Source organism: Rhodococcus sp. HM1 (assembly GCF_023218075.1).
In the GTDB taxonomy this organism is placed as follows: Bacteria; Actinomycetota; Actinomycetes; order Mycobacteriales; family Mycobacteriaceae; genus Rhodococcus.
In genome coordinates, this window is the sequence record NZ_JALPTB010000015.1 from 57,672 (window position 1) to 104,802 (window position 47,131).

The following is a 47,131-nucleotide window of genomic DNA, read 5'->3' on the forward strand; positions in this document are numbered from 1 at the left end:
AGAACTCGAGTTCTGCTTCCCGGAAGGTCGGGTTGACTGTCACCATCACCATGCCGGCGAGCGCCGCGCCGCACTGGAATATTGTGTATTCCGGGATATTCGGCGCCCAGATGGCAATGTGATCGCCGGGCGAATACCGCTGGAGTAGTGCTCGTGCGCAGGCCTCGGCCTGCTCGAGCAGTTCGGTATAGGTCCACCGTCTGCGGTCGGGGTGTGCGATACCCTCCACGATTGCCAAGCGGCCCGGAGCGCTGGCAGCGGATCGGCGTAGGACCTCGCCCACGGTCAAGTTCTCCGGTGCAGGTTGGTCGGGGCCTCGCTCGTAGGCATAGTCCTGACCGATGTTCTCGATGTTCAGGGCTACATTCTGCTCGAGCATCTCATCAAGCCTTCCGTGCAGTGGGTTCCCGTATGCGGCTGTCGCCATTCGGCGTGGCGAGACATGTGGAAATGCATTCGCCGGCGGGCATCGTCCCTGGTGGGGGGTATAGCGTCACCTTGTCAGACTCGAACGTACAAAGCGCCAATGTGTAGCGATATGCGACAACTTTCGGAGGCCGACGGTTCCTACTCTGAGATGGCGCCAAGTCCGTGTCACCCCTCATTCGCGAGGCCTGGGTGCACAGGGTCGAAGTGTGGGAGCTCGTGTCGATCAACCTGGAAGTGAGAACATACAGATGGACATCGATCTGACGGGACAGAGCGCGTTGGTCACCGGCGGCGGTTCGGGCATCGGTGCGGCGTGCGTTCGTGAGTTGGCTGCTTGCGGCGCCAAGGTTGCTGTCGCTGATCTGTCAGGTGCGGCGGCGCGTGCTGTGGCTAACGAGATCGGTGGGGGTGCAATAGCAATCACCGCCGACGTGAGCACTCCGGGTGATGTGTCGCGAATGGTCGCAGAGACGCTCGAGGCCTTCGGGTCGCTCGATATCGCGGTCAACAATGCCGGGGTCGGGATGCCGACGAAGGCTGCGGTCGGCGCGACCGAGATCGCTGAATGGCGGCGGGTATTGTCGATCAACCTTGACGGTGCGTTCTATTGCATGCACGCGCAGCTTCCGGTCATGCGACAGGGCGGAGCAATCGTGAATCTCGCCTCGGTCATGAGTTCGGTTGCAGCAGAAGGCGCGAGCGGGTATGTCGCTTCCAAGCACGCGCTCGTGGGACTGACGAAGACGGCAGCTCTGGATTACGCCGCGGCGGGGATCCGTGTCAACGCGGTCGGTGCCGGCTTCGTCGACACGCCACTTCTCCATGGCCGGGACCCCCGATGGCTCGCTGCCGTTGCTGCCGCGCATCCCCTCGGTCGTCTCGCGGATGCATCCGAAATCGCCTCTGCTGTTGTCTTCCTGGCGTCACCGGCAGCATCGTTCATCACGGGCGCTTACATCCCGGTCGACGGTGGGTATCTCGCGCGATGAGCGGCCGTGTGTAGCGAATCGCGACATGTTTTGCTTCCTCGGGTCGGCATGATGAATGTGTCACATCCCATAACGTCCGGTTGTGCGAGGCCTGGTGAAGGTCGTTCCGACTCCGATGATGGACGCGTCGTTGTCCGTATCTCGACCCACGCGCTCGGAGCAGGCCAACAGGCCCCAAGCGCCGGATCCGATGTCCTCGGACTCCACCGAATGGGATGACAACCCGGCAAGCCAAAATGGTAAGGAGAGCACGATGACCTACAGCCCTGATACCCAGCGGGCCCGAGATCTACTGTCTTATCTGGTGTCCGAACCCGATGCAACGATCGAGGACTACCGTCGGCTGTACGACGAGGTATGTTCGAACTTCGAATTGCCTGCCGATGCCGAGGTCGAGGACGTGGACGCAGGTGGCACACCGGCGATTTGGGTATCGGCGCCGGGCGTCGATCCGGATACCGTGATCATCGTGGTTCACGGTGGCGGCTTCACGATGGGGAACGCCAAGGGGTATCGAGAACTCGGATACAGGTTGTCCAAGGCTGCGAACGCACGCGCTCTGGTTGTCGATTATCGACTCGCTCCCGAGGCTCCGTTCCCGCTTCCGGTGGAAGATGTGGCTTCGGCGTACCGTTTTGCGCGTGGCCAGGACGGGGTACGCAACGTCGTGCTCGTCGGTGATTCGGCAGGCGGTGGGCTGGTATTTTCCACCCTGCTGATGTTGCGCGACGCGCAGGAGAGGCTTCCCGATGCCGCGGTCGCGATGTCGCCGCTTGTCGATCTCGCCGGTGAAGGTGCCTCCCTCACCGAGCGAGCACACCTCGACCCGCTTCCCGCAGCAGCACTGGTGAGCGGCCTGGGCGGAACGTATCTCAACGGAGCCGACCCGATGCACCCGCTGGCTTCCCCTGTCTACGCAGACCTGGCAGGTCTTCCCCCTACGCTCGTTCTCGTCGGTACCGACGAAGGTCTCTACGACGATGCGACTCGCATCGTCGAGAAACTGAAGGAAGACGGCGTAGAGGTTCGGTTCGAAGTTGGTGAGAACCTGCCCCACATCTGGCCGATCTTCTCGTTCCACCCGGAAGCGGTTGCCACGACCGACCGGATCGGAGCATTCATCCGGGAACAGATCTCAGCGAAACTGTAGGAAGGAGGCGGTGGTATGCGTCTGCGGCGTGTACCACCGCTCCTGCGGCACTACCCGCATCCAGAGCTTCCCGGCGGTGGCCTGCACGTTCGCTTGGAGATTTTCGGTCAGTAGTTGGAGGAGGACAGATCGATTCCTAGTGCTCGTACCTTGCGGTAGAGCGTCGAGCGAGCTATTCCGAGACTGTCGGCAGCAATTCGTTTGTTCCCGCGCGCTTTCTGGAGAGCGTCCAGTATGGCCTTGGCCTCGATATGTTCCAGACCGACCAGGTCTCGACGCCCTGCGTCTGCCCGCAGTCTCGGAGGTAGATCAGCGGCGCTGATCGTAGGGTGTCGGTGTCTTGTGAGAATTTCCCGAACCACGGCGTCGATGGAGGCGACGTTTCGGCTCCAGTTGATCCGGCTGAGTGTCTGTACGGCGTCCGGCAGCCATCGGACCGATCGAGCCGCTGGTAGGTGTCGCATCGTCAACGCGTCGAGGATGAGAGGGAGATCCTGAATTCTCTGGGACAGCGATGGAACTTCGAGCACGACATCGAACCACTCGGCAATCGGAGAACGATCTTTCTGGAAACTCACTTCCCTCATGGTTGCGTTCACTTGTATTCCGTTACAAGTAAATTCATCCAATAGGCGGATCACGGCGTGAGCCTCGTCGTCATTCAGCCGATCCAGTCGTCGCAGTATGAGTTCCGGTGCTCCTCCGGAGACCATACTGCGAACATTGTCGAGCCAGTGTTCGAAGGGATCGTCCGTTGGGGATTTGGCTTCGGCGACGACTGCACGGTTACCGGCCAAGGCAGATGCGACAGCGAACTTGCCGACGCCGGCGTCACCTACGAGCAGTTTCGGACGTTGCCGGAATGCGGCTGCTTCATGGCACAGTCTGCGCCACGCGTCGCTGGTCCCGACCAATCCCCGAATGGGCTCAGCGCCGTATCCCTTCGGTAGCACCGAAGCTGCGCAGGTCGATTCGGGCATTACTCGGAGAACTGCACCTACTGGACGAGTTCCGTCGAATACCTTGCTTACCTTGACAACGGCAGGGGTACCGTCACCGAGGGACACAGTCGAATCGTGCGGTGTTGAACTGTGAAGAACGGTCGAGGCGTGTTCCCACAGCAGCGCTTGGTCGACCGAGCTGAACCGGCGGGCTGCTGCGGCGTTGCTGATCACGGTCTGGTCGTCCAGGCAGATGACAGGATGGCGGATGTCGCGGTTCTCGGCGAGATAGGCAGACATGAGCACTTGTTCGCGTCGGGAGGTGACGTTCAGAAGCGCGCGCTCGATCTCCAGGGCGAGGTCGGTCACCCATGTTTGCAGGATGGGGCTGGTATCACGGAATCGTACGGTGACGTTGAGTGTGCCTACCAGTCTTCGGGTGATGGGGTGCCGAATCGGCGCTCCGGCACACGTGAAGTCCAGTAGTTCTTCCGAGAAGTGCTCGGGACCGGCGACGGTCGCGCTTCGACCGGTCTCGAGGACGATGCCACTGCTGTTGGTGCCCACGGCGGCTTCGCCCCAGGTGTAGTCGGGAGCGATGCATTGAGAATCCAGGATGGAAGCGAAGTCCCTGTCTTCCACCCATCGGCGCAGAAGTCGGCCGGACGAATCGGTCATCGCGAGGCTGCAGCTGGACTGGGAAAGTGCGGCCCTGCGGTGCTCGACGATTTCGCCTGCTATCTGACAAAGTTGCGCGTTGGTGTCCTCGCAGCTGACGAGAGACGGCGCACAGCGATCGGGGCCAAGGCCATGCATCAGCGAGCGCCGCCAGGACTCCACAATTTGTGGGCGCACCCCAGAGACGGCCGTCAGGCCATCGGGGGTCGATAGCGCGCGTTCTCTGGCCGCAAGAATCAGTTGGCGGCCTCCACTGTCTTGCACCGTGCTCCTCTCAGGGTGTGGTGGATCCACGCCAGATTGCTTGTTTGGGACCGGACTGCTGTTTGTGAGTTGAGTCACCAGAGTCTAACCCTACTGACGCTGACGTCAATAGTTGCTGTCGCTCCTGCGCGGTCGCGATGCCCGCCGGGCATGGCCATGAGTGAACACTCCTCCGGTCGGGTATCGAGCTCTACGTGCAGGTCGGGAGGATCGAAGTTGGACTACGGGTAAGAAGAACGTCGAATGCGCAGACACCGGCAGGCTGTCGTGCCGGTGTCCGCGGTAGGTCGACCAGTCGGCGCTCGGATGACATTGCCGCGGTCCCGTTCCGCCAGTCGGCCAACGAACTATCCGTAGACATGCAACGGCGCGGTCTTTCGGATCCGGACGGACCGTTCTCACACAGTGACGGGGCCCTCCTTGTGGTCGCGCGGACTTTGCGCGATAGCCATCGTGGCGAGGTCGATATCGCGGGTTTCGCGCAACGTCGCCACAACGGCGGCACCAGCGAGCAAGACGAGAGTGGTGTAGCCGATGAACACCCAACCCATGTCGATGCTCGTCAACCATGAATTGAGGAACGGTGCTGTGCCGCCGAATATCGCTGCGGCCAGAGAACCGACGACGCCGACTCCTACGGCACGGTGGGTGGAGGTAAGGCTCTCCGACAGCAAACTCGGGAGGATCGACGCAATCGCAGCCCAGAAGACGAAGGACACCAGCTGTACCGCGAAGAGGCTCAGGGGATCGTTGGACAGTATCCAGCTGAACGGATACGAAAACAGCCCGAAGCCGATCAACGAGAATATTGCAATCGGTTTCCTTCCGACACGGTCGGAAAGAAGGCCGAATACCGGAAAGAGTCCCAGACCCAGGAGCTGCGCGATCAAACTCGCAGCGAAAGCGCCTGATTCGCTCATATCGAGGCTGCTGATCGCATAGGACGCGGCGAAGGTGATCCACGTGTAGAAGGCCACGTTCGCGGCGCCGACAACAACAAGGAGCTTGAGCAGGATTACAAGTACTGCACGCCGGGACCGACGCGGGCTGTCGGCGTCGGCAGGCTGTGTTTGCTCGGCTCGTTCGCCGCTGACGAGTGCAGTTCCGATTTCGGTCTCCACCGAACGGATGCGAATGTAAAGGGCGTATCCGGCCAGCAGCGACCCGACAACGAACGGAACTCGCCACCCCCAGGCCTGCATGGCGTCCGCGGAGACCATGTTGGTCATGAACGCGCCGAGGAGGGTGCCTGCAATGGTGCCGACGGAAGCGCTGAAAAAGATTGAACTCGACCACAATCCGCGACGACGCGGCGGCGCAAGCTCCGAGACATAGACGTAGGCGGCTGCTGATTCTCCACCGTGTGCCAGACCTTGGATCATCCTTGCGATCAGCAGGAGAATCGGACCGACCACACCGGCAGCGGCGTGAGTGGGGATGGTCGCGATCAGCAAGCTTCCGATTCCCATGGCGATCATTGCCAGAGCCAGGGAATTCTTACGACCGTACTTGTCGGCTATACGTCCGAAGACGAATCCGCCGACGGGGCGGGCAACGAATGATACGGCGAAAATTGCGAGGGTTTGCAGTAGAGCCGCCGTGGGATCGTCGGAGTCGAAGACCGCATCTGCGATGTATGTGGAGAACAGCGCAAAGATCGTCCAGTCGAAGAACTCGAGCACGTTGCCGAACAAGGCTGCTCTCAACGATTTCATCTTCGTTCGATGATCGGTCGTATGTTGACTCATGGCTTGTGCTCCCTTGGGTATCACGGTGTTCGACCGATCCGGGGTCGTGATGACTCGTCCGGACGGATTTCACATTGGAATGGCGGAAGGACCTTGGCGCCGGAGCACTCGACGATGTGGATGCCGTCGACTCCCGACCGGCGCATGCAAGGGCAGCCTCGACGAGGTCAGGCGACTCTCGCGACCGCAAGAGGGCGTGACCCGTCAGCTCGTGTCAGGTGCCAGGACCCCGGCAGGCATGACGAGCGTCACACTATAGGGCGGTGCATGAATTAGTCAACGAGTATTCACTTCGGCTGGCGCTCGTCTCCGGCGCTCTCGGCTGGGGTGCAGTGCTGTTGCGCTGCAGGAGCGCTGCCGACAGGCGGGACCCTTACCGCCCCGGAGCCGTTACCGTAGAGGTCATGACGGCCGATCCGGAGAGCCCACGACGCGTGCGACTTGAAGCCGACGACCGGCGTGAGCAGTTGATCATGGTGGCGATGAAGTTTTTCGCCGGCAAGCCGTACGACCACGTCTCGACAGCCGACATCACCGAAGCGGCGGGGACCACACGTACGAATCTCAACTATCACTTCGGGAACAAGCGGAACCTGTATTTGGAAGCACTCCGGCGCTTCGCGACGTTGCCGTCGACGTTGCCTCGCGACGTCGGTGAGGGCGCCGTCGAAGACAACGTAGACCGCCTGTTCGGACGGTGGCTCGACTTCGTCGAGTGCAACCACGAAGCATTCATGGCGCTCTATTACGCACAGCGATCGACTGCGGGCGATGACGTCAAGGTGTTGCTGGAAACGGCCCTGGCCGCCTGGGAAGATCGGCTGCTCTCCGTTCTGCGGCTGCCCTCCGGGGACATCGTCGCGCGTGCGCGTGTCCGTGCGTTCCAAGCAATGGTCGGTGTCGCGACCCAGGAATGGCTCGAGCACCGTGTGTTGTCGAAGGTGCAGGTCAAAGACTTGTTGACGCGGACCCTGCTCGAGCTGGGGCGGTTGTAGATACCGCTCCCGTTCGGCGTGGCAATAGCCCTCCCCGTGGTCGTCCGGGAGCCGCACGCTATTGACATAGTCGTCAGTAAAGCCCAGGATGTGTACTGGGTCACATCCGCATGTCTATTGATGTATCGAGTCCGAGCCATCGAACGCTTGGAGGAAGGGGAGCCGATGACGATCGACGACGCCACACGGACGGTGCTGCAGGCCCGCGAAAGCGTTTTCGCGTCGCCTTCCGCTCTTGCCGGCGTGACGGGCGTACGACCACAGATCCTCGAGTCGTGGCGCCGCTCCCTGTCGTACGGGCTCGACCCGGATCGATGCGTGCCCAAACCTTCCCCGTCTCCGGACTCGAGTGCACTTCTCCGCAGATTCGCCGGCATCGTCATCGAAGGCAAGAGCGCGGCGATGGCGCAGTCGAACTGCAGTGTGGCGATCACCGATCCTGACGGGCGCCTGCTGAATCGATGGGTGACCGACGGAGGCTTTGCCGCGACCCTGGACGGAAAGCTGATCGTTCCCGATTTCTCGGTCGCCGAGGGCGCTACCGGCACGGGTAGCAGCAGCATAGTCCTGGAGACGGGTCAGCCGGCGGCGGTTGCAGGTCCGGAGCACTTCAACGGTGACTGGATCGGTTTCACGTGCGCAGGAGCCCCGGTCAGGCACCCGATTACTCGCCGCTTGATCGGATCCCTCAACCTCACGGTCCGGCATTCCGACACCAGTCCTGTTCTGTTGTCGTGGGTGACGGATATGGCGGCCGACATCGAACGCGCAATGCTGGACAACGCATCGACGGAAGAAAAACTCCTCCTAGCTGCGTACATGAAGGCGAAGCGGGACGCCCGTCACCCGGTTGTGTGCCTGAACGGCCGCACCGTAATCAGCAATGCACCCGCAGCCCGCATGCTCGGTCCCGTCGACCAAGGGCTCGTGTGGGAGGCTGCGTCGAAATTCTTGCGCGATCGGTCGGGGATTGCCGCGCTCACCCTGGCCGACGGATCCTCGGTAAGAGTGGATGTCACCGCGGTGTCGGACGGAGCCACGCCGATAGGTGCGGTCGTGCGGCTTACACCCGACGATCGCATCGAGGGGGCGATCTCTGCGCCGTCGAGCCCACCGGCGTCCCTGCCGGGTTTGGTGGGTGCGAGTAGTGCCTGGCGACGGCTTTGTGCCCGGGCCGGTTCGGGCGCCGCCTCTCCGACCCTGGTCGTCGGTGAGGCAGGCGCCGGCAAAATGGCGGTTGCCTCCGCTATCGGCGGACAGGCTCCTGCGGTGGTCGACGCGGAGAAAAGCTATTCCACTCAGGCGCAATGGCTCGACGACGTCCGTGGAGCGTGCCAATCGGGCGCCGCCCACGTCGTCCTGCGGCACCTGGACTGCTTGGACGCATCTTGGGCCGGATCGACTGCGCGACTTCTCGAAGAGGCGCGCGATCGGGGCCTCCGGGTCAGCGCGACGTTCACGAGACGGACGGCTGATGGCTCGACAACCCCGCTTCTCGACTGGTTCGACGAGATCTTGGAAGTGCCACCGCTTTCGGACCGAATGGACGATATGGGGCTTCTTCTGGAGAGTCTTACTGCCCGCCATGCGGCAGCAGGCCACCGTGTCCGCTGGTTGCCCGATGCCGTGCAGGTGATGACCCGCATCACGTGGCCTCGTAACGTAGCATCGCTGGAACGTACCGTGCGAGAAGTTCTTTCGGGATACACGAAATCGACGGTCGGGGCAACGGATCTGCCCGCGGATCTGCGTGCCCGTGCGAGCCGCCGTACTCTCGTCGGCCTCGAGCAAATCGAGGCAAAGGCAATCATCGACGCGCTGCGCAATGCCGACGGCAACAAGCGGCACGCTGCCGACGCTCTCGGTATCGCGCGATCGACGCTGTATCGCAAAGTGCGCGTACTGGGAATCGATCTGAGCGCATCGAACTACTGATGCCGGCCGGCTCGAGGTTCGACCTGCTCGAACATCCATCCAGACCGCGAGCCGGACCCTGGTCGTTCATGTCCGAGTGAACTCCCGAGTACGGCCCGCGGCCTGAATTCGACCCTGCTCACTTCACGAGAAGCCCCGCATCCACCGGCAATGTCGCACCGGTGATATAGCGCGCTTCGTCGGATGCAAGGAACAGGACGGCATTGCTGACGTCGATCGATTCCACCCACGGAATGGGCAGCAGATTGACCGACTGCGAAGCGGGCTCGAAATCTGCTCGTGTCGGGTTCTCCAGATCCGGCCGAAAGATCCGATACGTGCCGTCGTTCTGGATCATCGGTGTATCGACCTGTGTGGGATGGACCGAGTTGACGCGGATCTTGTGCTCCGCGAGTTCCTGGGCGAGGGTCCTCATCAATCCAACGACGCCGTGTTTGGATGCGGAATAGTGTGCGACGCTCTGCATCCCCTTCAGACCGGCAACCGAACTCGTGAAGATGATCGATCCACCTCGACCGCCCCCGATGAGATGCGGCACTGTTGCCACGGCCGTGTTCCAGGCGCCGGTGAGGTTGACATCGATCATTTGCTGCCACGAGTCGGCCGGAATCTCATGTGTGCGGTGGGGGAGTGGCGCTATGGCGGCGTTGACCGACACGATATCGAGACGTCCCAATTCTGCTACCGCACCGGCGATACCGGACACGAGTTTCTCGAGATTGCGGACATCGATCGCCAGCGTGATGATTCGTCTGCCCCGAGATTCGACCTCACACGCGGTTTCGGCAAGATCTTCGGCGGTGCCCATCGGATAGGACACGTTCAGGATGGCATCGGGGACATCGATCGCGATGATGTCGGCACCCTCCTCAGCCAGACGGACTGTATGCGCGCGACCCTGCCCACGTGCAGCACCGGTGATGAGAGCAACTTTTCCTTCGACACGTCCCATGTAGTACTCCTCTGCTGTGGTGGCACTGTATTGCTGCAGTCGTGGATCCCGCTGTGGGATCGGTGCAGAGCCGGGCGGACGACCGAGGTTCCGACTGCCGGCTCTGCACCGATGTCACTATTGGGCGGTGTAGCCACCATCCACGGCGATTTCCGTCCCGGTCACATACCGCGCGTCGTCCGAGGCGAGGTACAGCGCAGCCTGGGCGATGTCGTTCGGTTCACCGAGCCGCCCCATCGGGATGCCGTCGAGGAGAACCTGAAACGCCTGCGGATTCTTCTCTTGCACCGGGCCGACAATATCCGAGTGGACAATTCCGGGGCAGATGGCGTTGCAGCGAATCCCGTCCTGCGCCGTTTCGAGCGCGACGACTTTCGTCAGCGTCCGGATACCGCCCTTACTCGCCCCGTAAGGCGAGCTGTAACGCATCCCGACGATCCCGCTGATCGACGCGATGTTCACGATCGCGCCACCGCGGCCGCTGCGTTTCATCTCGCGCACAGCGTACTTGCAACCGAGCCATGTACCACTGAGGTTCGTGTCGACGACCGAGCGGTAGGTGTCGTAACTCATCTCGTCGATAGGGTCACGGCGAGTGATGCCAGCATTGTTGACGAGGATATCGACCGAACCGAATCTCGCCCGAGCTGCATCGAACGTGGCGATCCAGTCGGATTCTTCCTGCACATTCTGCTGCATCACCTCCACCTGGGAGCCGGCGGGGAAATCCTCGAGCCGGTCCTTCACGGCGGGTGAGATGTCGGTAAGCACGACCGCCGCGCCTTCCTGCGCGAACAGTCTTGCGGTGGCGAAACCCAACCCGGCTGCAGAGGCGCCACCCGTAACGATTGCGACCTTGCCGGTGAGCCGACCGTTCTGCGATGTCTGCTCAGCCACGGATGTCCTCCCATACGCGCTTGTTGCCATCACGTACCACGTGTCCCCAGCGCAGTCCTGGGAAGTGCCCTCCGGCAGCGGGAATCTTCTCGTCCCACATACGTTTGCGGAATCGCTCCACAGCCGCGTGGGCGCGATCGTGGTCGGTGTGGCTGATGAAGTTCCACTGCCCGCGATCGTTGTCGTCGACCAACTCGGGCTGCGCATGCACGAGATCGCCGAGCAGCAGGCCGCGCTCCCCGTGGGAGCGGAGTTCGAGCACGACCTGTCCCGGGGTGTGCCCGCTACCGTCGAGGGCTACGACGCCAGGTAGCAACTCCAGTTCTTCGTCAGCCTGAAAAAACTTGGTCTGGTCGGCAATCGGTCTCAGTCGGACGGCGGGGGCATCGTTCTCCGGGTGGCAGAAGTTGGCCGAGAGCTCGAGCCGCTCCATGCTCTTGTCGACCTCCTCGTCGGTGAAACCGAAGTCCGGAGCCAGGAACCAGTTCCAGTCGCGTTGATCGATGTGGTAAGTCGCGTTCGGGAAGTACGGTTTCCCGTCCACACTGGCCCAGCCGATGTGGTCGAAGTGAAGGTGCGTGAAGATCACGTCGGTCACGTCGGATCGATCGAGGCCGGTCGCGGCAAGTGAGGACCGGAAGCCGCCTCCGGCGAACGGCCACTTGGGCTGCGGGCCCGCACCGCCGTCGACGACGATGATCCGATCACCCGCCCGCACCAGGTAGCCGCCGAGCGTGTTGAGGTGCTGGCACTGATGGAATACCGGCTCGAGCAGGTTGCTGTACGGATCCCAATCGGAATCTTTCAGATTGGGATAGAAGGCGTTGCCAGGTACTACCGCCTCACCGTCGATCAACGGCGTGATCTCGATGTCACCGATTTTCATGATATGTCCTTGATCGTCGGGTTGCTGTCAGGTGCTGCGCGGTGGGCGGTTACGTCACGTCCGCGCCGGCCTTCACGTCCGCGGCCGGGGTGAGCTGTGCGTGGGAAGTAGCCGAATACCGGTAGTGCTTGAAGCCTTCCGCTGCTTCCGCCTTCACCGATGCTGCCCAGTTCGGGAAGCCGCCGAAGTTCATTGCGACGCCGAGAGTCTTGCCTTCCACGTTCGTTCCGAGCCACCATGCGCGCAGTTTGGCGCCGGCGGGGAAGATGGTGGCGTTGTAGAACGCGTGGAGCAGGTTGTTGTATTCCTCTACGGCCTCGGATGCAACCTCGACGCGAGTCTGGTTCTTGTCTCGAAGTTGCGAGATGGCTTCCCCGATGGTCTCTGCGGCGGGTTCGATCATTGCCGGTGCGTTTGCGAACGGGATCTGCGGTCCGGCGATCATGAAGAAGTTCGGGAATTCGTCCACTGCCATCGCCAGGTGCGTACGGGGACCGTCCTGCCACTTCTCGGCGAGGCTGCGTCCGCCCCGGCCGCGGATGTCGATGCGAGTCAGCGCACCGGTCAGGGCGTCGAATCCGGTCGCGAAGATGATGATGTCGAATTCCAACTCGGTGCCGTCTGCCAGCCGGATTCCGGTCTCGGTGACGTCGTCGATCGCGTTGGAGCTGACATCGACGAGATCGACGTTGTCGCGGTTGAATATCTCGTAGTAGAAGTTCCCCAGCGGGGGACGCTTTGCTCCGAACGGGTGGTCCGATTTCGGGCAGAGCAACTCCGCCGTGGCGGGGTCCTTCACGATCGTGCGAATCTTGTTGCGGATGAAGTCCGACACTGCCCCGTTCGACTCGGGGTCGACGAACACGTCGTCGAAGGTCTCCAGGAAGAAGCGGAAGCCGCCCTCCTCCCATGCTGCTTCCAAGAGCCGCTGCCGCTGTTCTGGAGTCACGTCACCAATGACTCGGTTGGCCGGGTTCATGGCCATGCCCATCGCCTGTCGGCTCACCTGTTCCCAGATCTCGTCGTAGCGGGATTTGATGGATTGCCGCTGTAGGTCGTCCAGCACGTAGTTGCGCGCCGGCAGTACATAGTTCGCCGTTCGCTGGAAGATGGTGAGGCGCTCGGCCACTGTTGCCACGAGGGGGGCCACCTGGATCCCACTGGCGCCGGTCCCGATTACGGCGACACGCTTACCGGCGAAGTCCACAGGTTCGTGCGGCCATCGCGCGGTCAGGTACCACTCGCCCTGGAAGTCGGCCAGCCCCGGGTAGGGCGGCTCCTGCGGAGCGGAGAGCGGTCCGGTGGCGCTGACGACTGTGCGGCAGACGATGCGCTGACCCGATTCGGTGGTCACCGTCCACAGGTCGCGGCCTTCGTCGAAGACGGCCGCTTCTACACGAGTGTTCAGTTCGATTTCGCGGTGCATGTCGAATCGCTCGACCACGTGCTTCAGGTAGGCCTGGACCTGCGGCTGGCTGGGGTACCGTTCCGGCCAGTCCCAGTCGTCCTGCAGATCTTTGTCGAAGCCGAAGCAGTAGACCCAGCTTTCGCTGTCGGTACGTGCGCCGGGGTAGCGGTTCCAGTGCCAGGCTCCACCGACGTCGTTACCTACTTCCAGCACCCGTGCCGAGAGGCCGCGGCGGCGGGCTTCGTGCAGCATCCGGATACCGCCGAATCCCGCGCCGATGATCAGTACGTCCAGTTCTGGTTCGTGCATCATTTTCTCACTCATCCAATCGTCAAAGTGTCAGGTTGTGGAGAGGCTCCTGCGACGAGGCAGGTTGACGTCGAGTCGTGCGTGCTGGTCATCGACGCGAGGAGGACATGCTGGGGCGTGGTGATGTGCCGGCGGGTTGTTTGGCCCGGTCGGTGCGGGAGTGCCGCCGCCGAGCGTGGGTGAGGACAGGTCGGGCCAGTTTGAGCGAGCTGAATTCGCTCAGCCGTCGTCTCGAACCGGGGTCTAGGTGTGGGGTGCAGGTCGTGTCCATCAACTGCGACAAGCGGCGGTAGAACTCATCGGGCATCAACCCGAACTCGGGGAGGATGTGTTCATCTCCGCCTCCGTAGGGAAGCCACTTCAATGCGAACCTCACCATGAGATCTTCATCGTGTGTCACTGTTTCACTTCCTTGGTCCTTCTCGAGTTGCTTCAGTGGCTGCGTACATTTGAACCGGGTCACGTGAATTTCTACGATGCTGTGTGGCACTGTGTTTCGGCACGATGAGTGTCATCCCATGAAGAAGCCGCCGTTGACGTCCACCACTGCACCGGTCATGTAGGCAGCGCCGGGGGAGGCGAGAAAGGCGGCAATTCCGGCCACATCCTGTGCTGTCCCGAGCCGACCGAGTGGGCAATAGCTACCGTCGTATCCCTTGCCCGCGATCATGTCGGTGTCGATCGCCCCCGGAGCAACGGCGTTGGCGACGATGTCGTGGGTGGCTTCGGTTCGTGCGAGCCATTTGACGGCGGCGTGCAGAGCGCCCTTGCTGGCCACATAGTGTGGCCCCGAGGCGACGCCCCCGACTTTGCCGGCTGCGGAACCGACGCACACAATGTTGCCGCCGTTTTTGCGCAACAAGGGCAGCGCTGCGGCCACTGTCCACAATGATCCCTTGAGGTTGATCCCCATTACCCGGTCGAACTCGTCGACGTCGATGTCTCCGAGTTCGGCGGGCTCGCCGTATACCCCCGCAGAGGTCACCAGGATGTCCAGGCGGTCCAAGTCGTCGAAGGCACGGGCGACGGACGCTCGGTCGGTGACATCGAGGACCCCATAGGTCACTTCGCCGCCGGCGTCCCGGATCGACTCGGCTGTCTCCCCGCATTCCGCCAGGTCGAACAGCGAAAGGTCTGCGCCCGCAGCCGAGAGTTCCCGGGCGATCGCGGCACCGATACCCCGTGCCGCTCCGGTAACTACCGCGCGTTTGCCCGCGAGCAGTGTCGGGTTCAGAAGGCCTGACGCAAGGGTCGGTCGAACCGGCATTTGATCCTCCAGTGAAGTGTGGGGATTGCTGAGAAGAGGGGAATCGGTCTTCGGTGCCTACGCCTACAACGCCTGTCTGTCGGTGAGAGGTCGACTGCGGCCGATCGAGGAAGGCGCGATTTTGCTGTAGTCCCGCCATGGGTGTCTCAACCGCTCGTGGAGCGGCGGCTCCGTCGTTTAGTGATTTGAGGTTTACTAAAACCAGAGTAGGTCGCTGCGGGGCGAAAAATCAAGAGTCGATTTCGGCGGGGATAGCTTCGTGCGGGCGATCCCCAGGGGCGTGCGGGGAGGTGTCGCAAAGTCGGACACCCAACTGGCCGGTTGTGGGTGCATGATGAGTCTATGGCTTGGTTTACCTGCTGTTATTGCTGATCCTTCTCTGGTGGTCCGGCCGGTCTCCGCTGGTCTCGGACAGGGATGCGCCGGGGGCGGGCCCCTCGCTTCAGGGGTAGATCCGGACGTTGCAGATACGACTACAGACACTCCTGACAGTAATTGAGGATTGCCATGAAACCCTCTTAGTGATTTATTAGTCACTAACGGTGCCCCTCGATCCGACAACAAGTCGGCTCTGGGTGCGAAATCGCGAAGCAGCTTTTTGAGGAGTCGATGATGAACCTGGGTTGGTGGCTGGAACGTTCCACATGGGAGTACGCAGACAAGACGGCGGTCGTCGACGCGGACGGCACAAGCGTGACGTACCGCGAGCTCCGCGCTGAGTCAAATCGGATCGGCAATGTCCTCGCCGGCTTCGGCATCGGCGTCGACGACGTGGTTGTGACGGCGATGCCGGACAATCACACTCACGTCGCAACGTTCTACGCCACGATCAAACTCGGGGGAGCGTTCAGCGGCCTGAACTACAAGGCAAACGACCAGAAGCTGATCGACGATGTGGCGCGCAGTCAGGCACGCATTGCTGTGGTGTCGCTCGAGTACGTGCGCCTCGCGGATCTTCTCGCCGCGCAGCCGAGCATCGAAACGGTGATTGTGACCGAACCCGGCAACCATGGATATCCGGTGTTGTCCGCTCTCACTGCCGACGCATCCGATGAGCTGCGAATCGTGGACCGAGCAGCCAAGGACATCGCCGCCATCAATTTCACTTCCGGGACTTCCGGAACTTCCAAGGGCGTCATCTTCACCCACGGCACCCTGGGGAACTCCGCCTGGGGAGCTGTCTTCCTGGGCGGCATCACGAGCGAGACTCGCAATGTGTCGCTCGTCGGGATGTACCACAGCGGTGGCATCCACGATTCGATCCGGATGATCATGGCGGGCGGAACCATCCTGTGGAGCGGCGGATGGGACGTCGACAGGGTCGTGGAGATCTTCGAGAAGCGCTCCCCGAATTGGATGTACTGGATCATTCCGACCATGATGCGGGATCTCATGCGTCATCCGCGGTGGGACTCGCTCGACTTGACCGGCTTGCGCACCTATGTTGCCGGCGAGCCGGTTCCGGACGATGTGCGCGACGCACTGCTCTCCAAGGGCGCCCAGGTCGGGAATATGTACGGGTGTACCGAAGCCATGCCGGTCTGCATCCTCGGCCCATCGTTGTACTACGGGGAAGAGTCCGAAGTCCCGGTCGGTTCATCGGGCCATCCGATCCGCGGATTCTCCGAGGTAGTCCTCAAGGACCCCGAATCGGGCGCGACCTTGACCGGCAACGACGTCGAGGGCGAGGTGTGCATCAAGGGCGATGTCGTCACGCCGGGTTACTACCGCGATCCGGAACGTACCGCCGAGGCCTTCGACAGCGAAGGGTATCTCCACACACGCGACCGCGCGTACCGGAGCGCGGACGGCTGGTACTACGTACGGGGTCGAATCGACGACATCATCAATCCGGGTGGCGAAAAACTCTCGCTGCTCGAAGTCGACGCCGCACTGCTCGAGCACCCGGACGTAATCGATGCAGGCTGCATCGGAGTTGCGCACGAACGCTTCGGCGAAGTTCCCGCGGCGTTTGTGCAGATGAGGCCCGGTATCACCGAGGAAGAAGCCAAAGTTGTCCTCGACGCCCACATGATCAGCACGCTCGAACGCTGGAAGCGCCCGCGCCTGTACGTCCTCGTCGACGAAATTCCGCGTACGGCCAAACGCAGCAAGATGCACGGAGCGATGCGTGAACGGGTCCGGGGAATCACCCTCCGCGATGCGGACGGAGTTGTGGGCCTGGCGGCATTGCACTCGACTCAGGACGCAATCGCATGAGTAAGGTGAATTTCAAGAGCCGATTCGCCGACTTGACCGGAGTCATCTATCCCGTGGTGCAGGAGGGCTTGGGGCCCTACAAGTCCGTCGCGCTCGCCGCAGCGGTCTCCAATGCCGGCGGCCTCGGATGCGTGTGTATTCCGGCGCTTACCTTGGGCACCGACGAAGGCGCCAAGGTGCTGCGGGGTTACATCGAAGAGGCCTCTGGACTGACGGATCGCCCGTTCTCCGTAAATGTTCCCGTCGGAACCGCCGAGAACGGAGAGGTACTGCCCTTCAGCGCGGCCTACGTGGGTGCGGTGCTCGATGCTGTCAGAGATTCCGAGATCAGGAAGCGGTTGAGAGTGATCACCACCTCCGCGGGTGCGCCTCGGGTCGTGCGTGATGCGATCGCGGAGAGCGGCCTGATCCACATGCACAAAGTCGGTAGCACGCGCCAGGCCGTCAAAGCCCAGGAGGACGGTGTGGACATCGTCATCGCCTCCGGCTTCGAAGCGGGGGGACACACCCACTCACGCCCGGTCCATACCTTCGTGCTCGGACCCAATGTCGTTGATGCCGTGGATATTCCGGTTCTGATTGCCGGCGGGATCCGTGACGGTGCCACCATGGCTGCTGCTCTCGCGCTCGGTGCGGACGGCGTGGCCCTGGGGACACGATTCGTCGCAAGTTATGAGAACACCGACTGGCACCCCGAATATGCTCGGCGGGTGATCGCCATGCGTGAAGGTGACGATTCGACGGTGCAGGCGATCTACGGTCCATCCCGGATGCTCAGCAATCGAGGTTCGCAGGAGCTCGAGGCGATCAACGCCGCGGGAGAACTCGATCATGACCAGCTGACCAAATGGAAGGACGATCGCCTGCTCGCTGCTCAACGTGATGGTGACCTCGATGGCGGCATTGTTCCGATGGGTCAGGTGGCGAGCGGCATCAAGGAAATGATCCACGTTGCCGAGTTCATTCCCGGGATGGTGGCGGACGCTGCTGCTGTGCTCGAAGGCTTGCGAAGCAGGCTCACGAGCGTCGACGAGTAAAGACGAACCGGAAGTTGTTGTCATTCCCTACCTGATCGACTGGAGACAAAATGCCTTCTGAAAGTGAACTGACTGTACTGCGAGAACAGGTCACCGCAGAGGAGTTGGCGGAGCTCGGTACCGAGCTCGATCGTGACTTCCCTGGTGCCACCGTCGACGAATTTCGGCGCTACCCCGTGCTGTCCGAGGGCGGTTGGTACATGGTCGTCAAACATCAGCCTTCCTTGACCTCGGTAAGCCGCGAACCGTGGAGGCCGCTCGGCCCCGTGTCGCTCACCTCGGAGGGGCTCGTCGTCTGACCGATTTCCTAGTCGGGTGAGCAGCACGACCCGTCGAATGATTCACGCGGACTCGAACCGAGTCGCACGGAAGTACGCTTCACGAGCGAGAAAGGAAAGACATGATTGGCGTTGACGTAGGGGGTAGCTTCACCGACCTGGTGGCCATCCGTGACGGGCAGATCCACACCGTAAAGGTCTCCACGAATGTGGCAGAGCCCCACGAAGCCGTGCTTCAGGGTGCGAAGGAGATCGCTGCGGAGAAGTCGAACGTTTTCAACCATGCCAGTACTCATGGTTTGAACGCGATCATCACCAGAAGGTTGCCGAAGGTCGCCTTCCTGACCACCATCGGCCACCGGGATCTACTCGATGCAGGTCGTGTCTGGCGCCCGGTGGAGGGATTGACCGATCCCGGATGGCGGCGTTCATTCGGTGACGCATCTCGGCCACTCGTGCCTCGCTATCTACGTCGAGGGATCAAGGAACGCCTGACTGCGGACGGCAACGTGCTGATCGAGTTGGACGAGGCGCAGGCACGGGACGAGCTACAAGTGCTCGCGACGAGCGGCGTGCAAGGGGTCGCGATCTGTCTGCTGCACTCGTACGTCAACAACACACACGAGAAGCGCCTGCGCGAACTGGTCCGCGAGGTCCTCGGGGACGTCCCCGTCTCGATCTCGAGTGAGGTATCGCCACTGGCGAAGGAGTACCCGCGAGCCTCGACGACGGTCGTGGATGTCTTCATGAAGTTCATCTACACCGAGTACACCGACAAGCTGGACGCGGGCCTGCGTGGAATCGGATTCAGCGGAGACCTCAACTTCGCGGACGGCGCTGCGCACCTCGTCCCAGCCCAGAACGCCATCAAACATCCGTTCCGAATCGTGTTTTCCGGACCCGCAGCCGGCACCGTATCCAGTGCACATTTCGGAAAGCTGATCGGTGTGTCCGAACTACTGTGCGCCGACATCGGGGGAACCTCCTGCGACATCAGCCTCGTTACCGGCTCACAGCCATTCGTCGACACGACCATCGAGTTGGAGCACGATCTCGTCGTCAACACCTTGTCGAATGAAATCTCGGCGATCGGCGCCGGCGGCGGAAGCATCATCACCATCAACGCTGCCGGCGATCTCCTGGTCGGTCCAGGGGCGGCGGGCGCGAATCCCGGGCCGGCATGCTACGGACTCGGCGGCCAGCATCCGACAACGACGGACACATGCCTCTTGATGGGAATCGTCGACGGTCAGAACTTCGCCGGCGGTCGCTTCTCCCTCGATCCGGAACTGTCCCGTCAGGCATTCGAACGACTGGACACCAACCTCACCCTCGAGCAACGAATTTCCTTCGCCTTCCACATCGGCATTCACAACATCGCCGAAGGGTTGACCAATGTCGCGGTCAGCCACGGCATCGACCCGCGCGACTACAGCCTGATCGCCTACGGTGCAGCCGGTCCGATGCTGCTGCCCGCGACGTTGGAATATGTGAAGGCAAAGGAAATCGTCGTTCCGCCGCATCCTGGACTGTTCTCCGCACTCGGGTTGGTGAGCTCGGATCTCGTCTACGCGGCCAGCAAGAGTGCCTATCACGTCCTGAGCGCGGACGTGGCAGACGAGGTAACGAATATTTTCCGTGAGATGGAAGATGAACTGCGGACCAGTATCCCTGAGGCGCAGCGTGACTCGGTGGTGTTCGAGCGCACCTTTGACGGAAGGCTCGTCGGCCAGTCGTGGGAAACGCCATTCGTGAAGGCGCCCGCCGGCGACCTCACCGCCGACAGCATCGAGCAGATGATCGAAGCCTTCCACGACACCTACCTCGAGCGTTCCGGGAACCGATTCGAGTTCATTCCGGTCCAGGCAGCGACCTTCCGGGTTCAAGCTGTTGCGCCCACTCCGAAGGTCGAGTACCCGATTGTGGAATCCAGGGCCTCCGGCAGCCCCGAACCAACAGGCACGACGACCATCAAGTACTTGACGGCTGATGACATCCAAGCACATGTGTATGAACGTGCGACGCTGATGGCGGGGGATATCATCAATGGCCCAGCTGTCATCCGTGAGGCTTTGTCGACGACATTTGTCGTTCCGAATCAGCAAGCCACCGTCGGTCAGTACGGCGAGCTCCACATTCGTCAGCTCTGATCCGGCAGCAACCCGTACACCAAAGTCTGAGGAACTTCACTCATGTCCACATCATCATCGAACTCGATCGCCTTGCGCGATCTGGACGGCCAAGAATTCTCTGCGCGCTACAACTGTGACCGCTTCACGGCGACGGTGCTGTCCAACCGGATGAGGTACATTCTCGAGCATCTCAGTACGCGTATCCTGACCAATGCGTTCTCGCCGATTCTGCGCGACTGGTACGACTTCAACGCAACGATCTCCGGTCCTCCCGAACTGAACTACCAGATGCCTGCGGTCGGCAACAGCTTGGCAGCGTTCTTCGGTTCGATGTCCGAAGCCGTCCGCATTACGATCGAGGAGTTCGGCCCCGAAAACCTGCGTCCGGGCGACATCATCGCCGCCAACGACCCTTACCGGGTCGGCACCCACGTCAACGACGTCTGCTTCATCCGCCCGGTTTTCGCCGGTGACCGTATCGTTTCGTTCGTATCGGTGAAAGCCCACCAGCTCGACATCGGTGGAGTAGTCCCCGGCGGCTTCAGCGCCACGAAGCACAATGTGTTCGAAAACGGCCTCGTTCTCGCCCCGATTCTTCTCTACCGGGACAACAAGCCGGTGAAAAGCACGTTCAACCTGCTGTTCGACAACTCGAGGTTCGGCGGAATCATTCTGCCGGACATCAAGACCATCGATCAGAGTCTCCAGTTTGGTGAGCGGTTGATCCTGGAAAGCGTCGAAAGATACGGCATCGACGCCTATTTCGGTGCGATCCGCTACGCAGTCGACTCGTCGGCCGAGTCGATGGCCGCGGCACTGAACAAGGTCGCCGACGGCACGTACACCGGCGTCGGATACATCGATGCGGATGCGGTGGACCAATCCCGCGAGTACGAGATTCACCTCACTCTCACCAAGGTGGGGGATCGGCTCGAAGTCGATTTCAGCGGCACTTCGCCTCAGGCCCGCACAAGCATCAACGCGGCCGCGCTGGATGCGAAGTCCGCGGTGGTGATGGCGCTGAAGTTCCTCATCGACCCCACTACCCCGTACACCTCCGGAGCCTTCCGGAATATCGATGTGGTGCTGCCTGCCGGCACCGTGGTCAGTGCTACCCCCCCGGACGGCGCGATCTTCATGTACTGGGAAGCTACGCAACCTCTGATGAAAGCCGTCTTCGAGGCGCTCGACTCCGCACTCGGGAAGAACGCGGTTGCCGGTGACTTCGGTTCCATGGGCATCCACAACGCCTACGGCCTCACCGATACCGGGCAGCCGTGGGGCAGCATGGCCGTCGGTGGCGGCGAGCACGGGCCGTGGGGGGCGACGAAGGAGGGCGACGCCGACAGCTACCAGTCGTTCTACCAAGCCAACGGAATCGACCCCGCCATCGAGTCGATCGAATCCGACAACCCGGTGGTGATCCTGCGCCGTGAGTACGTCGAGGACTCCGCAGGCTCCGGATATCACCGCGGTGGTGCCGCCGTGCGCAAGGACACGATGTACCTCACCGCGGCAGAGCATTGGACCACCCTCCTGTCCACGAAGAAGGCTCCGGGAATTGGTGTCTACGGCGGCGGTGACGGTGTCGCCGGCGCGGCGTGGCTGTTCCCCGATGAGGTCGCCCGAGTCGCCGAACGTCAGGATCTGATCGCGACCCACGACGAAATCTATGCCCGGTCTACACCGGTCACCGGTGTCATGGATCCCGAATCGAAGGTGCTCGACCCGTCCGGCGAGTACTTCTACTACGGGGACAACCCTATCTGGCAGACCACTCCGAACAGCGTCTTCCGCTATCAGACCTGTGCCGGCGGCGGTTGGGGTAACCCCCTTGACCGGGAACCGGAACGCGTTCTCGACGACGTACGCAACCTCTATGTCAGCATCGCGGGAGCGGAACGCGACTACGGCGTGGTCGTCATCGGCGATCCACTTCACGACCCTGAAGGTCTCGAGCTCGATCTGGACGCAACCGAAGCATGCAGGGCGCGACTTCGAGTCGGACGATAACCGGGAAGGAACTCCATCGGGGACGGCACTCGGTCGGTGTTCGAGTGCCGTCCCCGACTGCCGCCTCCTCGCCCCCCGACCTCGCGACCCGAGACATCTAAAATGGGGTGTTCGCATTGCGAGGAGAGCCATGGGCATGTGAAGGGTCGCCCGAATTCCGCACCTGTACGCACCGCGGACGGTTCGATGCGGACATCGTCGCCGAACTCGCGGCGGAGGGCTTCGAGAACGCTCGTATAGTCGGTCGAGGCGGCTTCGGTGTCGTCTATCGCTGCCGACAACCGGCGCTCGACCGGATGGTTGCCTCAGGTACTGAACCCAGACCTAGATGTTGCGGGTCATGACGTTGTAGACACCGGCATAGGGAGGGACTGAGCGAAGGGGACGGGTCTTGCGCGGCAGGATGAGAAGTACCACCAACGCATCCGCCGACAGGAAGAACCCGACCGCGACGCACCGTAACGCCCCCGCTGTCCATCGAGGGACGCCGCCTCGTCCAGCGCTGCCAAACCCGCCCGATCTCCCACGTCGCCGCCGAAATGGGCATCTCCCGCGCCTGTGCCAGCAAATGGGTACACGCCACCGCCAGTTCGGCGAACTCGGTCTCCTGGACCGCCCCAGCGTGCCGCACCACCAACCCATCGCCATCCCGGCCGAGGTCGTCGCCCGGATCGAGCAGCTGCGACGCGAGAAGAAGTGGTCGGCGCGGCGCATTGCCCTCGAACTGGCCGTCGACGGCGCCCGGATCGCGGTGCGCACCGTCAGCCGACATCTGGCCCCCCTCGGCGTGAACCGGCGCAGGTTCCTCGACCCGGCCGGAGACAGTATCGCGAACCGCAGCGGATCCTCGCGCGCTGTCCCGGCACGTCGAACCTTTGGGGCTGGTTCGTGATGGGCAACGTACCCAAGTAGATTGGGGAAATGGGTATTCATACCGATTCGGCCCCGAAATGGTTTGTCGAGGCACTCGCCGCGCGGGTCGAGACCGGCCACGTCACGGTAGACGGGTTGACCATTGCATACCGCGCCTGGGGTAAGGAAGGCGCGCCCGGGATCGTGCTGGTGCACGGCGGTATGGCGCATTCTCACTGGTGGGACCACATCGCACCTCAACTCGCCGAGGGGCGCCGCGTGGTCGCCTTGGACCTGAGCGGGCACGGCGACAGCGATCACCGCGACAGCTACGGACTTGAGCCGTGGACACGCGAGATTCTCGCCGTCGTCGATGACGCTGGGATCACCGGTCCGCCCGTGTTGGTGGGTCACAGTATGGGCGGGATCGTGTCGTTCGCGGCGTCACGCCTGTACAGCGAGTCGTTCGCGGGCGTCGTCCTCCTGGATTCGCCGATCCGGGACATGACGCTGGAAGAGGAAATGCGAGCGCAGGGGGCTCCTACCCGGACCGAGCGGAAGACCTATCCGACAGCGGAGGAGGCTCTGGCCCGGTTTCGGCTCGTGCCGCCGCAAGAGGACGCCGAGCCGTACGTGATCGATCACATCGCGCGGCAGTCCATGCGGCAGGGGCCGGACGGTTGGTACTGGAAGTTCGACACTTTGCGCATCGGGCGGGAGCGCCCCATCGGGAACGTCGTATCGAAGTGTCGCGTGGCCTACTTCCGGTCGGAGCACGGCGTCGTGACCACGGATCTGCTTGCGCAGATGCGCGAGCATTTCGGTCCCGATGCGTTGGTGACCGAGTTGCCGGCCGCCGGCCACCATCCGATGATCGATCAGCCGCTGGCCGTGGTCGCCGCGGTGCGGACCGTGCTCGAGGCGTGGGACCTGCCGTAATTTCTCTCGTCGGACTGACAGACCGCCGTCGTCGGCATAGATGAATAGCTTCCGGCCCTGGCGTCGAACAACGCCGTCGCCCGTCGCGACGGCGTTGTTCGGCACATACCGCGTGTTGGCCCTCGCGACCGTACTGTCACGCCAGTTCAGTCATCGTGCGCAGGGGAGATCGATTCCAGCGCAAGGTACTTCGTTCCTGTCCGAAGAGGCTCAGGATAAGTCCGATCAAGATCATCGCCGCGACCAGGAAGATCAGGGCGGAGGTGAAGCCCATTGCGCTCAGGAGAGCGGCGAGGATGAAGGTGCTCGCGAAGGTCATCATGCGGGCGATGGTGTTTGCTGTTCCCGCGCCGAGGGCTCGTCGGCGGCCGAACTTTGCTCCGACAGCGGCATCGGCGACGCACGGCGCCCGGCGGGGTGCGCGCACCATGGTCCCGTGTCCCTGTGCCGCGCACACCCACGTGCGGGTTCCGCCCGGAGTGTGCTCGTTCCCGGTAGCGGCCGCCCCGGAAGCACGTCGACGCCGGGCACTCCTACGCGCCCACCTACATTGGGCACCTCTCCTGAGGATCATCTTGATGGATAATCGTGCTTATCCATCATGGACGGTTGGAGCTCGTCGGCGGCACTTCTCCTCGCAGCGCCGTGATCGACACCGCAGCGCACGTCAGTACCCGGGTGCCGAATCGGCGGGGCGAAGATGGCCCCCCTTGATCGCGGCGCCGGGCACGGACTCGGGGGCCGGCGGCACGAGCTTGCAGCGTCGCGCGGGCGTGATGGTTCGACTCCCGGTGCTACCCAGCCGTGGGCAGGTACGGGTAGGGAACCTCACGGCGTCGGTGTCCGTTCGGTAGAGTTTTCGTGTCACCGTCATCCCCCCTGCACGGTGACCGAGGCCCCGCCGGAGTTGCCCCCCAAACTCTCTCCGGCGGGGTTTCTCAGTTCGATCTCGCCGATCTCGACCGAGCGTGCGACACTGCATGACGGCCGGTTCGGACTGCGCCGTGCAGGGGGTTGCGCAGTGCGGGGGGTTGCGCAGTGCGGGGGGTTGCGCAGTGCGGGCCGGCTCTTGTCGTCTTCCGTGCCCGGAGTCCCGTCGGCGCTTCCGCTGATGGAACCGGATCATCCACGCACCGGGAGGGTGGCGGTGTCCCCGGCGGAATGGATCGACGCACGCTGCTGGAAACATGCGTGCATTGCATGCACGCTACGCATGCAACCTTGCGTCGCGAGGGGCCGAGCTTTTAGTTCGGCACCACCGCCTCGGGTCTGCGCACTCGGTAGGCGCTTGTTCTGCTTGTGGTCGAGGTCCTCGGCCCAATCCGCAGCACAGCCGCGTTCGTACTCGCTACTCCCCCGGCTCGACGCTGCGTCGCAGGCAGGGCCCTCAGTCCTGATCGTCCAGCGATGCGAAACGAACGTCCCGCCAGAATTCGCACAGCAGGGCCAACGACCTGTGCTGATCCCATTCCCGCAGCGCCGTCACATACCGGGCATGTTGGGCGGTGTCGCGTTCGACGCTGAGTTCGAGGACGGGAAAGTCCAGCCGCCGCATGGCTTCGGCGACCATCACTCGGACCGCTCTACCGTGGAAATCCTCGAACGGATGCACGTGCAGTGCCTGAGCCTCCAGGTAGGCGAGGGCTTCGAGTTGAAGCTCGACGTCGCCGGCGCAGTAGTCGAGTCGGCCGGTGAAGCTGTGGAACAGCTCCCGCATCTGTCGGTCCACATGGATGTGTTCCGGCGGATAGTGGCCTCCTACCCGGACCGGCTTCCTGCGCCACCTGCCGGCGATGTCGGGCATCACGTCGATCAGGATCCGGCGATGGAACTCGCGGAGCAGATCCACGTCCATCGCCTCGTCGGCGAAGTGACCGGAGGCTACCTCGTCGAGCAGCCGGCGCAGCGGCTCGGCGATCAGATCGGCGACCTCGTGGTAGGTCTTCGTACCGAACAGCGTCTCGAATTGGCGGGTGCTGCCGGTATCGACCGGCTCCGCCGGCTCACCCACCGGTCGCTGCTGCTGCGCGGGTCCGTGCGTGCACGATCAGCGCGAGCCCAGCATGGCGCGCTGGCGGTGCCGTGCCTGCTCGATCCACCGGTCGGAGACCGGCTCGCCTTCCATCGCCATGCTGTGGATCACGTGATCGACCACGGCGGCGCGCCGCCGATAGACCTTCTCCTCGGTAGGCAGCGCACGCCACCGTGCGACCAGTGCCCGAACGTCGTGTGTGGTCACGGCGTGCTCCCTTCCGTCTCGATCCGGTCCGTTGTACCCCCATGATGGCAGGCGGTGGCGACAGCGAGCAATCGAGACGGGCTGTGCCGGCCTGCGGACATGCGCGGACCGCGGCGCTGTCGGCGCCGTGGTGTAGGCACAGCTGGACGACGAGACGGCGGATGTGCCTGTCGCGCCCACCGGGGTAGGGGGATCGAATGGTTGTGCTTCTCATCTTCAATGTGCTCGGAATCCTGGCCGCGCTCTTCTGTGCGCACAGGTCGTATCGCCGTTACGGCCGCCCGGTTCGGGCGGTGGCGGCCGGCGTCGGAGGGCTTCTGATTCTTCCGCTGATCGTCGTGGTGGCGGTCGCTGCGGCCACCCCGCGAGCATCGCGTATTGGGTAGTGAAACGGGGTCGTAAAAAGGCGAAAAGTGCAGTTCAGATGGCATTTCTCTGCGCACTGATCGAGTAAGATCGATCTTGAAACGTTCCCGGAATCGGGGGAACTCCGCCCAGGGTCGGGCGCAGTCGAGGAGGTCGCGTGGCGGACGAGAACGCCAACCAGGACACGTTCGGAACCGAGGATCAGGGAGGGCACAATGGCACCGCAGAGCGAGGAATTCACCACGCAGGTCGAGGGAATCGACCTGACGATCGCGGCCGAGACCAGGCGAATCTTGGTCGAGTGGCTGGGAATCGACCCGGCGACCGAGCAGGAGCAGATCGACCGGGAAGCGCTGCGCCTGCAACAGATGACCGAGGACGCGGCCGAGCAGTTCGAGCAGGCGACCCCGACGGCCCCGGACGCGACGTACCAGGACGCGGTACGCGCCAAGGAAACAGCGTGGCGGGCAGCTCGGGAGATGGTGCTGGAAGGCGAGCTGTATCCGCAGGTGACACCCGAGATCCGAGAGGACTGGGAGCGATTCGAGGAGTGGGCCGACCAGGAAATCGAGAAGGACTGGGGAGCCGCCCGGACAGCGCAGGACCCGGATCGGTGGCGGACCCGGAACGTGAAGCCGAACCCGGCCGCGGGACGAGTAGTGGAACGGGTGTGGCTGGCGAAGCCGGGATGGTTCCTGTCGCTGGCGGAGGCACTGATCGCGCAGCGGATCGAGGACAACCAGCCGGTGCCGATGACCTCCCGCGATCCGCTCGCGGACGAGCTGGCGGCACTGATCGAGGACGAGATGCGGCGCAACCCGCCGCAGGACCCCGATCTGCCGTTCTGATCCAAGCGCAGTGGGCGCAAGTTCGCGATGAACTGTTCGGCCTGCGTAAACAGGGCGAGAAGCTCGGTGATCGCCTGGCCAAGTCCGCAAAATCCCTGGCCACGGCCCAGGAACGCGGTCTCGATCGCGGTATCGACCTCAACGGTCAGCGCGTCACCACGTTCACCGAACAACTCGAACGGCTCCGTGGGCAGTGGCGGGAGCTACGGGCGCAGGAGAACCGGCTGCGCCACGAGCTGCACGCCCTGGGCATCGACCCGGAGGCTGTTCCCAAGCAGACGGTGCGCGAGGTCGCGGCCGCGCAGCCGGTCTGGCGTGAGCATCCCGCGACCGAGCGGCAGCTGCGGACCATCGAGCGTCTGGCAGCGGAGACGAACGTGCCGTTCGTGCTCGACGAGGGCATCACCAAAGGTCAGGCCCATGATCTGATCGCCTCGCTGCTGGCCGGCAACCTGCCGCTGGCGCAATTCACCGACCGTCCCGCAGGGCCGATGTTCCTCCCGGCCGCGGCACCGGCCGAGCCGACACCGCAGGACCCGGCCGCTGCCGAGGTGTCCCGGAGCGAGGAACCGCAGGTCGAGCAGGCTCGGCAGCCGCGGCCGCGGATCGATCCGCTGGCCGAGGTCGAGCGCCGGTTGCTCGAGACCCTGGCCGAGCCGGACGCCGACGCCGATGCCGCCGCGAACCCGCAGGTCAACACCGCCGCGCAGTTCCTGTCGTGGGCGGATGGGCATTTCAAGGTCAAGGCCCAGGTCGCCCTGGCCGATCTGATGGCCGATCGGGATTCACTCACCGACGAGATGTTCCTGGTGTGCCGGTCGATCCTGGCGGATCCGAAACGCTGGGGCGAACTCGGGCACCGCGCCGCCGAGGCGTACTGGCAGGCCCGCACCGGTGAGCCGGTGCAGCATCCGGTCACCGCCGAAACCGTCGACACGATCGTCGATGCCCGCGCCAGCGAGGACCGCGCGATCGAGGAGGACTTCCTCGACACCACCCAGCACGTTTTGGACGCGCAGGAGCCGGCCGAGCTGGAGACCGCCGAGCAGCGCAGCGAGCACGTCGAGGCGGTGCAGGACGGCATCGACCAGGCCGCCACGGTCGAGGTCGAGCAGTGGTGGGCGCGGGGTCGCGCCGCCTACGACCCGGCCGACCCGCTGACCATTCCGCAGCCGGACGTCGATCCCGAGGTCGCTGCTGCGCTCGAGGCGGTGCGCGGTCGCAAGGCTCGCGACGAGATCCGCAGCCAGTGGTTCGCCGGGGTCGAGCAGGGACGCCGCGAGGCCACCGCTGAGGAACGTCAGGCTCTGGTCGCCGAGGTCGCCGTGGATCCCAGACTCATCGCCACGGTCGAGGGCCGGCGCCCGGACTACTTGCCGGCCGTGGCCCGTTCCGCGGCCCAGAGCCTGATCGCCGAAGCCGCCCGCGAGGCATCCCCACTGCGGCAGGCCGCAGCGAAGGTGCTGCTCGAGCACCACCCGCTGCCAGCCGAGCTGTACGAGCGGGCCTACGCCGAATGGGAGCGCATCCACGGCCCCGAACTGACCTGGGACCAGGACACCGCCGCGGAGTGGACGGCGTGGATGACCAGGCACGCCCAGCGTGACCCACTGCTCGGATCGTGGGCCGGACTGCCGATGCACACGCACACCCCGATCATCGAAATCGGCATCGAGACCGCGTTCGAGGTCATGACCGAGGAACGCCCTGATCTCATCGCCGCCACCGCGGGCATTCCCGCCGAGCGTCTCGCTGCGGAGATGCGCGGGAACATCATCCCGAACCTGCCCCCACCCGAGCCGTCGGATCTTGCCGCTCTGTTCGGTGACGGGGCCGCATACTGCGCCCTGCGGTTGAACGACCGCCCGAACAGCAAAGTCAGCTTCTTCCCGATCCGGGGCTGGGATTACACCCTCGACGGGGGCGGCACCTCCGTCACCTGCGGCCGCAATGCACGGGCGGCGATCGGGGCGCTGCTCGACGCACGCAACATCGAGATCCCGGAGTGGATCGAACGTGCCTACCGGCCCTACGCCCAGGCCCGCGCCACCGTGCTGACCAGGGCGATCGACTACGCCCGGAACAACGAGTTCTACCACGCTGCCGCCCGTGCGGACCTGCTGTGGAAGTACAACGAAACAGGCACCTTCGTTGCCTCCCACTCGCTCATCAAGGACGTGCGTAGCGGCATCATCGACCAGCTGCGCAGCGATTTCCCGGCCGAGACCGCACTGCTCGACAGCTACGGCATCGATCTGGACTGGACCCTCGACAACGACGTGGACCCGAAGGTCCTGCGTGACATTCGGGCAGCCGGGAACGACCTCTACAGCCTCACCCCCGCCGACCTGACCTTCGCCGGGGCCGGAGATGTGGTCCTCGGTGACCCCGACGGCCGACACGTCACAGTCCGCTCCGGGTGGGCACCGAACAGCAGCGAGCACATCACCTACGTCGATGGCCAGCCCCGGCCCGAGCTGACGATGCGGGACGCGATCGCCGACGCCCGCGCCGTGCTCGCCGACGCCCGCGCCGTGCTCGCCGCCGAACGCGACGGCGAGCAGCTCGACCCGGACCACACCGCCGAGACCGAAGCCCAGCACGACACCGACACCGACACCGAGGCAGAACCGCAGGTTAGTGAGGAGGCCGAACCGCCCTCCCCTCGAGTCGTAGCGCCTGCGATCGACGACGCAGGCGCGGTGATCTTCGAAGAGGTCGAATCGGCTCCCACCGAGCCATCGGACCCGGCCCCTGCCGCCCCTGCCGCCGATGCGCCCGCGACCGCGTGGGTGCTCACCGATCCCCTGATGGTCGGCCCCATCGGGCCGGTCGCCGCGCCGACCCCGGCCCCTGAACCTGCCACGACCACCGACGCGACTCCGGCACCGGACGCGGAGACGACCACCGAGCCGGACACTGCCGCCCCGACCGACGAGGCGGCGCAGAGCGCCCCGGCCCCGGACACCAACGAGCTGGTCGTTCCCGAAACCGATTACGGCGAACCGCTGTCGAGTCCCCTGTGGCGGGACACGAGCCAGCTGGTGCGGGTCCGCAAGGAATCCGGCGCACACGTGTGGGTCTCCCGCGCCACCGCCGCCGAGTACGCCGCCGCTGCCGGCGTCGAACCACAGACCGCCGTTGACCAGCCACGACCCGGGGCCACACCTGCGGCCGCGGCCGAGACCCAGGCGGAGACCCAGGCCGAGCAGTCCACCACTGTCACCGAGACCGGCGAACCGGCCACAGATGCCGCTGCCGATGCCGCGGCCGCAGCACAGCCCGCCGTTGACCAGCTACGACCCGGGGCCACCGCCGCGGCGGCGGCGGCGGTGCGTGCAGTGCCGCCGACCGTCGATGCGCAGGACTTCACCCTCGGCACCGAGGTGCTGGTCCCGACCGGGGCGAAGGCCCGGGCGCGGGCGAACATCGCCGCCCTGCGTCTGGTGCGCCGGCTCGAGGAGCAGCAGCGACCGGCCACCGCCGACGAGCAGGCGGTGCTGGCGCAGTGGTCCGGCTGGGGAGCGGTCCCGGAGGTCTTCGACAACCGCCCGAAGATGCTCGCGCAGTGGGGCGACGAGCACGCCGAACTGCTCGATCTGCTCGGGGAGAAGGGTTTCGCGCAGGCCCGTGCGACCACCCTGAATGCGCACTACACCGATCCGGCGATCGTCGCGGAACTGTGGCGGGCGGCGGCGCGGGCCGGACTGCCAGACGGTGCGCTTTTGCTCGAACCTGGTTGCGGGGCCGGTCATTTCGTCGGCACCGCCCCGGAGAAGGTGCGTATGGTCGGCGTCGAGATCGAGCCGATCAGCGCGAAGATCGCGCACTACCTGTATCCCTCGCAGCAGATCCGCAATCACGGCTTCGAACGCAACTTCGCCCCTGAGAACACGTTCACCGGGGCGATCGGCAACGTCCCTTTCGGCAAGTTCGCGCCCGTCGATCCGATCCACAACCCGGGCGGGTTGTCGATCCACAACCACTTCATCGCCAAATCCCTCGCCCTGACCGCGCCCGGTGGCTACGTCGCCGTGGTGACGAGCATGTTCACCTCGGACGCCAAACGCGCCGAACAGCGCGCCGCGATCATCGCGAAGGGTGATCTGATCGGTGCGGTGCGTCTGCCCACCGGCGCGTTCGACCGGCAGGCCGGCACCGACGTGGTCACCGACGTGCTCATCTTCCGCCGCCGCGAGGACGGAGCCACCCCCACCGAGGACACCCTCGACTGGGCCACACCCGCCGTGCAGGTCGCCGCGGTCGACGCCAAGACCGGTGAGCAGGCGCGGACCTGGATCAACCCGTACTTCGCGAAGTACCCGGATCGGGTGCTGGGCACCCTCACCGTGGGGGGCGGCATGTATGCCGGGGGCTCGCTGCGGGTCACCGCGCACACCGGCGCCGCCCTGGCCGAGCAGCTGCGTACCCAGCTCGATCCGCTCATCGACCGGGCCGTCGCCCGCGGTCTCGGGTTCACCGCCCCGGCCCCCGATCCGGCGGGGGTCGAAGCGTTCACCACGCCGGGGCTGCGCACCGGAACAGGTCTCGACTCCAACGAGGTGCTGCCCGGTGCGATGCGATTCCACGAGACCGAGAACCGTTTCGAGCAGTTCACCCTGGGCCGGGGCTGGGCCGAGGCCGGCTGCCGCGGCAAGGACCTCGCCGAGCAGTGGAAGGTGCTCATCGCTCTCGGTGAGACGGTGATGGAGCTGGCCGAGGCCAGCCGCTCCCGCAGCCACACCGTCGCCGACCGCGACGTGATCCGCGCCCGGCTGAACTCGCTCTACGACCGTTACGTGCGCAGGTGGGGACCGCTGAACCGGTTCAAGCTCACCGACCCGACCCCGCTGTCGGACGAGAAGATCGCCGCTCGCCTGGACAAGGCGATCACCGAGTGGCGGATCAAGACCGGCCGCGACGAGGCTATTGCCGACGGTCTCGACCCGACGCAGGCCGGCCCCTACACCGGGTCGATTCCCGACGAGGTGCTCGAGGAGCTGCGCGAGAAGGCGGCCGAGCAGCCGCAGCCGCGGCGGTATTCCGCGCATCTGCAGGGCGCGATCGCTCGTGATCCACGCCTGGGCATGGTGCTGGCGATCGAGAACTTCCAGTCGCGCTTCGACGGCAGCGAGGCGGTGGCGACCAAGACGGCGATCTTCACCGAGGACACCACCCCGTTCAAGGACAAGGCCACCGCCGCCGCCGACCTCGACGAGGCGTTGGCGATCTGCTTCGACGAACTCGGACACATCGCCCCGCACCGGGTCGCCGAGTTGCTGAACCTGTCCGTCGAGGACGCCCTCGACCAGGCCCAGGGTCGGATCTATCCGTCCCTGCACGCCGACGACCAGTGGGAACTCGCCACCGTCGCGTTGTCCGGGCAGGTCCGCGACAAACTCACCCTCGCCCAGGTCAAAGCTGCCACCGATCCCCGCTACGCCCCGCTGGTGCAGGCCCTGGAATCGGTGGTGCCGGCGGATGTGGACCCCGCCGACATCGGGGTGCGCATCGGCGCGACCTGGGTGCCGATCGAGGACTACCGGGCGTTCCTGATCCAGGAGTTCGGGCTGCGCCCGGACCGGCTCACCGTCGAGCACGACGCGATCAGCGGCAGCTGGGAGATCTCCACCGACCAGAAAAGCCGCCACGAGTTCTCCAGCGGCTATCCCGACAAGTACGGCACCGGCCGGCTGCCCGGGGTGAAGATGTTCGAGCTGCTCGCCAACAACAAACCCATCCAGGTCAACAAGACCGCCGACGAGCTCGAGCGCTCCCCCAAGCCGCGGTTCCATGTCAAGCTCACCGAACAGGCCCACGCCTCCGCTGGTGCGCTGCAAGAGCGGTTCGAGAAGTGGTTGTGGGAGGACGGCGACCGCTATCTGCGCCTGGCCGCCACCTTCAACGAGCGCTACAACTCCTACGTCAAGCCGGTCCACGACGGACGCAGCAAGACCTTCCCCGGCCTGAACCCGAAATACACGCCCTACGACTACCAGGCCGCAGCGGTGCAGCGGTTCCTGCACGACGAGACGATCCTGCTCGACCACGTGGTCGGAGCCGGCAAGACCCTGACGATCACCGCCTCGTGCATGGAAGCCACACGCCTCGGACAGATCCGGCAGCCCTGGATCGTGGTGCCCAACCACCTGCTGGCGCAGTGGGCGGTCGAGGCCCGCGACGCCTACCCGAACGCCAACATCCTCGTCGCCGCCGAACTGGACGGGCGCGATGACCGGCAACGCTTCGTCGGGCAGAGCGCCGTCGGGGACTGGGATCTGGTGATCGTGCCGCAGTCGGTGTTCGGCAAGATCGCCATGCGCCGCGAAGCGCAGATCGAGTACCTCGAAAGCGAACTCGCCGAACTACGGCAGGCTCTCGACGCCGCCAACAGCCAGGGCGCGGAGTTCACGGTCAAGCAGATCGAGAACGCGATCAAGGCCGCCGAAGGGCGCATCGAGAAGATCATCGACGCCAAGGCCACCGACGACGGGCTGACCTTCGAGCAGTCGGGCTGCGATTTCTTGTTCGTCGACGAGGCGCACGACTACAAGAACCTCACCCGCCCGTCCAACAGCGCCGACCTGTCGGTGCCGACCGGCTCCCAGCGCGCCACCGACCTGGAGATGAAAGCCAAGTATCTGCGGGAGCAGGCCCGCGTGCGCAACGCCGAGCAGGGGATGCCGCACGCCCCGGCCAAGGCGATCGCGTTCGCCACCGGCACCCCGATCACCAACTCGCTGTCGGAGATCTGGGTGATGACCAAGTACCTGCGCCCGGACCTGCTGCACGAGGCCGGTCTCGGGCGCATCGACAACTGGGCGGGCACCTTCGCCAAGTCGGTGTCGGTGGCGGAGATGAACGCCACCGCCACCCGCATCCAGATGAAGACTCGCATGGCCGAATACGCCAACGTGCCGCAGCTGGTGGCGATGTTCGACCAGTTCCGGGACGTGGTGACCGCCGATCAGATCCCGGTGCGCCTGCCCACCCTCGACGGCGGCACCCCGCAGATCGTCGAGTTCGACATGGGCCCCGACGCCGTCGACGCGATGGCCGACCTGGATGTGCGCATGGGCATGATCCAGGGCGATCGGATGGACCTGGACAACAGCCTCAAGATCGCCACCGACGGGCGCAACCTCACCATGCACCCCTCGCTGGCGAACCTCGCCCCACCGGAGCCGGAGCACAGCCGCATCGAACACGCCGCCGAGCTGATCTGGCAGGTCCACACCGACCACGCCGACCTGCGCATCCCGGCCGACAAGTACGGCCCCGAGATGACCGGGGTGTTCCAGCTGGTGTTCTGCGACCGCGGCACCCCCAAGGCCGGCGCCGGCCCCCGGGCCCGCAATCTCTACACCGAGCTGCGCGACGCCCTGGTCGCTCGGGGCATGAAGCGCGAAGAGATCGCGTTCATGCACGACTACGAGGGCCCCAAGGCCAAAGCGAGGCTGGTCGAAGCGTGTGCGGACGGGCGGATCCGGGTGCTGCTCACCTCCACCAAGAAGGGCGGCACCGGCCTGAACGTCCAGCGGGCGCTCAAGCAGATGATCAACCTCGACCCGGCGTGGACCGCCGCCGACATGGAACAACGCCTCGGCCGCATCATCCGCCAGGGCAACGTCCACCAGAGCGTCCGCGTGGTCAACATGGTCGCCCGCCGCTCCTTTGATGCGATGATGTACCAGTACGTGGCCCGCAAATCGAACTTCGTCGCCATGATCCGCAAGGCCGACGTGCCCCCCACGATGGAAGACCTCGGCGGCGACCTGACGGTCTCGTGGGCGCAGAGCAAGGCCGCCGCCACCGGCGATCCGGTCTTCGTCGCGCAGGTCGAGGCCGACCAGCAGGTCGCCGACCTCGAAGCCCGCCGCGACGCCGTCCTCAACGCCAACGCCGCCCGCAGCGCCGCGATCCGGGCCTTGAGCAAGTCCATCACCACCGACGAGAACCGGCTGCCCGAAGTCCGGGCGATGGTCGACAAGCTCGCCGCGTGGAACACCATCGACGACCGCGCCACGAAGATCTGGCACTTCCCCCACGCCGCGATCCCCGACTCGGAAACCGCCGATCTGGCCGACGCGCTGCGAAGCTCGTTGATCCGGCTCGAGGACGAGGTGACCCGCAGCAACGACGAGGTGGTCTTCGGGGCCATAGGCGGCGTGCCCCTCGAACTCGGCTACACCCAGGTCCTGGGCCAGTTCTACGTCTGTGTCGGCGAGGAGATCGCCTGGTACGAACGCGACCGGTTCCTCAACGCGGTCGAGAAAGCCAGTGGGGCGCAGGGGATGCTGACCACCCTCCGCAATCTCGCCGAGAAGGCCACCCGGCAGGTGCCGGTCATCGAAGCGCGGATCGAACACAACCGGGGCCGGCTCGCCGACGCCGAGGCCGAACCGGAACTCGAGTTCACCGAGACGGACGAACTCGACGCCGCGAAACTGCGGGCCGAAGAGCTGCGGCTGGAAGTCAACGCCCGCGAGAACTCCCCCGACGCACTGCGCCGATCCCGCGACGAACGCGAGCGCCGGGCCGCGGACGGGCAGTACCCGCAGTGGACCCTCGACCTGAACCCCACCGATGCGTGGGCCGAACACCGCGGCATGAGCAAGTCCGACCTCATCGCCTCGGTCCCGGCCCGCATGGCCGCCGCCCGGCAGGAATGGCTCGACGGCGCCGAGCAGCGCGACGCGAACCGCAAGGCCGACCCGTGGGTGGCTCTCGACGAGACCGAAGCGAGCTGGCAGTACGGCTTCGACGCCGGCACCGGCCGGCCCGGTGCCCGAGTGTACTGGGACGACCGGCAATGGCACCTCGAAGCCTGGGACGGCGACGGCGCGATCGACCGTGAAGCCGTCAACACCCGAGGCGAGGCATTCAGCATCGGCACCCGCGTGGTCGAACAGTTCGCCGCCGACCGGCAGATCCCCCGCGAGGCGATCCACCAGGCCAGCCTCGACCGCCGCGAACGCCTCGACAACGCCGCGTCCCCCACGACGGTGGAACCGACCGCCGCGGTGGTCGAACCCGCCGACGCGATCGTGGAGCCGACCGAGACGATCAGCGCCGCCACCGGCACCTTCGAGCTCGATGACACGCTCGCACACGGATTGCGTGCCGCAGGCGACGTTCGCCCACTGCACAAGTTCAATCCCCACGGCACGCGGCCGCAACAGCAGCAGCACATCGACCCGATGCAGCAGTACGAAGCCGAATACGGAGGCGGGTACGAGGAAGACGGCCGCGCCGTCTGACCGCGTCTCTAACCTCGACACCACCGGTGGGGCAGGACCCGACGGTCTTGCCCCACCACACCACCGACCAGGGGGAACCTGTGACACCACGCAAGACCGAAGCCGAAGCCCGCGCCGCCGTCGCCGCGATGGAACCGATCATGGCCATCGAAGGCCGCGAGATGAGCGACGCCGACAAGGAACTGCTGGTCGAACTGATCCAAGGCACCACGACCATCGACGAAGTCACCAAGATCATGGCTCGCGAAGCCGGCTACGAGATCGACTGACATGGCCCCGCGCTACTCCCGCGAATGGCTCGACTACTTCATCCCCGACACGGTCGACTGGCACCCGGACGGAATGCCCGACACCAGCCGCGCCGTGATGAAAAGCCTGGTCCTGCGATCGGACAAGTGGCCGCACGGCATCCCCGACGCCGACCTGCTGCACCGCACCGAAGGCGTCATCAGCTACCTGCGCATGCAGGAGCTGGCCGACGATCCGATCCCCGGCCGGTTCGACCTGCCACACTTCCAACGCATCCACCACCACCTGTTCCAGGACATCTACCCCTGGGCCGGGCAACTGCGCACCGCACCACGGGACTGGCCGATGGTCAAGATGGGGCCGGACGTCGCCGCCGTGCGCAACGGTCAGCGCCGGGTCACCGAGATCCCGCATTCGTACTTCAAGGCCCGCGACGTCCCCGAGGCCAGCGCCCTGGTTCTCGAGCGCATCGCCGCCAAGGACAACCTCCGCGGACTCGGACGAGAACAGTTCCTCGACGAGCTGACGAAAGTGTGGCTGCGGATCAATCACGTTCACAGCTTTCGTGAGGGCAACACCCGTACCCAATTCGCGTTCTTCCGGCAGCTGTGCACCGAGGCCGGCTACACCCTTCACACCGACCGCTTCATCGCCGTCAAGAAGGCCGACCTCGCCAGCAACCCTCTGCTCGGAGACCTCCGCGAGCAATTCGTCTGGGGGCGCTTCGAGTACATGCAGACCGGCGACACCCGCCTGATGCGCGAAGTACTCGACATGGCGATCACCGACCCCACCGACCCACTGCCCGTCGGCCCGATCATCGACCACGGCGTCGACCTACGCGCCATCGCCGCCGCGACCCTCGGCCACCCCCGGCCCGTCCGGGCAAGAACCCCCGGCACTGCCGCGCCAGACACCCCCGCCGCGACCGTGGACCTGCCCCACAGGCACCACACGAGCCACGACCTCGACCCGTAATTCGAATACCGCATCAGACGGAAGAAACAGATATTCGGAATAGTGCCGGGGGTGCATTCAGTAGACCCCGATCGGCTCCATCACTGCTTCGAGGGCAAGCTGGCGCGCAGCGGTGGCGCGGCAGCCTCACGGCCACCCCTGCCGCGCAGCTATCGCCCCGTCTGCGAGGCCCCCGGCTCCCTTGTGGGCCACTGCACCCCGAACAAGACCGGCCCGGTATGCGGCGGGATCAGAATTTCGGCCCCACATAAACACCGGTACGTCCGGTGACCCATCGCCCCCGACGGCCGCCGAGTCGTCTCGCATGAACAGGGAATCCACCCCACCGCCACACGATTCGGCCCCAGATCATGCCCCGCTGGGCACATCTCCGGAGCGCGCTCGTACGCCACCACCCCCCGATTTTCGCACATACTTTCGAACCCTCGCTATGATCGGGGTGCGGCAGGTCGATGGAGGGGCGTCAACGGCGGTCTTCGGGAAGCGTCGGCCTGCCGCTGTTCGTCAGCGCGCGGGGGCCGCTACCTCTCCGAACCCGGTGAACACCGTCACCGGGTCCGGGCCGGGGATCCCGGAGAATCCTCGAGCCGAGAGGGGGAGGTAGCGGCCCCTTGCTCGCCGCTGATCGGGACTGTAGCGCACCCGTCGGCCACCTCGCGCCGCGCCCGCATCGCACTGTCGAACGGCTCCATCGACGTGCAGGCCACTACGATCGTCGCAATCACGGCCGGCCGGAGGGATGAAGATGAGCACAGCTGCACTGCCTCGATCCGCGATGTCGACCCTGAATATCGCCGGGTACGCAGTGGCCTGTGTCGCGAGCCTCGTCCTCATCGTGGCCAGCCCGGCCCCTGGGGAGTGGCGCAAACTCCGGTCAACTCGCTGACCTTCAACGGCACCGACGGCACGATCACCCTGATTGCCGGCTGCGTCGCCGGAGCGAGCCTGCTGCTCCGCGCCGTATGGGATTCCCTCTGGCCGTTCGTGGTAGCCATGCTCGCCGGAGTCGTCTGCGCCGTAACGGGGTTTGTCGACATGTCGCGAGGTCAGGCACTGTTCAGCGACGACCAGATGTTCGTGTCGGTCGGCTGGGGACTGTGGCTGCTGTGCATCGGATCCGTCGCTCTTTTGCTCGGCGTCGCCCTGTGCGCGATCACCCAGGCGAGGAACAGCGACTGGACCATCGGCGCCGAGCTTCGGGAACTCGCCGGAAACCCCCGCGAGTTGACGTTCGCAATCGCATCCGCACTGTGCGCCATCGCCACGATCATCCTGGTCCTCTGGGCCATCAGCGTCTGACCTCTCTGGCAGTGAACCCCCGACATGTGATCGGTACGTTTGCCCGGAGGCGATCTCTCCCGGTCTCAGGCATCTCGTTCCCCCGAGATTGTGTATGGCTTCGCCACGGAGGACGTGTGAAGTGAACAGCAGGGCAATCGAATGCCGGTCCGGCAGTGCTGTCGGCGGCCGGGGGCTTTGATGGGGCGGCGGACGCGTCTACGGCCGCGGCCGCGAGTCTGCATGAGTGGCCAGGTTATCCCGCACTTTCGGAGCACGGCTCAGTTGTAGGACGACGAGTGTGGCGAACGCTCTTGTCGTCCTTGCCGGTCGGATGGGCGCGGGTGTTCGTCACGGCGATCAGATATGCCGGAGCGAGCACCGCAGTAGCGCCGGCGACGAAGTGAACAACCTGGTTGTACACGCACTCTCCTCCGGTCTGGTTGGAACGGCCCCCTGTCCCGGCCGGCGCGTGCGCCGACGGCCAGGGCATCGCGCTGTCCTCGTGTGAGACGCAGGGCGCCCCGATCCCTGCGGGCCGAGGTGGTGCGCGCCTGCGGCAATACTCCGCGTCCGGGCCGGACGCCCAGGTGGGTCGCGAGAGGGTGCGGCCAACGAACCGAAAAGCGCGGGGTGGCCCAGTGGTTCGATGTGCGCCCTGGCTTTCCTTCGAACAGGCGGGGTGGCCGCACCCCACGAGGGGCGGGGTGCGGCCGCCCCGAGACATTAAGACACCGAACGACCGTTTTGGGGCATATGTGACGTAGGACTCTTGTCGTCGGCGCCCTCAAACACAGTGCCTTTTCTGGATGTGAGGGCGCACCAGAACACAGCCCGGTGCATTGACCGTAGTGTGCGTGCTACGCCGTCCGCGATCACGACGACGAGAAGGGACCGGTGCATGACCACCGCCTACGCGCAGGGGCACGCCGCGGGTTTCCGCGAAGCCTCCGAGCGGGACCACCTCGGCGATGCAACCAGCGGGGACGACGCCGCGACATGGTTCACCGCGCCGGTCGGGCAGCCCGACGTCGACGACTACGAACGCGGGTTCGTGGCAGGGTTCGCCGAGTACTTCGCCGGCCGCGACTGACGGACCGCGGCATCGAACCGGCGACGACCGACGAGCGTCTCAGCCGGCCTCGGTGACGATCACGCTCGAGTCGGGCTGAGGCGGGTCGACGCCCGGGGTGTAGAGCACGATGACCTCGTCGCTGTCCTTCCAGCGGTAGCCGTAGTGCCCGTCGTCGAGCCGGACCAGGCCGGGCTGTCCGTGATCGTCTTCTGGAGGAAAGGCCATATCGGCCATCCTCTCACCGTGGTGACGATCGCCGACCGCGCCGTGGTGAGAGCCCCGTCTGCTTCCGATTCGCCGAGGAGCGCCGTGCAGACCACCCTCGCGACCGGAGGTGTCGGACCTCGACGGTGGAACGCGGAGGTTTCGCGGGCCACCTTCGGTGTCCACCGAATCGAGCTCCGCTGCGCTCCGCCCTAAAAAGAACTCTCTCTTTCCCCTTCTGGCCTTCCGATCATGACCGGCCGGCCGCTGCGCGCAACCCCTGGGCGCTCCGCGGCCTGACGGCCCGAAAACTCTCTCCTCCGCTTCGCTCCCCCGAGACTTTTCGTCCCAGGGGTTGCACTCCGCGTCCTTGGGCCGGTCGTTATCTCCATGCCAGAAGGGCAAAAGATCAGGCGGGCCGCGCAGGTCCGCCGCGACCGTGAGGAGAGGCCATGTCCGACCGCATTCACATCGAGGGAATCGGCGAACTCATCGCTGCTGTCCCAACCGTTCTGTCGTTCGTACCTGAGCAGTCCATCGTGCTGGTCTTCTCGAGCGCGGGCCGCATCACATGGATGGTCCGCACCGACTTCGGGACGGGTGGACGCCTACTGACGGCCGAGACGATTGCCCGGAGCGGCGAGTCCGACGCAGTGATCGTCGTCGTCGTGGCGAAGGGACGCACCTTCCGCGAGGTGATCGCAGAGGGCGACCGCGTGAACGCGACGATGCTCGGGCTGGGTGTCGAGGTGCAGGGGATCTACTACACCCCGAGTATCGAGGGCGGGCAGACATGGACCGACATGCAGACGTTCGGGACCGGCACGGTGGTCGATCCGGCCACGACCGCGGCTGCCGCCGCGACCGTCTTCACCGGCAAGCAGTTCACCCGCACCCGCGAGGAGATCGTGGCCCGCTACCGGCGTGACGACGCGACGATGACCGACCACCGCCGGGCACGGAAGACGAAGGAGGTGATGGGTGAGAACTTCCCGCGCAGCGTCATCAGCGAGCTGGCCGACGCCGTCCGCGAGCGCCAGGAGCCGACGGCCGCACTCGCAGCGCGAGTCGGGTTGCTCGTCACCACCGACATCACGGCGCGTGATGCGATCCTCGGACTGGCAGTGATCGACCCGGCCACCGCGGCCGAGACGATGGCGGCCGTCGCCCGCAAGTTGTACGGGGCCGAACGGGTGGCGGCCCTGACGGTCGCCGGGTTCTTCGCGTACGTGAACTTCCAGGGACCGGACGCCGGGTGCGCATTCGAGGCAGCCCGCGAGGAGGCCGCCCGGCATCCCCTGTCCGATACGCGTCTGCTCGGACTGGTCGAGCAGGCGCTCTCGACGGGGCTGCACCCGAGGCAGATGCGCACGCTGTCCGGCACCGGAGTCGGCATCGCCCGCGAGAAGTTCGGTGTCGAGCTGCCCGCCCCGAGCAGTGATTGGCTCTGACGGCACAACACAGCGAGGCCCCCGGAATCCGTAGTTCCGGGGGCCTCGCCCGTTGCGCAGGAACGTCGATCAGGCATCGAGCCTGACCGACGCTTGCGCACGTCCTGCAACGCACAGCATAGCCCCGCGCACACCGTCAGAACTCGTCCCGCTCCGCATCGTCGGGGAACCCGAAATCGACCGCCGGGGACTGCGACCGGGGAACACTCTCGCCACCCACGATCGCTTCGAGTTCGCTCTCACTCGGGCGGATTCCGTGCTTGATCGCGTCGTACAACTGCTTCTCCACGTGTGACCGTTTCACCATGTCGATCCTCTCGTCCGGCCCGCCGTCCTATGACCATCAGCCGCCTGCAGATGACGGCAGGGGGAAGTTGTCCTACAAGGCTTCGTCGATGCGTTCGTGCAGCCGGTCCGCAGCCTCGGCCCACCGCAGGAAATCCGCCCGATTCGGATGCTCGGGATCGTCCTGGACCTGGTGTCGAAGATCGTCGGCCCACTCCCGCAGCGCCGCGGTCAGCACGAAATGCAGATCCGGCTCGTCCGGATCGTCGAGGTCGACGACCACGCGACGGGACGACTGTCCACCGATGGTGGCCAGGACCGTGTCCAAGCGGTCGCGGATATCGGCGAGCTCGGCCATCGCATCCACCGCTCGAGTATCCGGGCCTATCGACGGATCCTCCGAGCGCGGCTCCTCCTGGTCGGTGTGCAGTTCGGTGCGTACCGACCGCGCCGATGTCCAGATGGCATGGTCGATCTCCCAGGCGGTGACGCGTCGGTCGAGCACGTTGCTGACCTGGGTCGCGAGCTCGGAGAGCAAGGTGCGGGCGGTGGCAGCGTTGACGTCAGCGCCGTGGCGGGTCAGCCACCGCAGCACCATGCGGTCGGGTTTGACGGTGTCCTCGTCGCCGACGAGCATCCACAGATAGCCGCGGCGCACCCCGAACCCGCCTTCGCCGGGAACGGTCCGCAGCGCGGTTTCCACAGTGTCGAGCCGCTGCGGGTCGTCGAGCAGGACGCGAGCGTCGTCGAGTGTGCGGATCCCGTGCTCGTGGAGGATCGTCGCGTACTGCAGCACGGCTTCGGCCTTGAGGATGCCCCCGCGCGGTGAGGTGCGCTGCTGGTTGTTCGTCACCGCCAGCAGTGCGTCGACGGTGTCGTAGCGATCCAGGAACCGCTCGAGCGGCAGTGGGTCGGCCAGGCCGGTGACCGGCGGCGGCACGGAGGGCGTCTCGATGCCGGCATCGGCGGCGACCCGGCGTACCACCGGCAGCACGTGACGGTCGTAGTGGGCGCCGATGCTGTAGACCGCATCGACGACACACAGGCTCAGACTCATCCACTGCCGCTGGCGCGGACGCAGGTCGAGGCCACGCACGGCCTCGACCACCGGCGACAGATCAGCAGCTGCGGACATGAATGCACGGTAATCGATCCGGGTGACACACAAGGCGGTCATCGACCCTTCGCGGCGGCACCGGACCGAACGACACCAGCACCGAGATCATCGGCGGCGAACCGACCGGAACTCACTCAGCAATCCGCCGACGCGACCTGCCTGCGTCGACGTCGATCCGGCCCCGGTGCCGTCGACGCGCTAGAGCCGATGACGGCCGGCGATGTCGGGATCGACGACGACCAGGCGTCCCAGTTCGTCGACCTCGTAGGTGCGTACCGCTGGCCCGAACTCGCCTCGACGTAGCTTCGGGCCTGCCAGGAGCGTGGTCGATTAGCCTTGTGCTTCGTGTTGAGAACCGGTCAAGGAGTAACTCGGCGTTGGGCACCGACGGTGTCTGTGGTCGGCGCGATCGTGCTGGGATTGTCCGGGTGCTCGTCCGGCAGTGACTCCGACACGGCGACGCAGGAGCCATCATCGACCACCCCGGCGTCAGCGGCCTTCCCCACGAGCAGCGCGGTGTCGCCGTCGGCTACTCCGACCTCCGCGACATCGACGACGTCTGCGGCCCCGACGCCGGCCCCGCTCGCCGCGGACCAGCTGGTTCTCTCTGCGGACCAGCTGCCCGGAGCGGGATGGAAACCGGATGACGATGGTGACCCCGAGTCGGCGCAGCGGCAGCCCGCGTCGCAACCGGAGTGCAGCAACCAATCCTGGACGCTGCGCACCGAGGAGATGACCGACCAGGCCGGTGCCGGCTGGTATTTCGACCAGGCAGCAGAAGTCGAAGCGATCACCAGCCAGGCGTTCGTGTACCGGAACGAGCAGGCCGCTGCGACAGCGCTGGCGGCGTATCGAGCCGTCGTCGAGCGGTGTGTGTCCTGGCAGATGGGCGCTGGGGCTGCCGGCTACACCTTTCAGGAGGGCCAGGAACTCTTCGACGCTGCGGTCGGTGACGAGTCTGTTGCTCTCATGCAGACCACGGCCATGGTCCGGTATCCGGATGCGCCTGCGAGCTCGAGCTATTGGGTCAGCGCTCGAGTGGGAGCAACGATCGTGCAGGTCACCTATCGGCCGGGGTCCCTGCTGGGCAGCGGGCAAGGCAAGACCCAGGCAGTCGACCTGGCAGCGACCGCCGCGGCCCAGGCGCAGACCCGCACCGGATAGGGAGGATCCACAACGTCTGACCTGTCGGACCACACGAGCACCCGGACCTTGCGAGCGGCCCGCCGGGACTATCCGCAGGCAGTGATCACTGCATACGCGCTAAGTCAGGGTGGAGCGCACATCGATCGTCGCGCGGAACCAGCGGGCCAGGTACTTGTCGGCCATCAACTCCGGACGGGCCTCGACGTAGCCGACGAACCAGCCGGACAGGCCGTCCCAGATTCTGTGGTTCCCGGGTGCGGTGAGGCTCCAGCCGAGTTCGTGGAGGGTCCAGTGTGCTTTGGCGGAGTTGCGTAGCATCGAGGTGCTCACCCAGTTCGGTTCCGCATCCACGCCGCCGCGGGCGACCGGAACCAGATGATCGATGGTCGGAAACAACTCCCAGAACGCGAAGTGCGACTGCGACATCTGCCAGTTCGGATGCGCAGGGAACTCTTCCGGCAGGATCAGCGACAGTGTGCGCAGGGCAGCCGGGTGCACGAGCTTGGCGCCGCTGTAGCGGTCGAGGAAGCCGTCCCGGTAGAACACGCGCAGGCATTGGCGTTCGGTGTACTGACGCGAGTTCTTCGCCACCGGACTGAAGGGATACTCACTACGCAGGATCTGCCGACCCTGCTCGAGATCACCGGCATCGATCGCGGCCACGGTGCGAGCGAGAATATCGGCCTTGTCGCCCTCGATGACAGCAGGATCCGGAACCGTTTCGGCAGATCGGGATTCGGGATTCGACACATCTTCGATCGTAGAGCCACTCCCAACTACCCACTCTCCGCACATCCGGCGGGAAGTGCCAGCGAGCTCGGTGGATGAAGCCAGTACGTGGTCCGTGTCGGCGATCGGGCATCTCACCTACCGGTCCGCGTGTGGCGGTACAACGGCCGCACCTTGTATGAGATCGCCAAGCAGGCAGAGACCGAACCTCCGACGCCGTAGGCCCTGGCAGGTTCCCGATAGTCGGTCCGGTCCCGGGCAGCTCTGTGACCGAACATCGAGGAGCGTCAGAGGACCAGACCGAAACGGGATTACCCCCTCGATAACGCCTCCGGGCGTTCACCGCCGATAGGCGCTCATATGTCAACTTCCGTCTATCGAGCGGCCAGGTTCCTCATCGGCAGCAACGACGGTGTCGTACAGACCGTAGTGGCGCAGGCCCGGATGAGAATCGATACCGGTGTACGACAGGGAGGCGTCTTCGTAGCGGCGGAAGGCGAATACGGCCTGGTTCATATGAGTGGCATTAAAGACGCCGAGGTTGACCAGTAGGTGAAAGTCAGCCACGCTCAAACCAGTGACGGCCTTGAACAAGTCAGGCTCCAGTTTGGTGATGACGTCTTGGAGCGTGTTCTCACGGAAGTCGGTGAGGTACATGAACGCCGGAATGCGAGTGGCGAACTTGACCAGTTTTTCCTGAATCTGCTTCCGCTTGGACTTGTACTCCTTCTCCTCCGCTGTGAGTTCCCGCTTCTCTTTCGGAGTGAGATCCTCACCCCGCTCCTTCTTGGCTTGCTTGACGGCGTCACTCTTGTTGACGACGGTCTCGAAGATCTCCGAACCCAAGGCCCGGAACCCTTCGATGTTCATCACCGCGTCCATTGCCGCCTGGTTGTTCATAATGCGGCGCAGGGTCTCGTTGTCGACGTTGACCAGGATCGCAGACTCCCACTTGCGGGCCAACAATGTCGCCGATGTCCCCGCCATCGCGATATCGAGGATGCCGCCCGCATCGACCTGGGTCATGTTCGAGCCGTCGTAGGCGAGTACCGGCAGGAACCTCACCAGCTCCTCGACGGCCTGCTCAGGGTTCGAGGTTTCCGGCGAGAGCCCCACCCCGTAGTCAGAAATCTGGCGCAACGCGCGGGTTGGGGCGAAGTCGAACACGAAACACACCGGCTTGAGTACATCCTCCTTGCTCGGGTCGTCACCGTTGGGGTTCTTGATCGACCACGGTGACTGCACCCTGAACGCTGCCTGGAAGTACGTTTCCGGGGAGTTGAGATTGCGCAGCATCAGGATCGCGGACCATTGCTTCACCGTGACCCCGGTGGTGAGTTTCCCGCACGACAGGGTGATGGTTTTGGTGTCGTGTCCGTCGCGGATCGCCGCGCGTACCGGTGGCAAGGCCTCAAGTCCGATCCCTGCTTGTGGGCCGGCGACTACGAGGACCTGGTAGTCGTGCCAGAACACATTCTGCCGCTCTGCCAGCAGGTTCGCCATTGCCTCGCAGGAGGCGACGGTGGGGAGGAACCAGAACGAGTGCTGGAGGTAGGGCAGCAGGCGAGCATCGGAGTAGGGGAAGGG

The 47,131-nt window shown here is 64.8% G+C and carries 33 protein-coding genes and 2 pseudogenes (1 of these 35 running past the window's edge); 19 read left to right on the forward strand and 16 right to left on the reverse strand.

Annotation, left to right across the window (positions count from 1 at the left end):
* Window positions 1-379, reverse strand: the start of a protein-coding gene (locus M1M07_RS10730) for an AMP-binding protein (protein ID WP_248674136.1). It extends 1,262 nt beyond the left edge of the window; only the first 379 of its 1,641 coding nucleotides appear in the window; it begins with the start codon at window positions 377-379; the stop codon falls past the left edge of the window.
* Between the two features lie 298 nt (window positions 380-677).
* On the opposite strand from M1M07_RS10730, the gene M1M07_RS10735 reads away from it, so the two are divergent.
* Both M1M07_RS10735 and M1M07_RS10740 read left to right on the forward strand, forming a co-directional pair.
* Window positions 678-1,418 (forward strand): SDR family NAD(P)-dependent oxidoreductase, encoded by a 741-nt coding sequence (locus tag M1M07_RS10735; protein ID WP_248674137.1) that lies wholly within the window; start codon window positions 678-680, stop codon window positions 1,416-1,418.
* A gap of 190 nt (window positions 1,419-1,608) precedes the next feature.
* Window positions 1,609-2,568, forward strand: a complete 960-nt coding sequence (locus M1M07_RS10740) for an alpha/beta hydrolase (protein ID WP_248674138.1) — start codon at window positions 1,609-1,611, stop codon at window positions 2,566-2,568.
* Window positions 2,569-2,675: 107 nt separating this feature from the next.
* On the opposite strand, the gene M1M07_RS33010 is transcribed toward M1M07_RS10740, so the two are convergent.
* Window positions 2,676-4,451 (reverse strand): helix-turn-helix domain-containing protein, encoded by a 1,776-nt coding sequence (locus tag M1M07_RS33010; RefSeq protein WP_248674139.1) that lies wholly within the window; start codon window positions 4,449-4,451, stop codon window positions 2,676-2,678.
* A 398-nt stretch (window positions 4,452-4,849) separates the two neighbouring features.
* Window positions 4,850-6,199, reverse strand: coding sequence for an MFS transporter (locus tag M1M07_RS10750; protein WP_248674140.1), 1,350 nt, complete (start codon window positions 6,197-6,199; stop codon window positions 4,850-4,852).
* A gap of 404 nt (window positions 6,200-6,603) precedes the next feature.
* Between M1M07_RS10750 and M1M07_RS10755 the strand changes: the two genes are divergently transcribed.
* Together M1M07_RS10755 and M1M07_RS10760 are read left to right on the forward strand one after the other, a co-directional pair.
* On the forward strand, window positions 6,604-7,194 hold the full coding sequence (locus M1M07_RS10755; RefSeq protein WP_248674141.1) for a TetR/AcrR family transcriptional regulator: 591 nt from the start codon (window positions 6,604-6,606) through the stop codon (window positions 7,192-7,194).
* A 165-nt stretch (window positions 7,195-7,359) separates the two neighbouring features.
* Window positions 7,360-9,129 (forward strand): sigma-54-dependent Fis family transcriptional regulator, encoded by a 1,770-nt coding sequence (locus M1M07_RS10760; RefSeq protein ID WP_248674142.1) that lies wholly within the window; start codon window positions 7,360-7,362, stop codon window positions 9,127-9,129.
* A gap of 118 nt (window positions 9,130-9,247) precedes the next feature.
* Here M1M07_RS10760 and M1M07_RS10765 read toward each other — a convergent pair whose 3' ends face one another.
* The 5 genes from M1M07_RS10765 to M1M07_RS10785 all read right to left on the reverse strand — a co-directional run bounded on the left by M1M07_RS10765 (window position 9,248) and on the right by M1M07_RS10785 (window position 14,848).
* Entirely contained in the window at window positions 9,248-10,081 is an 834-nt protein-coding gene (locus tag M1M07_RS10765) for a mycofactocin-coupled SDR family oxidoreductase (RefSeq protein WP_248674143.1), read from the reverse strand.
* A 117-nt stretch (window positions 10,082-10,198) separates the two neighbouring features.
* A complete protein-coding gene (locus M1M07_RS10770; RefSeq protein WP_248674144.1) occupies window positions 10,199-10,978 on the reverse strand; it encodes an SDR family NAD(P)-dependent oxidoreductase in 780 nt (259 codons plus the stop codon).
* Entirely contained in the window at window positions 10,971-11,834 is an 864-nt protein-coding gene (locus M1M07_RS10775) for an MBL fold metallo-hydrolase (RefSeq protein ID WP_248674145.1), read from the reverse strand. Before M1M07_RS10775 ends, M1M07_RS10770 begins: the two co-directional genes overlap by 8 nt.
* 79 nt (window positions 11,835-11,913) lie before the next feature.
* Window positions 11,914-13,584: an NAD(P)/FAD-dependent oxidoreductase gene (locus M1M07_RS10780; protein WP_248674146.1), complete on the reverse strand. Its 1,671-nt coding sequence runs from the start codon at window positions 13,582-13,584 to the stop codon at window positions 11,914-11,916.
* Window positions 13,585-14,092: 508 nt separating this feature from the next.
* Entirely contained in the window at window positions 14,093-14,848 is a 756-nt protein-coding gene (locus M1M07_RS10785; RefSeq protein ID WP_248674147.1) for an SDR family NAD(P)-dependent oxidoreductase, read from the reverse strand.
* A gap of 609 nt (window positions 14,849-15,457) precedes the next feature.
* Here M1M07_RS10785 and M1M07_RS10790 point away from each other — a divergent pair.
* The 7 genes and pseudogenes from M1M07_RS10790 to M1M07_RS10820 all read left to right on the forward strand — a co-directional run bounded on the left by M1M07_RS10790 (window position 15,458) and on the right by M1M07_RS10820 (window position 24,319).
* Entirely contained in the window at window positions 15,458-17,068 is a 1,611-nt protein-coding gene (locus M1M07_RS10790) for a class I adenylate-forming enzyme family protein (RefSeq protein WP_248674148.1), read from the forward strand.
* The gene (locus M1M07_RS10795; protein WP_248674149.1) at window positions 17,065-18,105 is read left to right on the forward strand and encodes a nitronate monooxygenase family protein; all 1,041 of its coding nucleotides are present in this window, start codon (window positions 17,065-17,067) and stop codon (window positions 18,103-18,105) included. The genes M1M07_RS10790 and M1M07_RS10795 overlap by 4 nt, the downstream gene beginning before the upstream one ends.
* Window positions 18,106-18,155: 50 nt before the next feature.
* Window positions 18,156-18,404: a hypothetical protein gene (locus tag M1M07_RS10800; protein ID WP_248674150.1), complete on the forward strand. Its 249-nt coding sequence runs from the start codon at window positions 18,156-18,158 to the stop codon at window positions 18,402-18,404.
* A 101-nt stretch (window positions 18,405-18,505) separates the two neighbouring features.
* Window positions 18,506-20,533: a hydantoinase/oxoprolinase family protein gene (locus M1M07_RS10805; protein WP_248674151.1), complete on the forward strand. Its 2,028-nt coding sequence runs from the start codon at window positions 18,506-18,508 to the stop codon at window positions 20,531-20,533.
* A gap of 42 nt (window positions 20,534-20,575) precedes the next feature.
* Complete coding sequence (locus M1M07_RS10810) at window positions 20,576-22,528, forward strand: hydantoinase B/oxoprolinase family protein (RefSeq protein WP_248674152.1); 1,953 nt, start codon at window positions 20,576-20,578, stop codon at window positions 22,526-22,528.
* 403 nt (window positions 22,529-22,931) lie between these two features.
* A pseudogene (locus tag M1M07_RS10815) lies at window positions 22,932-23,392 on the forward strand (leucine zipper domain-containing protein); the annotation flags it as partial.
* A gap of 57 nt (window positions 23,393-23,449) precedes the next feature.
* A complete protein-coding gene (locus tag M1M07_RS10820; RefSeq protein ID WP_248674153.1) occupies window positions 23,450-24,319 on the forward strand; it encodes an alpha/beta fold hydrolase in 870 nt (289 codons plus the stop codon).
* 136 nt (window positions 24,320-24,455) lie between these two features.
* Here the strand turns inward: M1M07_RS10820 and M1M07_RS10825 are convergent, their stop codons facing one another.
* The 3 genes from M1M07_RS10825 to M1M07_RS10835 all read right to left on the reverse strand — a co-directional run bounded on the left by M1M07_RS10825 (window position 24,456) and on the right by M1M07_RS10835 (window position 26,558).
* Window positions 24,456-24,749: a hypothetical protein gene (locus M1M07_RS10825; protein ID WP_248674154.1), complete on the reverse strand. Its 294-nt coding sequence runs from the start codon at window positions 24,747-24,749 to the stop codon at window positions 24,456-24,458.
* Window positions 24,750-25,706: 957 nt separating this feature from the next.
* On the reverse strand, window positions 25,707-26,330 hold the full coding sequence (locus M1M07_RS10830) for a Fic family protein (RefSeq protein ID WP_248674155.1): 624 nt from the start codon (window positions 26,328-26,330) through the stop codon (window positions 25,707-25,709).
* Window positions 26,331-26,366: 36 nt separating this feature from the next.
* On the reverse strand, window positions 26,367-26,558 hold the full coding sequence (locus M1M07_RS10835; RefSeq protein ID WP_248674156.1) for a hypothetical protein: 192 nt from the start codon (window positions 26,556-26,558) through the stop codon (window positions 26,367-26,369).
* Window positions 26,559-27,139: 581 nt separating this feature from the next.
* Here M1M07_RS10835 and M1M07_RS10840 point away from each other — a divergent pair.
* The 6 genes from M1M07_RS10840 (at window position 27,140) to M1M07_RS10865 (ending at window position 40,630) form a co-directional block, all read left to right on the forward strand.
* Window positions 27,140-27,772, forward strand: coding sequence for a hypothetical protein (locus tag M1M07_RS10840; protein WP_248674157.1), 633 nt, complete (start codon window positions 27,140-27,142; stop codon window positions 27,770-27,772).
* Window positions 27,773-28,158: 386 nt separating this feature from the next.
* Window positions 28,159-37,032: a helicase-related protein gene (locus tag M1M07_RS10845; RefSeq protein WP_248674167.1), complete on the forward strand. Its 8,874-nt coding sequence runs from the start codon at window positions 28,159-28,161 to the stop codon at window positions 37,030-37,032.
* An 80-nt stretch (window positions 37,033-37,112) separates the two neighbouring features.
* A complete protein-coding gene (locus M1M07_RS10850) occupies window positions 37,113-37,301 on the forward strand; it encodes a hypothetical protein (protein WP_029547296.1) in 189 nt (62 codons plus the stop codon).
* Window position 37,302: 1 nt separating this feature from the next.
* Window positions 37,303-38,259: a Fic family protein gene (locus M1M07_RS10855; protein WP_248674158.1), complete on the forward strand. Its 957-nt coding sequence runs from the start codon at window positions 37,303-37,305 to the stop codon at window positions 38,257-38,259.
* A gap of 696 nt (window positions 38,260-38,955) precedes the next feature.
* Window positions 38,956-39,558, forward strand: a complete 603-nt coding sequence (locus M1M07_RS10860) for a hypothetical protein (RefSeq protein ID WP_248674159.1) — start codon at window positions 38,956-38,958, stop codon at window positions 39,556-39,558.
* Between the two features lie 880 nt (window positions 39,559-40,438).
* Window positions 40,439-40,630, forward strand: coding sequence for a hypothetical protein (locus M1M07_RS10865; protein ID WP_248674160.1), 192 nt, complete (start codon window positions 40,439-40,441; stop codon window positions 40,628-40,630).
* A gap of 39 nt (window positions 40,631-40,669) precedes the next feature.
* On the opposite strand, the gene M1M07_RS10870 is transcribed toward M1M07_RS10865, so the two are convergent.
* On the reverse strand, window positions 40,670-40,837 hold the full coding sequence (locus M1M07_RS10870) for a hypothetical protein (RefSeq protein ID WP_006554639.1): 168 nt from the start codon (window positions 40,835-40,837) through the stop codon (window positions 40,670-40,672).
* Window positions 40,838-41,268: 431 nt separating this feature from the next.
* On the opposite strand from M1M07_RS10870, the gene M1M07_RS10875 reads away from it, so the two are divergent.
* Complete coding sequence (locus M1M07_RS10875; protein ID WP_248674161.1) at window positions 41,269-42,267, forward strand: DUF4192 domain-containing protein; 999 nt, start codon at window positions 41,269-41,271, stop codon at window positions 42,265-42,267.
* A 136-nt stretch (window positions 42,268-42,403) separates the two neighbouring features.
* Here the strand turns inward: M1M07_RS10875 and M1M07_RS10880 are convergent, their stop codons facing one another.
* The gene (locus M1M07_RS10880) at window positions 42,404-42,574 is read right to left on the reverse strand and encodes a hypothetical protein (protein WP_248674162.1); all 171 of its coding nucleotides are present in this window, start codon (window positions 42,572-42,574) and stop codon (window positions 42,404-42,406) included.
* 72 nt (window positions 42,575-42,646) lie between these two features.
* Window positions 42,647-43,687, reverse strand: a complete 1,041-nt coding sequence (locus M1M07_RS10885) for a hypothetical protein (RefSeq protein WP_308200793.1) — start codon at window positions 43,685-43,687, stop codon at window positions 42,647-42,649.
* 372 nt (window positions 43,688-44,059) lie between these two features.
* On the opposite strand from M1M07_RS10885, the gene M1M07_RS10890 reads away from it, so the two are divergent.
* Window positions 44,060-44,833 (forward strand): hypothetical protein, encoded by a 774-nt coding sequence (locus tag M1M07_RS10890; protein WP_248674163.1) that lies wholly within the window; start codon window positions 44,060-44,062, stop codon window positions 44,831-44,833.
* Window positions 44,834-44,932: 99 nt separating this feature from the next.
* Here the strand turns inward: M1M07_RS10890 and M1M07_RS10895 are convergent, their stop codons facing one another.
* On the reverse strand, window positions 44,933-45,565 hold the full coding sequence (locus M1M07_RS10895) for an HNH endonuclease (protein WP_248674164.1): 633 nt from the start codon (window positions 45,563-45,565) through the stop codon (window positions 44,933-44,935).
* Window positions 45,566-45,907: 342 nt separating this feature from the next.
* Window positions 45,908-47,131: pseudogene (locus tag M1M07_RS10900) on the reverse strand (restriction endonuclease); the annotation flags it as partial.

Excerpts from the sequence above, each read along its gene's own strand:
- M1M07_RS10735 (WP_248674137.1), top strand. The coding sequence starts at position 678 with ATGGACATCGATCTGACGGGACAGAGCGCGTTGGTCACCGGCGGCGGT.
- M1M07_RS10740 (WP_248674138.1), top strand. The coding sequence starts at position 1,609 with ATGTCCTCGGACTCCACCGAATGGGATGACAACCCGGCAAGCCAAAAT.
- M1M07_RS10750 (WP_248674140.1), bottom strand. The coding sequence starts at position 6,199 with ATGAGTCAACATACGACCGATCATCGAACGAAGATGAAATCGTTGAGA.
- M1M07_RS10755 (WP_248674141.1), top strand. The coding sequence starts at position 6,604 with ATGACGGCCGATCCGGAGAGCCCACGACGCGTGCGACTTGAAGCCGAC.
- M1M07_RS10760 (WP_248674142.1), top strand. The coding sequence starts at position 7,360 with ATGACGATCGACGACGCCACACGGACGGTGCTGCAGGCCCGCGAAAGC.
- M1M07_RS10765 (WP_248674143.1), bottom strand. The coding sequence starts at position 10,081 with ATGGGACGTGTCGAAGGAAAAGTTGCTCTCATCACCGGTGCTGCACGT.
- M1M07_RS10780 (WP_248674146.1), bottom strand. The coding sequence starts at position 13,584 with ATGATGCACGAACCAGAACTGGACGTACTGATCATCGGCGCGGGATTC.
- M1M07_RS10785 (WP_248674147.1), bottom strand. The coding sequence starts at position 14,848 with ATGCCGGTTCGACCGACCCTTGCGTCAGGCCTTCTGAACCCGACACTG.
- M1M07_RS10790 (WP_248674148.1), top strand. The coding sequence starts at position 15,458 with ATGATGAACCTGGGTTGGTGGCTGGAACGTTCCACATGGGAGTACGCA.
- M1M07_RS10795 (WP_248674149.1), top strand. The coding sequence starts at position 17,065 with ATGAGTAAGGTGAATTTCAAGAGCCGATTCGCCGACTTGACCGGAGTC.
- M1M07_RS10800 (WP_248674150.1), top strand. The coding sequence starts at position 18,156 with ATGCCTTCTGAAAGTGAACTGACTGTACTGCGAGAACAGGTCACCGCA.
- M1M07_RS10805 (WP_248674151.1), top strand. The coding sequence starts at position 18,506 with ATGATTGGCGTTGACGTAGGGGGTAGCTTCACCGACCTGGTGGCCATC.
- M1M07_RS10810 (WP_248674152.1), top strand. The coding sequence starts at position 20,576 with ATGTCCACATCATCATCGAACTCGATCGCCTTGCGCGATCTGGACGGC.
- M1M07_RS10820 (WP_248674153.1), top strand. The coding sequence starts at position 23,450 with ATGGGTATTCATACCGATTCGGCCCCGAAATGGTTTGTCGAGGCACTC.
- M1M07_RS10825 (WP_248674154.1), bottom strand. The coding sequence starts at position 24,749 with ATGGTGCGCGCACCCCGCCGGGCGCCGTGCGTCGCCGATGCCGCTGTC.
- M1M07_RS10840 (WP_248674157.1), top strand. The coding sequence starts at position 27,140 with ATGGCACCGCAGAGCGAGGAATTCACCACGCAGGTCGAGGGAATCGAC.
- M1M07_RS10855 (WP_248674158.1), top strand. The coding sequence starts at position 37,303 with ATGGCCCCGCGCTACTCCCGCGAATGGCTCGACTACTTCATCCCCGAC.
- M1M07_RS10865 (WP_248674160.1), top strand. The coding sequence starts at position 40,439 with ATGACCACCGCCTACGCGCAGGGGCACGCCGCGGGTTTCCGCGAAGCC.
- M1M07_RS10870 (WP_006554639.1), bottom strand. The coding sequence starts at position 40,837 with ATGGCCTTTCCTCCAGAAGACGATCACGGACAGCCCGGCCTGGTCCGG.
- M1M07_RS10875 (WP_248674161.1), top strand. The coding sequence starts at position 41,269 with ATGTCCGACCGCATTCACATCGAGGGAATCGGCGAACTCATCGCTGCT.
- M1M07_RS10880 (WP_248674162.1), bottom strand. The coding sequence starts at position 42,574 with ATGGTGAAACGGTCACACGTGGAGAAGCAGTTGTACGACGCGATCAAG.
- M1M07_RS10885 (WP_308200793.1), bottom strand. The coding sequence starts at position 43,687 with ATGTCCGCAGCTGCTGATCTGTCGCCGGTGGTCGAGGCCGTGCGTGGC.